The organism is Sporosarcina sp. NCCP-2222 (genome assembly GCF_023168145.1).
In the GTDB taxonomy this organism is placed as follows: Bacteria; Bacillota; Bacilli; order Bacillales_A; family Planococcaceae; genus Sporosarcina.
Genome location: NZ_BQYK01000012.1, coordinates 12,458 through 60,887 on the forward strand (window position 1 = coordinate 12,458; position 48,430 = coordinate 60,887).

Here is a 48,430-nt window from a genome sequence, read left to right on the forward strand (position 1 = left end):
GGGAACTTGGCGTAACCCGGGATCAGGTAGAAATTGAAGTTGTTGATTCCGGTAAAAAAGGATTTCTTGGAATTGGTGCACGGGATGCAGAAGTCGTTGTCACGGTGAAAGCAGAAGAAACTCCAGAACCAGCTGCAGAGTCAGTAGTATCTGAAACGGTGACTGAGGAGCAAGCAGAGACGGAGCAGGTAAAAGAAACGGCACCGGCAAGCCCGGCTGAGCAATTGAGCACATCAATTGAACCAGAGATTGCTGAAACGGATGCTCTAGCCGAGGATACGGAGCCGTTGAAGAAAGTGTCGGACGAAAAAGCCATCGAGGAGACAAAAAAGTACTTGCTCGAGATTGCGGAAGACATGGGAATCCAAGATTTGAAGATCAAACATGAGAATGACGGAAAGTACATTTCGTTCCACTTGGAAAGCTCGAAAGCAGCTTTTTTAATTGGAAAGAGGGGACAGACACTTAATTCCCTTCAGCAACTTAGCCAGCTTGTTGTGAATAAATATGCGGAACAATTTAAAGTCATCCGCCTGGATGTTGGCGATTATCGCGAAAGACGCGAACAATCGCTGGAGCAGCTGGCGGAACGGATGGCAGACCAAGCCATTCGCACAGGACGGAAAGTACAGCTTGAGCCGATGCCTTCCTACGAAAGGAAAGTCATCCATAACGCATTGTCCAATCGGCTGGATATTGAAACGTATTCGGAAGGTACAGATCCAAACCGTTACTTGGTCATTGAACCGATGAAATAATGAAAAAGCCTGCAGGAATACTCGCGATAACCGAGTGTCCTTGCAGGCTTTTCATATTAAAAGAGTAGAAGCAATCCGCTGACTTTCGGAGTGGCAATCATCGCAGCTTTCAATACCGGTTTTGGAACGATGTTCGTAAATTTTGCCCCAATATACGCCCCAATCATGGTGCCGACGAGCACTTGCAACAGCAACTTGGCATTCAGCAGACCTTCCGTAGAGTAGCCAATTCCTCCTCCGATTGCAATCGGAACAATGACCAGCATCGTTGTGCCGACGGATTGTCGTAAACTAAGTCCAAGAAATGTAAGAAGCCCGAGCTGGATAAACGGAGTCGATCCGATGCCGAACGCTCCCGAAAGCAGGCCTGTGATGATGCCCAGTGCAACTGTTTTCGCTAAAAAGACTGAATAACGGCTGTCATTGCGTCCAGCTTCCTTAGGATGAAGGAAAAATAACCGGAAGACCAGCAGAGCTGCCGAGAATAATAGCATGCCGCCTGTAAAATAATGAAGGTTCTGCTCCGGAATAAAGACTGCTAGCTTAGAGCCGATAAAAGCCCCAACCGCACCAAAACTACCGACCAATAAACCGGCTTTAATTGCAATATTGCCCTCCCGGTAATGGCTGAAAGCCCCTGAAAGACTCGTAAAAGCCATCGCTGTTAAAGATGTGGCCACCGCCGCATGGATTGGAACATGAAAGACTAGCGTCAACACGGCGATGATGAATCCGGCTCCACCCGCTCCGATAAAACCGAGTATGGCGCCAAGCGCTAACATGGTTAAAACTATCGACATAATGAGCCCCCAATCGATGAATAAATATTCAATTCCTACAGTATAACATGGAATTCTGGCGAGTTTGTCCCATTTCGTTTGGTAAGAGGAAGACTCCTCCATTTATTTTCTATTTCCATCAGACGATTTATCCACATTTTTTGGTGTGGATACTAGGAGAAAACGTGCTTTTATGATATTATATTACGTTAGATAGTCATGTCCAAAATAGTTATCCACATGTGCATAACAAAGTCGGAGAGGTGAAGAAAATGCATTATGATACTATTGCTGCGATATCCACACCAATGGGTGAAGGAGCTATCGCCATCGTCCGGCTCAGTGGGGACGAAGCTATCCAACTGACAAGTCGCATCTTTCGTTCGCCGTCAGGGAAAAACTTGGCGGATGAACCATCACATACAATCCATTACGGACATCTGATCGATCCTTCGACAGAAGAGGTGGTCGAGGAAGTAATGGTTTCCATCATGCGGGCACCCAAAACATTCACGCGGGAAGATGTAGTCGAAGTGAATTGCCATGGCGGCCTTGTTGCAGTGAAGCGGGTGCTGCAACTCATTCTAAAAGAGGGAGCGCGCCTTGCCGAACCAGGCGAGTTTACGAAACGTGCCTTCTTGAATGGGCGAATTGACCTGTCTCAAGCGGAAGCAGTCATGGATTTAATCCGGGCAAAAACAGATCGTGCCATGAATGTTGCTTTAAATCAGATGGATGGAAAGCTTTCCAGATTGATCGGAGATTTACGGCAAGCCCTGTTAGAAACATTGGCTCAGGTCGAGGTGAATATCGACTATCCGGAATATGACGATGTTGAAGAAGTGACCATTCCGTTAATGATTGAAAAATGCTCGTGGGTAAGTGAGGAGATCGACAAGCTGCTTCGCACATCCTCCCAAGGGAAGATTTTACGGGAAGGTTTATCCACGGTTATCGTCGGAAGGCCGAATGTAGGGAAGTCTTCCCTGCTGAATAGTCTCGTACAGGAAAATAAAGCGATTGTTACCGACATTGCGGGGACGACTCGTGATATTATAGAAGAATACGTCAATGTACGGGGTGTTCCTTTACGCCTCGTTGATACCGCCGGCATTCGGGAGACGGAAGATATTGTCGAACGAATCGGGGTAGAACGTTCTCGCCAAGTACTAAAGGAAGCTGATTTAATTCTCCTAGTCCTCAATAGTTCCGAGGAACTTACGGAAGAAGACAAACGGCTTTTTGAAGCGACGGAAGGCATGGACCGAATTATTGTAACCAACAAAACGGATCTTCCTCGAAAACTCGATTTTACTGAGGTCGAAAATCTCGTTGAAAATCCCAAAATTGTCGCCACTTCATTAATGAAAGAAGAAGGCGTCGATGAACTCGAAGAAGCAATCTCAAAATTATTCTTCGAAGGGTCACTGGAAGCAGGGGATTTAACATACGTTTCCAATGCTCGGCATATCGCCCTTCTCCATAAGGCACACGCTACGATTCAAGATGCCATTGCAGCGGCTGAAGCGAATGTTCCGGTCGATATGATTCAAATTGACGTTACGCGGACTTGGGAAATACTCGGGGAAATTGTAGGGGATACAGTGCAAGAAAGCTTGATCAACCAATTGTTCTCCCAATTCTGTTTAGGAAAATAAAGGCGGAAGCAAGAAATTTAATGGGGGCAGCCAGCCCCTTATTTCATCATATAAGTTTATTTTAACGCATGAGCCAAGGACTACTTTAACTATAGGAAGGATGAACGAACATGCCACAATTTGAAGCAGGCACGTTCGATTGTATTGTCATCGGAGCAGGCCATGCCGGTGTAGAAGCGGCTTTGGCTTCAGCGAAGATGGGTGCATCGACACTCGCACTAACGATGAATCTTGATATGATCGCTTTTATGCCGTGCAATCCTTCACTCGGGGGTCCTGCTAAAGGGATTGTCGTTCGTGAAATTGATGCACTTGGCGGAGCGATGGCGAAAGTGATTGATAAGACGCATATTCAAATGCGCATGCTGAACACGGGGAAAGGACCTGCCGTCCGGGCTCTTCGGGCTCAGGCAGATAAAGTCCTCTACCAGCAAGAAATGAAGCGAACGCTGGAAGAACAGGAAAACTTGACTCTTCATCAGGGCGTCGTCGAAAAACTGATTGTTGAAGATGATGAAGTGAAAGGTGTTCTCACACAAATTGGTGCGATCTATCGTGCAAAAACGGTCATTATCACGACGGGGACTTTCTTGCGCGGTGAGATTATTATCGGTGACTTGAAATATTCAAGCGGACCAAACAACCAGATGCCGTCTATCGGACTTGCAGACAGCTTGCGTGAGCTTGGACTCGAAACCGTGCGTTTCAAGACAGGAACGCCACCACGTGTCAACGGCAAAACAATCGATTACAGCAAAACGGAAATTCAGCCAGGGGATGATGTTCCGCGAGCGTTCAGTTATGAAACGACTGAATTCATCATGGATCAATTGCCTTGCTGGTTAACCTACACAACACCGGCCACACATGAAATCATTAATGAAAACCTCCACTTGTCACCTATGTATTCGGGAATGATTCAAGGGAAGGGACCACGCTACTGTCCTTCCATTGAGGATAAAATCGTCCGCTTTGCCGATAAATCTCGTCACCAAATTTTCCTGGAACCAGAAGGAAGAAATACGAAAGAATATTATGTACAAGGTCTATCGACCAGTTTGCCTGAACATGTTCAAAGGAAATTGCTTGAGAGTGTGCCAGGTCTGGAAAAAGCGGAAATGATGCGTGCCGGCTATGCAATTGAATATGATGCGATCGTTCCGACACAGCTTTGGCCGACTTTGGAGACAAAAAAGATCCGCAATCTGTATACGGCAGGGCAAATAAACGGTACCTCCGGTTATGAAGAAGCCGCAGCACAAGGGATCATGGCAGGAATCAATGCAGCAAGCCGTGTTCTCGGCAAAGAGGAAGTAGTCCTCAGCCGGTCGGATGCGTACATTGGCGTATTGATTGATGATCTTGTGACAAAAGGAACAAACGAACCGTACCGTTTGCTCACATCTCGTGCTGAATATCGCTTGCTTTTGCGTCATGACAATGCAGACTTACGGTTGACTGAAATAGGATATCGTCTTGGCATGATCAGTGAGGAACGGCACGAAGCATTCCTAGCCAAAAAACAATTGATCGAGGAAGAAATCGATCGGCTGCGCCAAATGACGATTAAACCGAGTGAAGAAGTACAGGAAATCATTCGTGAATCTGAAGGAGCCGAATTGAAAGAACCGATGAAAGCTGCCGACCTATTGAAACGGCCAGAAATGAAATACAGCCAAATTGCCCGCATCGTTCCTCCGTCAGAAGAGAAGCCGGAAGATGTAGCGGAGCAAGTTGAAATATTCATCAAATATGAAGGCTATATCCAAAAATCGATGCAACAAGTCGATCGCATGAAAAAAATGGAAAATAAAAAGATACCTGAAGACATTGATTACCATGCCATTTCAGGGCTAGCCAAAGAGGCCAAGACAAACTTAAGTGAAGTCCGGCCGCTTTCCATCGCACAAGCATCACGGATCTCAGGGGTAAATCCGGCCGATATTTCGATTCTCCTCGTTTATATTGAACAGGGGAAAATCGCGAAAATATCAGGGTGAGTCATTGAACTGATGCAGATGGGAACGTCTGCGTCAGTTTTTTTATTCGTGTTAGGAGGGTCAAATTGAATCCAGAACAGTTTGTACAAGCATTGCAAGAAAAAGGGATTGAATTGAACGATAGACAAAGAGGTCAATTCAACGATTATTTTCGGTTACTCGTCGAGTGGAATGAAAAAATGAATCTCACAGCGATCACAGATGAGCCATCAGTCTTTTTAAAACACTTTTTTGATTCCGTTAGTGCAGCATTTTACGTACCGATGGAAGGGGAATTAACTTTATGTGATGTTGGAGCGGGAGCTGGATTTCCAAGCATTCCGTTAAAAATCTGCTTCCCCAATTTATCTGTCACAATCGTGGATTCATTGAATAAACGAATTACTTTTTTGAACGAGCTGGCAAATCAGCTTGAACTTACGAACGTACGATTTGTCCATGCGAGAGCCGAAGAATTTGGTCAAAATCCAGCCTATCGTGAACAATTTGATATGGTCACGGCACGTGCTGTGGCACGTTTATCCGTGCTTGCGGAACTTTGCATTCCGTTAGCGAAGGAAAATGGCCGATTCGTCTCCATGAAAGGGGCGGCAGCGGAGGAGGAACTCTCCGATGCGGAAAAAGCCATTTCAGTCCTTGGAGCTAAGTTGGAAGATAAATACTCATTCTCCTTACCGATTGAAGATAGCGAGAGAAATATTTTTGTTTTCCGTAAATTTAAAAAGACACCTAAGAAATATCCTCGGAAGCCAGGCATTCCCAATAAAACGCCGATTCAGTAATTGTTTCACGTGGAACAAAAATAAGCGTGCATTTTGGAAGGGTCTTATTCTACTCTTTAATAACCAATAAAGAGGATATATAATAATTATGACGAACTAACTTATTATTGGTGAGCAGTCTTATAAAGGTGGTGCCGGGATGAAAAATACGTTCTCACGATTTTTCGGAAATACAGAAAAAGAACCTGTTTTCCAGGAGAATGAGGAAGTTCCACAAGAGAAGGTCCAACAAGTAAATATAGATTTAATTCGCCCAAATAAATATCAACCGCGTACGGTTTTTTCTGAAGAGAAGATTGAAGAACTTGCTCGTACGATTCATACACACGGTGTAATCCAGCCAATTGTCATTCGGAAGGCGGAAAACGATGGCTATGAAATCATAGCAGGGGAGCGCCGTTTCCGCGCAATGAAAAAGCTGGGATGGAAAGAGGTTCCCGCAATTGTCCGGAATTTAGATGACAGGGAAACAGCTTCCATTGCCTTGATTGAGAACTTGCAGAGGGAAGAATTAACGGCCATCGAAGAAGCCTATGCCTATGAAAAACTGCTGGAGCTCCATTCACTCACGCAAGAAGCTTTGGCACAGCGCCTAGGGAAAGGGCAGTCGACGATTGCTAATAAATTACGTTTGCTGAAATTGCCTGAGGAAATAAAAAGCAAGATTCTTTCAAAGGAATTATCCGAACGACATGCTCGCGCATTAATTCCTATTAAGGATAGTGAATTGCAATTACAAGTATTCCATGAGGCACTCGATCAGCAGATGAACGTTAAACAATTAGAAGAACGAATTCAGCAGCTAATGAATCCTCAGGAAGAGACGAAGGAAAAGAAACGAGCTATTCCAAAAAGAAAATCGGTTAGCAAGGATGTTCGGATTGCTGTTAATACGATACGGCAATCATTGTCTCTCGTTTCGAAAAGCGGTATTGACGTGAAAACAGAAGAAGAAGATTCCGATGATTTCTATACAATCACGGTTAAAATTCCAAAGAAAAAATAAAATCTATTATACTATGACTCTCGTTGTCATTGCGAGATACTCTTGCTATCCGTAAGCAGGAGTTTTTTTGCGCGAACCGTTACCATGATAACTCTTTTTTTGTTAAACTAGTATAGAGTGAATTGCTGACTATTTAGCCTTTTGGATTTCATCCGTAATGAATTCATAAAATACGGCTGCATTTTCCAATCCGTTAGACAAGAAACGGTTTATCATTCTAAACATGGAGTTGTACATTGAGTGAGAAAGCAGGTGCAAGCGTGGGAAAGATAATAGCGATCGCCAATCAAAAAGGTGGCGTCGGAAAGACAACCACTTCTGTTAACTTGAGTGCTTGCCTTGCACATATCGGCAAAAAGGTTTTATTGATAGATGCCGATCCACAAGGGAACGCAACAAGTGGGGTGGGTGTCAACAAGGGGGATGTCCATCATTGCATCTATGATATGTTAATAGATGATGTGAACATAAAAGAAGTCATTTATCCAACGAAAGTGGAAAACTTGGAAGTCATCCCGGCAACCATTTCATTGGCTGGTGCAGAAATTGAATTGGTTTCTACCATTTCGCGTGAAGTACGTATGAAACACGCCATTCAAGATGCAAAAGAATCCTATGATTATATCATCATTGATTGCCCACCTTCACTCGGGTTGCTTACAATCAATGCATTGACTGCTGCGGATTCCATTATTATCCCAGTACAATGTGAGTATTATGCGCTTGAAGGGTTGAGTCAACTGTTAAGTACAATCCGTCTCGTACAAAAACATTTAAACGAGAATTTACAAATTGATGGTGTATTATTGACCATGTTTGATGCAAGAACGAATTTAGGAATTCAAGTCATTGAAGAAGTGAAAAAGTATTTTCAAGATAAAGTGTACGGAACAATAATTCCTCGAAATGTACGATTAAGTGAAGCACCTAGCCATGGAGAGCCGATCATTATATATGATTCCAGGTCACGAGGTGCGGAAGTATATTTAGAGCTGGCAAAGGAAGTGGTGCACAATGGCTAAAGGTCTTGGAAAAGGGTTAAATGCTTTGTTTCCTGAAGAATCCCTGTCAAATGCGGAAAAGATTGAGCACATCCGTTTGAAAAGTGTCAAAGTGAATCCATATCAGCCACGGAAATTGTTTGATGAAAGTGCAATTGCAGAACTGAGCGACTCCATCAAAGAACATGGTATTTTGCAGCCGATCATTGTCCGGAAGGTGGGTACTTCCCATGAAATCGTAGTAGGGGAGAGACGTTTCCGAGCGGCAAAAATAGCAGGATTAGAGGAAATACCAGCCATCGTTCGGCTGCTTAGCGATGAAGAATCGATGGAAATGGCTATCCTTGAAAACTTGCAGCGCGAAGATTTAACACCAATTGAAGAGGCAGAAGCCTATCAAAAATTGATGGATAACCTGCAACTTACTCAGGAACAGTTGGCATTTCGTCTAGGCAAAAGCAGACCGCATATCGCAAACCATATTCGATTATTGTCATTGCCTGATAAAATCCGTACGTACATTTCTCAAGGTAAATTATCGATGGGGCATGGGCGAACATTATTAGGACTTCGAAAAAAAGAACAGATTCTTGCAGTAGCGGAAAGGACATTAAAAGAAGGTCTAAATGTCCGACAACTAGAAAGACTAGTGCAAAAATTAAATGAAGATGTTCCACGTGAAACAAAAAACGAAAAGAAAAAAGATATCTTTCTTGCAGAACAAGAGTCAAACTTGCGTGAATACTTCGGTACTAATGTTTCCATTAAGAAAACGAAAAACAAAGGAAAGATAGAAATCGAATTTTTCACGGAAGAAGATTTGGAGCGGATTCTTGAGTTGTTGAGTGAATAAATCAATACCTATTTTGCTTGAATGCAAAATAGGTATTCTTTTTAGAGAGACATTATGTGAAAACGTGCGATGAAAGAGAGGACATCATGATTTTATTTGGCTCCATAACGAATGCATTATTAATTGTTCTTGGCGCATTCATCGGCAGGTTTTTAAACAATATCCCTGAGCGGATGAAAGAAACCGTCATGTATGGAATAGGGCTGGCTGTAACGGCAATTGGAATTCAAATGACATTTGAAAGCACTCAAATCTTGATTGTCATCACAAGTATTGTCATTGGTGCTGTTATAGGCGAGTGGATAGATTTAGATGGAAAGATCAACCGTCTTGGCCAATGGATAGAAAAAAAGCTGCCGGCCAAGAAAGAAGGCCCAGGTATTGCACAAGGGTTTGTGACGGCAACGCTCATTTTTGTAGTAGGTTCCATGGCGATCATTGGCGCAATAGACAGTGGACTGCGGAATGATCATGATGTGTTACTTATGAAGGGAATCATTGATGGATTTACTTCCATTATATTAAGCTCGACGCTGGGGATCGGCGTAGCATTTGCGGCAATCCCTGTTTTACTTTACCAGGGGATTATCACCCTCTGTGCCACGCAAATCAGCCGTTTCGTGTCAGATGAATTGCTATCCTTTTTTATTTCGGAAATGACTGCAACAGGTGGATTGATGATTGTCGGCATCGGATTGAATTTAATAGGCATCACGAAAATGAGAGTGGCGAACTTTATTCCTGGAATCGTCGTGGTCGCCATCATCGTGACGATTGTCCACTCGCTACATTGAGTGGCGGCCGTAGGCAAGTTGGAGTGCCCGGGCAATAATACGGCTCATTTCAAAAGATAGATGAAGACGGGTGCTCTGGAGGACCGCGTGTTCCATGAAGCCTGAAATATTGACGACACCCTTGATGGACAAGTCACCGACAGCAGGCAGTTCTTTTCCGACTGCTTTTCCGGGATAAAGAGGTCCGTCTTGAAATAGTAGATGGCCGATCGACTCGCTTTTCCCGAGGCAGGCGTCGATCGCAACGATAAAGGGAGCAGCATGTTCATCCATCGTCTTGTCCAGATGTTCCTGCAAATTCAGGGCATGCAAAGGATTTTCCAATGTTCCGACGACAGGGAAGGGGAAAATCAAGGACTCAGATAAATGGGAGCCAGTCAAAGGTCCAAGTGCATCTCCGGTGGAACGATCTGTTCCAATGCAATAGAAAACGAGTGATTTCTTGTCAAACGGAATATGTTCCAAAAAGAATGTGCTCAGTTTCCAGACGATGCCTGTCTCTTTATAATGAATCCGATAATCAAATGAAGGGGATAAGGCGATGGACATTGGAAATCTCCTTTCGGTCAAATCGGAAGGAGACGTCAAATCTCCGACCTTTTACTATAATTACTAATGGTGTAGGCAGTATACGCTAAATGAACTCATTTTATACGATGAAAGGAGAGATTGAATGGCTGATGAAGTAGGAAAGACATTGACAATGCTAGAGAAACTAGAAAACTATATTTTGGACGAAGATCTATGGATTTCCATAGGAGGTCATGCAATAAAGATCATATTCATTATTGTTTTGGCAGCTGTTGTGGTAAGGATAGGGAAAATGGTGATTCGTCGGGTATTCGGTTTCAAACTGAAAGGCCCGCTGCGAAAAGACACACGACGCGAACAAACTTTGTTGAGGTTGCTAGAGAATGTCTTATCATATGTAGTCTATTTCTCAGCAATTATTGCCGTACTTTCTGAATTTACAATTGATTTAAAAGGGATACTGGCAGGAGCAGGGGTTCTTGGGTTGGCTGTCGGATTTGGAGCTCAAAGCCTTGTGAAAGATGTGATTTCCGGGTTCTTTATTATTTTTGAAGATCAGTTTTCTGTAGGGGATCACGTAAAGATCGGCACTGCAGAAGGGGAAGTAGAAGAGATCGGGCTGAGGACAACGAAAATCAAAAGCTTTACAGGCGAGCTCACCATTTTACCAAATGGGAGCATTGCGCAGGTGGTTAACTACTCCGTGAAAAACTCTTTGGCTATCGTCGATGTAACCATTCCTTTTGAGCTTGGGATAGAAAAAGTAGAAAAGCTTATTACGGCTTACTTGACTGAGATGGGTAAACACGATGAAGACTTAATTTCAGCACCGCGATTGGTTGGTGCCCATGACTTTACGGATACGGCTGTCATTGAGCGTATTTTGGCTGAAACGAAACCGATGCGTCAGTATGAAGTGACCCGAAAGATTAGTATCGAGTTGAAACAATACTTGGAGCAACAGGGTGTTGAGATTCCATACCCGACATTGGTAACGAAACTAAATGAAGCATAAACGGAAAGGGGATGGCGACAAGCATGCTGGACAAGCAGTTCGAGATGAATGATATTGTGGAGATGAAAAAACCTCATCCATGTGGGAAGAATGCCTGGAGAATCATTCGGATGGGAGCAGATATCCGTATCAAGTGTGAAGGCTGCGGACATAGTGTTATGCTTCCGCGCAACGAGTTCGCCAAAAAGATGAAGAAAGTGATTGGAAAGGCAGAAATTTGAATCGATAATAGACAAGAACCTGATTCTGTTCCTATAAATAGAGAGGTTGAATTGGACAAGAATTACTGGAATGTGCAGATATATGAAAGGTAGTGGAAAACCATGGCATTAACAGCCGGAATCGTCGGATTGCCGAACGTCGGGAAGTCGACACTTTTTAACGCGATAACAAAGGCAGGAGCAGAAGCTGCCAACTATCCATTTTGTACGATTGACCCGAACGTAGGTATCGTGGAAGTCCCAGACGAAAGATTACAAAAATTAACAGAGCTCGTTTCGCCGAAAAAAACAGTTCCGACTGCATTCGAATTTACAGATATCGCGGGAATCGTAGAAGGAGCGAGCAAAGGGGAAGGGCTGGGAAATAAGTTCCTTTCGCATATCCGGGAAGTGGATGCGATCTGCCAGGTCGTCCGTTGTTTTGCGGATGAAAACATTACCCATGTCTCTGGGAAAGTCGATCCAATTGCCGACATTGAGATTATTAATCTTGAGTTGATTCTTGCTGACATGGAAAGCGTAGAAAAGCGGTTAACTCGTGTTTCCAAAATGGCAAAGCAGAAAGATAAGGAAGCAATGGCGGAAGAGCCGGTTTTATTGAAATTAAAAGAAGCGTTCGAAAATGAAAAGCCTGCCCGTTCGGTTGAATTGACACCGGAAGAATTTCAACTCATCAAAGGCATGCATCTTCTAACGATTAAACCAATGCTATATGTCTCAAACGTTTCAGAAGATGAAATTGCGGATGCTGATAACAATGAATATGTAAAAGCAGTTCGTGAGTTTGCTAAGGGAGATAATGCGGAAGTGATTGTCGTCTGTGCAAAGATTGAGGAAGAAATGGCCGAGCTGGACGATGAAGAGAAAGCAATGTTCCTAGAAGAACTCAACATTAAGGAATCAGGTTTGGATCAATTGATCAAAGCGGCCTATAGCTTGCTCGGTCTCGCCACTTACTTTACGGCAGGCGTTCAAGAAGTGCGCGCCTGGACGTTCCGAAAAGGGATGAAGGCGCCTCAATGTGCTGGTATTATCCATACCGATTTCGAACGTGGATTCATCCGTGCTGAAACGGTTTCTTACGATGCTCTCGTTGAAGCTGGATCAATGGCGGCTGCCAAAGAGGCCGGCAAAGTGCGCCTTGAAGGTAAAGAGTACGTTGTTCAAGATGGCGATGTTATGCTGTTCCGCTTTAACGTGTAAACGCAGGACATCCCAAATGGAAAAATAATAAACCGGGCAGGAGAACGTATTCGTCTCCTGTCCGGTTTTTGTGTTTAGATGGATTCGGGAGATTCCCCGATCGTATCGCTGATGCGGCCGGGTTGATACAAATAGAGCTTGGGACGTTCGGGATCATCTTTTACCAGCCAGTCATCCGGCAATTTGCGCAGCTCCTTATACATAGCAAAGTCTCCTGCAGCGCCGCCAATCAGAAAAGCAGCCAGACCCACAAGAATGCCGCTATCTAGATATAATCCGATTAGTCCAGGGACAATGCCGGTCGTCCAAAAAGGAAGCAGCAAAGCTTTCCTGATGGCGCTATTAGTCATTGGCTTGTCAGTCGTTGCATAGGCGATACCCAGCTTCAAGTTAACACCGACGACCATACGCTTCCAAGGTACACCGCCGAAAATTCGGAAGCCAAGCAGATGAAATGCTTCGTGCAGGACAATTAAAGCCACATAGCCAATGATAAACAATAGAAGACCCCATAAAGAGAAGGTAAACGAGAATTCCCCTTTCACCACAACGAGAATGGCGATGAGCAGGATAAAACTGCCGATGGTCCAAAGAATGCCGCTCTTCGTCACTTTGGGAAGATCAATATCAATTACATGATCAGGCGCAGGCAACTCATTCATAACATCACTCCTTACGTAGAGTATATCAAATAATAGTTGATAAAAAGCTTTAGGTATGTTAAAATATGATGATGTGAGTAATAAAATTAAATTTACTTACTCCTTGCCCTTTGTAAATCATCGGGCCAAAGTCCATAAGGAGGTGACTGAAGATGAGAAAGTACGAAATCATGTACATCATCCGTCCAACAGTGGAAGACGAAGCGAAAAAAGCGTTGATCGAACGTTTCAACGATATCCTTACTTCCAACGGTGCGGAAATCATCGAGTCGAAAGAGTGGGGCAAGCGCCGTCTTGCTTACGAAATCGACGACTTGCGCGAAGGTTATTACCAACTCGTTACTGCGAATGCAAAAACTGAAGCGATCGATGAATTTAATCGTCTAGCGAACATCAACGAAAACATCATTCGTTATATGGCTGTTCGTCTTGACAACTAATCCATATAGATTGACATAACCGTGACTGGGTAAAGTTCGAAACATGATGAGGGAGGTTGCAATCTGATGATTAACCGAGTCGTTTTAGTTGGCCGATTGACAAAAGATCCTGAACTCAAGTACACACAAAGTGGTATAGCGGTCACTCGCTTTACACTTGCGGTGAACCGGGCATTCTCGAACCAATCTGGAGAACGGGAAGCTGATTTCATCAACTGTGTCACTTGGAGAAAGCAGGCTGAAAACACTGCTAACTTCTTGCGCAAAGGAAGTCTTGCCGGCGTCGAAGGCCGTATCCAGACGAGCAGTTTCGATGGACAAGACGGAAAGCGGGTCTTCATGACAGAAGTCGTGGCGGACAGCGTTCAATTCCTGGAACCGCGAAGTGCAAGTGCAGACCGGTCTGGAGCTGCCTATGGCGCACCTCAGAACGATCAGCCATATTATCAGAATCAGCAGCCGAACCAACAGTATCAACAATCCAATCAACAAAACTATACGCGTACTAATGATGATCCATTCTCGACAGGCGGCGGCCCGATTGAAGTATCGGACGACGACTTGCCGTTCTAATTGGATGAACGTACGTAAAAGTGAGGAGGGAAAGCGATATGGCACCACGCCGTGGAGGTAAAAGAAGACGTAAAGTCTGCTATTTTACATCAAATAACATTACACATATCGATTACAAAGATACAGATCTACTTAAGAAATTCGTTTCTGAACGTGGAAAGATCTTGCCTCGCCGTGTAACTGGCACAAGCGCGAAATATCAACGTAAATTAACGACTGCTATTAAACGTGCTCGTATTATGGCACTTCTTCCATTCGTAGCGGAAGAAAGATAATTACAATTTTACATGAACCGCCTTGTGAAACCGGTCTAACTGGTGCGAAGGCGGTTTTTTTTTACTCTCTAAGAGAGTGAAGGATAGAGCTGGAAAGTCATCTCCTGCCAACTGGACGGGTTGGCAATTTTTCCAGGTCCCGGGTGTATCTTTTGCTGTTCCCTCCCTTTGGAGAAACAGATGCACTCATGATACAATTAAAAGGATGGGTCATCCTGCCCCTCCTGGGGGATGGGCCAATCTTAGCGAATTGAATGGATTTCTTTCAGCAGGAAGAGTTCTATAATTGCTCCGGAGGAATGGAACATGCAAGATAGTGCACGGAAAATAACGTTTGGAGCGATGATGCTCGCCCTCTTTGCCATATTGCTTGCCGTTTCAACATATACAGTAGCAGGTGTCGTGACAACTATTTTCATCCCGCTGCCGATCATGCTCTATAGAACACGAACGGATCGGACAGCTTCGATCATGCTGGCTGTGGCGGGTGTTCTCCTATCAGTGCTTATTGCGGGGCTTGTCACATTGCCGTTCGCTTTGCTTTACCTGATTATCGGGCTTTTGATCGGTGAGATGATCAGTCTGGGCAAAACAAAGCTCTATACATTTATGGCGACATCCTTGACACTGCTCATACTCGGCATGCTAGCCTACGTGGCAGGAGTTTTTTTATTTCAAATCAATCTGGTCGATCGTGTATTGGCCATTATGGCAAGCTGGCAGAAATTGCTTCTGGAGTTTGGTCCACAGACGGGCACCATGTCCCGCGAATACAAGGAGATGGTTTACGAGTTTTTCGCTTTTTACCGGGTAACCATTCCGATGATGTTCATTGGCGGAGTTTTCATGTTCTCCTTTTTACTCATCACGTTTAACTTTATGCTGATGAGAAGGATTGGAGTGGATGTCCCGCAATTTCCACCGCTCCGTGACTTGCGCTTGCCTGTCATCACTGTATTTATCTATGGGCTGCTTCTTTTATATTCCATATTGGGCAAGATAGATGAAAGTTCGGGTATGTATATACTATTCGTCAATGCCATGCTCTTATTGCGGTTCCTCTTTCTTTTGCAAGGGTTATCGCTCATTCATTATTTCATGCATAGACTAAAGACAACTGGTATAGTGACGGCACTCATGATGTTCGTGGGTATCGTCTTGAGCCCTATTACAATTCTGCTTGGTTTATTTGACGTGGCGGCCAATGTACGATTATGGATTGACAAAGACCAGACGAGGTAAGGGGATGAAACAATGACTTCATTTTTTAGGAAAAGGGCAATCCGCTATCCATTGACAGCCTTATCTCTTCTGGGTGTCATGGCGGCCATACTGCTGTTCCTATACAATTTTTGGTTCGGGCTGTTCTTTACCGTGCTCTATGTAACTGCCATAGCGAGCGCATGGAAAATTGAAGACCAAACTTATATAGAAACTGAAAAGCATATTGAGTCCTTGTCCTACAGAATGAAAAAGGTTGGGGAAGAAGCGCTGCTTGAGCTCCCGATTGGAATTATGCTGTTGAATGACAAACATGCCATCGAATGGGCGAATCCCTATGCGATGAAAGTTTTCCACAAAGAGACACTGGTCGGGGAGGATATTTACGATCTTTCCGATGATTTTCATCCGATTATTAAAAATGAATCGCCAGATCATGTGATTATTCATCTGGATGATGCTTCGTATAACGTCATTTATAAGGCGGAAGAAAAACTCATTTATCTCTTCGATGTAACCGAGAAAGTCGAGATGGAGTCACTGTATTATGCAGACAGGACCGTACTGGGCATCTTGCTCGTCGATAACTATGATGAACTCGCCCAGACGATGGATGACCAGACGAGAAGCCAAGTGAACTCGCTTGTCACTTCGCTGGTCAACAGCTGGGCCAATGAAAATGGAATCTTCGTCAAACGAATTGCATCGGATCGTTTCTTAGCAGTTTTCAATGAAGCTTCACTCGCTAAGCTGGAAAAAGCGAAATTCTCCATTTTGGATGATATTCGGGAAAAGACAGCCAAACAAAGCACCGGGTTGACTTTAAGTATCGGAGTCGGAACAGGATCAGGTTCGTTGACTGAGCTTGGTGAGCTGGCCCAATCGAGCTTAGACCTTGTTCTTGGACGTGGCGGTGATCAAGTGGCCATCAAAAGTGCGGACGGTAAGCTGAAGTTTTATGGCGGGAAGACAAATCCAGTGGAAAAACGGACGCGTGTCCGGGCTCGGGTTATTTCCCATGCATTGCGCGACTTGATACAAGGAAGCGACAAAGTGTTTGTCATGGGTCATAAAATGCCTGACATGGACGCGATTGGCGCCTCCATAGGTGTCCGGAAGATGGCACGGATGAACAATATCGAAGGGTATGTCATCTACAATCCCGATGAGCTGGATGGCAGTGTCACTCGACTGATGATGGAAATTGAGCAGGATGAAGAGCTGCATGCTCATTTCATTGAACCGGATGCAGCATTATCAATGCTGACGGATAAATCGCTTGTGGTTGTGGTCGATACGCATAAGCCGAGCATGGTCATTGATGAGCGGCTCGTTGAACGGGCGGAAAAGCTTGTTGTCATTGATCATCACAGACGCGGCGAGGAATTCATTAACAACACAATGCTCGTCTATATGGAGCCGTATGCTTCTTCAACTGCTGAGCTTGTCACAGAGCTGGTTGAATATCAGCCGAAGAACGAGAAATTGACGATGCTGGAAGCGACGGCGCTGCTTGCAGGGATTGTCGTTGACACGAAGAGCTTCACATTGCGGACGGGATCCCGGACATTCGAAGCGGCATCTTATTTGCGGACGAATGGCGCCGATACCGTGCTCGTCCAGCGGTTATTGAAAGAGGACATTTCCACTTACATTGAGCGATCTAAACTGATTGAGACGGTTGAATTATCAAAGAGTGGAATTGCCATCGCCAAAGGACGGAATGATGTGACATACAACTCCGTATTGATTGCGCAGACCGCCGATATTTTATTGACAATGCAAGATGTGATTGCATCCTTTGTCATTGCACCACGGCCAGATGGGAAGATCGGCATCAGTGCCCGCTCGCTTGGTGAACTGAATGTTCAACTCATCATGGAAGAGCTAGGAGGAGGCGGCCATTTAACGAATGCTGCCTGCCAAATGACTGTAGATACGGTAGAGGAAGCGGAAGAATTATTAAAGACCGCTATTTCCAATAAAGTAGAAAGGGGAAATTCAGAATGAAAGTAATCTTTTTGCAAGACGTCAAAGGAAAAGGGAAAAAAGGCGAAGTAAAAGAGGTATCTGTTGGATATGCGCAGAACTTCCTTCTCAAAAACAAGCTGGCCGTCGAGGCGACGGCAGCGAATATGAGCCAATTGGATGGCCAGAAAAAACGTGCTGAGAAAGATGCTGCGGCCGAACTTCAAGCGGCAAAAGATTTAAAAGCGAAAATCGATGAAATTACAGTCGAAATGAAAGCAAAATCGGGTGAAGGCGGCCGCTTGTTCGGTTCCATCACGACGAAGCAAATTGCGGATGCACTTGAAAAGACTAAGAAGCTGAAGGTGGACCGGCGCAAAATGGAATTGCCGGATGCCATCCGTTCCCTTGGTTATACGAATGTGCCGATCAAATTACATCCTGAAGTTACAGCTACGCTCAAAGTGCATGTAACGGAAGAATGATGGAAGGGACCTAATTAGAATGGACCGGATGATCGAACGGGTACCTCCCCATAACAATGAAGCGGAACAGTCAGTCATTGGTGCGATCTTCCTTGATCCGCAGGCGCTGATTACAGCGTCTGAAATCTTGCTGCCGGATGATTTCTATCGGACAGCACACCAAAAGATTTTTAATACAATGGTCACGCTAAGTGATCGGGGACAAGCGATCGACGTAGTTACAGTGACCGAGGAACTGTCTGCTAAAAAGGAATTGGAAGATGTCGGTGGTATTTCTTACTTAACTGAGATTGCCAATGCAGTTCCGACAGCAGCGAACATTGAATACTACGCCAAGATCGTGGAGGAGAAAGCACTTCTCCGCCGCTTGATCCAGGTGGCCACTACGATTGTGGAAGATGGTTTCACAAGGGAAGATGAAGTGGAAACCGTATTGGCGGAAGCCGAAAAGAAAATGATGGAGGTCTCCAACCGGAAAAACTCGGGAGACTTCAAACATATTAAAGACGTTCTCGTCGATACGTACGACAATATAGAATTGCTTCATACAAGACGTGGTGAAGTAACCGGGATACCAACGGGCTTCCGGGATTTGGACAAGATTACTGCCGGATTCCAGCGTAATGATCTGATCATCGTAGCGGCCCGTCCATCTGTTGGGAAGACGGCCTTCTCCCTGAATGTAGCGCAGAATGTAGCGACGAAGACAGATGAAAACGTAGCAATCTTCAGTTTGGAGATGGGCGCGGATCAGCTAGTCATGCGTATGCTGTGTGCGGAAGGGAATATCGATGCTCAGGTATTGAGGACCGGGAACCTCGAAGCAGAAGATTGGCGGAAGCTGACGATGGCGATGGGAAGCCTCTCAAATGCAGGAATTTTCATCGACGATTCGCCTGGTATCCGAATCAATGAAATACGTTCTAAATGCCGGCGGCTGCAACAGGAGCATGGACTCGGTATGATCTTGATCGATTATTTGCAATTGATCATGGGAAGTGGACGGTCCGGGGAAAACCGGCAACAGGAAGTTTCCGAGATTTCTCGTTCTCTTAAAGCGCTCGCGCGTGAATTGAAAGTACCGGTTATTGCACTTTCTCAGTTATCCCGTGGCGTCGAACAGCGGCAGGATAAACGCCCGATGATGTCCGACTTACGGGAATCAGGAAGTATTGAGCAAGATGCCGATATCGTAGCTTTCCTCTACCGTGAGGATTACTATGATAAGGAAACCGAGAATCAGAATATCATTGAAATTATCATTGCCAAGCAGCGTAACGGTCCGACAGGCACGGTGAGTCTGGCATTCGCAAAGGAATATAATAAGTTCTTGAATATTGACTGGAGCCAACATCAGGCCCCCGCATTTTCAGGATAACTACTAAACCGCAGGAAACATCGAGACAGCTTCTCGAGATTCCTGCGGTTTTTCTCTTGAAATTTTACCTGTTAATGGTAATATCTAAGAGTAATTGGTTGGAATAATACAAATACATTACAAAAAAGGACAAACGAACAAGAGATAGATTGCTTATGTTAAATTAGAGAAGTGTGAAAAAAGTAGGAGTCGTCTTGTAAGAATCGACTACTTGTTGAGAAATGGAAGGAGTCTTGTAGGATGAAACGCAATGCGGAGACGGGAAGTAGTAAAAGCCCATTCCAAATGAAACATCGATTACTAGAACCAATACATAAACTTACTATACTGGCCATCCTGTTAGGCGGATGGAGCTTGACGGCAGGCTATGCTTCAGCAAATGACGAAGGCAGCCTTCATACGGTCTACCATGTCTATACGAATGGAACCTATGTCGGAATAATTGAGGATAAGGAGAAGCTCGATCAGCTGAAAGAGGCAAAGATTAAGGAAGTGGCGGCTGACTTTGGGAATCTCCCATTGACGATCGGCACAGAATTATCGATCGTTCCCGAGAAAGTATTTACGGCAGGTACAGAAGAACAGGCCGTGTTTGATAAATTGGAAGATGTGCTAACCGTCCAATCAGAAGCTGTCGGTGTCCAAATCGGTGGGAAGACAGCTTTCTATGTAAAAGATAAACAAGCTTATGATGAAGTGCTTCGCCAATTGAAGCTCCAATCTGTAACAGAGGCGGAACTGGCTGCGTATGAAGCACGCACTTCCTCTGAACAACCGATACCCGCTTTGAAGGAAGATGAAACAAGAATTTCTGAAATCGTTTTCAGTTCAGACGTACAGCCAATGGATGGCTTGGCCGATCCAGAGGACGTATTAAGCGTGAATAAAGCATTGAAGCTATTAAATAAAGGGACGCTCGAAGAGAAGAAGTATACGGTGCAATCCGGGGATGTGCTAGGCTCCATTGCGGTTGCCCATAATCTATCCACGGCCGACTTGCTAACATTAAACCCATCCCTGAATGAAGACACACTGCTTCATGTGGGAGATGAATTGAATGTTACCGTTCTGGAGCCGTTTGTCACTGTCGAAGTCCATTATGAAGCAAAGCAAATGGAACCGATTGCGTTCAAAAAAGTGACCGAAGAGGACGACACGGCGTTCAAGGGCGAGGATCACGTGAAACAACAAGGGACTGACGGTAAAAAGATGGTGACGCGGATAATCCGCAAGCAGAACGGGGCCGTTGTCGGTTCTTCCATCACCGAGGAGCATGTCCTTCAAGAACCGGTCGATGAAGTGACGGTCGTTGGAACGAAAGTGATTCCTTCCAGAGGAACAGGAGAATTCGTTTGGCCGACTGTCGGAGGATATGTCTCCAGCCAACGTGGTTACCGGTGGGGCCGGGTACATGAAGGAATTGATATTGCCCGCCCATCCTCCCGAGATATCCTTGCTGCGGACAATGGAGTCGTAACAGATGTAGGGTATCACAGCACCTATGGAAACCGAATCGTCATTACACATAATAATGGCTATGAAACCTTGTATGCACATCTCTCATCTATCGACGTGAAAGTGGGACAAACAGTGCCTCAAGGATCTAAAATCGGTGTCATGGGCTCTACAGGACGCTCAACAGGCATGCATCTGCATTTTGAAGTGTTCAAGGGCGGAAGCAACATCAATCCTTTATCTGTGCTAGAATAATATGAGGACAACAGGGACGGACACCGCTTGCGTGTCCTCTTTTTTAATTTGTTCCGACATCTAATGTCGTTTAGTGGCGAAGTTTGATGAAATATTCCCCGGGAAATACTAGGGAAGGGAACTAGACAGCAAGCCTATGAATGGCAATGATTAGAGCGTGCGAATTCATTGCAACAATGATAGAGTAAACTATAAGAGAGCATCGCCAACTGGCGGGAAAGGGTAGGGGCCATGCAGGATAAGACAATTTTAGTTGTAGATGATGAAAAACCAATTGCAGATATAATAGAGTTCAATTTGAAGAAGGAAGGGTTTACCGTCCACTGTGCTTACGATGGTGAGCAAGCATTGGAAAAGGTGGAGGAAATCCAGCCGGATATCATGCTTCTCGACATTATGCTTCCAAAGCGGGACGGCATGGAGGTATGCCGGGAAGTGCGGAAGAAATACGATTTCCCGATTATTATGCTGACTGCCAAGGATTCGGAGATCGACAAGGTGCTCGGTCTGGAACTTGGTGCAGATGACTATGTAACAAAACCATTTGGAACCCGTGAATTGATCGCAAGAGTAAAAGCGAACTTGCGCAGACATTCCAAATCTGCTTCGGAAGAGCAGGAAGAGGTGTCCAACGATATCGCAGTCGGCAGTCTAGTCATTCAGCCGGACGCTTATTTAGTGCAAAAAAGAGGCGAAACGATTGAACTGACACACCGGGAATTCGAATTGCTCCATTACTTGGCGAAGCATATCGGCCAGGTGATGACACGGGAGCATTTGCTGCAAACGGTATGGGGCTATGATTATTACGGCGATGTGCGGACAGTGGATGTAACGATCCGCCGGCTGCGCGAGAAGATTGAAGATACGCCGAGCCATCCGACATGGATTGTGACAAGGCGTGGGGTCGGATATTATTTGCGTGACCCAGAGCAGGAGTAACCAATGCAAAAGGTCGGTTTTTTCCGTTCCATCCATACAAAGTTCGTCTTGATTTACATTCTGCTCATCATCATTGCGATGGAAGTGATCGGGTTATATTTCGCCCGTGAGCTGGAGCATGCACTGAAGACAAACTTTACGACTTCCTTGGAGGATCGATTGAATCTAGTTGCATTCAGTGTGCGTGAAGAATTATTAAAAGAACGGTCCGCGGACGATCCGGCTTCTGAAAAGAACAGTCTTCGGACCGTCCTTTCGGGTTTTACTTCAGAAGATATTAATGAAATACGGGTCATCAATTCAAAATATAAGATTTTGGCGACATCGGTGCTCGAAAATCGTGGGTTGGAAAACCAAACGATGAAAGAGGACATTGTCCGAAAAGCGATGACGACCGAAGCAGATGTGGATTCGACGAATTTGGATCCAAAGAATAGAAAACGGGTTTTCGTCAAAGTAAAGCCGATTATGGACGGCAACGAAATCTTAGGGACACTTTATGTCGAGGCAAATATCGAAAAAGTATACAAGCAAATCGATGAAATCAACCAGATTCTCGCAGGAGGCGTTGCGGTATCCCTGACGATTACCCTTATCATCGGAATATTTATCGCCCAGACCTTTACAAGGCCGATTTCCGATATGAGACGCCAGGCGCAGGCGATGGCCAAGGGGAACTTCTCGAGGAAAGTCCATGTCTATGGCAATGATGAAATGGGGCAGCTCGCGATTGCCTTCAATCATCTGACAAATCAGCTTCAGGAATCGCAGTCGACGACCGAGAGTGAGCAGCGTAAGCTCGCTTCTGTACTAGAAAATATGACCGACGGCGTCATATCGACAGATCGAAAAGGGCGCATCAGCCTGATCAATGACTCTGCGTTAATGATGCTGCGTGTAACCCGTGATCTCGTATTAAATCGGCCAATTACGAGCGTACTCGGCTTGGAGCAGGACTATGCCTTCGAGGATTTGATTCAGATGAAAGAATCGATCGCCCTTGATTTCAGTACGGAAGAACAGCCGTATATTCTGCGTGCAACCTTCTCAGTCACCCAAAGGGAAACAGGATTTGTGAATGGATTAATTGTTGTGCTCCATGACAATACCGAGCAGGAGAAGATTGATATGGAGCGAAGAGAATTCGTATCCAACGTCTCTCATGAATTGCGGACGCCACTCACAACGATGCGTAGCTATTTGGATGCTTTGGCGGATGGCGCATGGAAGAGCGAAGATATTGCACCGAATTTCCTGCGCGTAACCCAAACAGAAACTGAGCGGATGATCCGGCTCGTCAATGACTTATTGAAGTTGTCCCGGATGGACAGCAAAGAATATGAATTGGATACAGAGTGGGTGGAGTTCAATCATTTCTTCAATTCCATCATTGAACGTTTTGAATTCTCCAAGTCGCAAAACGTCCATTTCAAACGATTGCTGCCGAGGGAAGATTTATTTGTCGAGATTGACCCAGATAAACTGACGCAAGTCATCGACAATATCATTTCCAATGCACTGAAGTATTCGCCGGATGGAGGCGACGTCCGTTTTGGCGTGACGACGTCTGGGGATTTCATTAAAGTGATGATTTCCGATGACGGGATGGGCATCCCGAAAGCGAATGTCACACGGATTTTTGAACGTTTCTACCGTGCGGATCGAGCCAGGTCCAGAGCGATGGGCGGTACGGGTCTTGGACTGGCCATAGCAAAGGAAATGATCAATGCACATGGCGGAGATATTTGGGCGGAAAGCGAAGAAGGGAAAGGGACGACGATCTTTTTCACACTACCTTACGAACAACAACAAGAGGACGGTGAGTGGGGTTGAAATATCTAGAGCCGATTAAATCGATCGTCTTGTTGCTGCTCGTACTTTTAAGTGTCGCGTTCACATTCTCCATCTGGACGTATACGCCCAATTATGACCCGATTGAACCAACGTCAACCGTCGATACATCGATCGCCAAACAGCTGTCGATCCGAGAACTGGTCAAGCCGTATAAACTGATTGTCCATTCTGAGGCAGGGCTCAAAGGGACAATGGAAGAAAAAGAAATCGACGTGTTTCTGTATGAAATGTCGCATTGGCGAGTGACGGAGTTTTCAAAGTCTACTCAAGAGATGAGCCAGAAAAAGTTCAACGAGTTGTTAAGCGAACCGAACCGCATGACACTATTCTTTCAAGGGAATGTCCCCTTGCCAATCTATGATGTCCTATTGAACATAGAGGAACCGAATCTTCCAGAGGCTACCTTCGATCGGATTGTCGTAGAGTGGAATGCCTCGGAGAATAATTTCAAAGTGCACTTCATCAATCATGCGACAGGAGATCATTATCAGGGAAAAGTCATGGCGGATGAATTCTTGAATTCTTATAAAGTCATTGCCTTGGACAGCAAGGATTTGCCTGATTATGAGAAAGTCAGCACGAATGATCAGCAGTATATCGCAGTTCCGAGCCACCCGGTGATTTTAAAGGAGAAGACGTTCTTTCAGCAGGAAGTGAGCCCGACACGGTTCCGGAATGCATTATTTAACGATCCAAATGCGGTACGGAGGAGCCCGGTCGATTCCAATCACGAGGAGTATGGCGACAATGTGGCCAAAATGATCGTGGATACGGAAAAGAAGACGTTGAATTTCGTTCATCCGGATGCTCAAAACACGAACCCTGCTGCTCCTTCCGAGCTTTTCAAGGATGTACTGGATTCCATCAATGAGCATGGGGGCTGGACGGATTCTTACCGATTCGTTTATATGGGGCAACGTTCGCATTATGTGAAATTCCAATTATCCATGGATGGATTGCCTGTGCATAGCGATTCCTCCGGTACAACTGAAATCACAGTGAACTACGGAGTCAACCGAATTCAACAATACAGCCGGCCGTATTATACGCTGGACGAATTGTTGACAGAGGATGAAGTAGAACTGGCTTCCGGCACAGATGTAGCGGAGTCGATGAGACATGCCAATAAATCGGAATTCAAAAATGTAGCAGATCTCACTTTAGGTTACACGATACGGCATGACACGGAGCGGCAGCTATACATTATGGAACCGGGATGGTTTTATTTATCCAAACAAAAATGGATCCGTTATTCACCTGAACAGTTTGGAGGTGAGCCGATTGGATTGGAATAAAACCAAAACGATTTTTATCGTCGTCTTTTCAATACTGAACATTTTTCTATATACCCTTTACTTTAAACAGCGTTCGGATGCCCAAAATGTGGCGCTGATCGGCAGAACATCAATTGAAGAAGTGTTGAAGCAGGATAATATAACGTACGACATTCCACAAAACGTGAAAACCAAATCGTCCTATATATCCGCTAAAATTGCCACCTTTACGAAAGACGAATTGGAAGGCTTGAAAGATCAATCCATCATGCTCTTAGAGAATGATACAACGATACAAGCTAAGCTAACAGCTGATCTGGCAGTGAAAGATGCAAATAAGAAATATCAATTCGAACACTTTCTAGCCAATTATGTATATGCCGGAAATGAATATACCTTATGGGAAGTCAATGAAACGGAGCAGAAGGCAGTCTTCTTCCAAGTGGCAGGAGAGGAGCCCATTTATTTCAGCCCAAATGCCATGCTCACCGTCTATTGGAACGATGAGGGGAATATTACGGGCTATACACAAAAGATGCTGAAGAGCTTCTCGAATTATAACCATAAGGATTTATTGACGCCCGTGGAAGCAGTCGGTTCTCTCGTGACAAGAGGCTATGTCAAGCCGGATTCCAAAGTCCGGGAAGTGAAGCTGGGCTACTCGACGCTTGTCCAATTACAGGAAACTCAAGTATTTGCCCCGACATGGAATGTTCATGTAGAATTGAAGGATGGAGAGATGGAAGATCACTTTATTAATGCGATTGAAGGTAAAGTAATAGAGTTCCATCTTGATCCGTCTCAGGAAACAGAGGACCCGGAAGTCGAAGAAGAGTAAGGAGTTTTTGCGATGCGTTTTAGTGTGCTCGCCAGCGGAAGTACAGGCAATTCCATATATATTGAAACAGAGGGTTATGCATTCCTCGTGGACGCCGGATTGAGCGCGAAGCGGATGGAGCAGCAATTGGAGAGCATAGGCCGTTCAATGAAAGAAGTGAATGGCATCTTTGTAACCCATGAGCATAGCGACCATATTAAAGGGATCGGCGTGCTGGCACGCCGGTATGGCATGCCAATTTACGCAAACCGCAAAACGTGGGCGGCTATGGATGGATTGGTCGGTGACATTCCGACCGAGCAGCGATTCCATTTTGACATGGAGAGTGTGCAATCATTCGGTTCGATCGATGTCCAATCATTCGCGGTCTCGCATGACGCGGCAGATCCAATGTTTTACGTCTTTCATGAAAATGACCGGAAGCTTGCCCTGATTACGGACACGGGATATGTGAGCGACCGGATGAAGGGGCATATTCACGGAGCAGACGCTTTTGTATTTGAAAGCAACCACGATGTCAGCATGCTCCAGATGGGACGGTATCCATGGTCGGTTAAGCGCCGGATATTAAGCGATGTCGGCCACGTCTCTAACGAAGATGCGGCGGTTGCCATGAGTGAGGTGGCCGCATTAAAAGAGACTAGGATTTATTTGTCCCATTTAAGCAAAGACAACAATATGAAAGACCTGGCACGAATGAGCGTTTCGCAAACACTGCAAACATGCGGCATCGTGACAGGCGAATATGTTCATCTGTTCGATACGGACGCTGAGAAGCCGACGGAGCTCGTGACAGTATAGAGCAAGAGCACTTTGACAGAGGCGGAAGCGCGGCTGTTGGAGTGCTTTTTTCTATGGACGGGGAGAAAATGAGAAGCAACGTTTTTGATTTTAAAGAATAAGGGTAAAGTGAGTGTATCTGTCTAAGAAAGGGAGAGGCCAATGGACGAATTCAATCAAGGACCCCGGGAAGAGGAAAAACCGATAATCGAAGAAAGAAAAGAGGAGCCATACCGCCAGTATCAGCGCCCTCCGAAACGGCGGAGCGGCTTTTTGCCTGCCCTGTTCGGCGCCATTGTAGGCGGACTGATTGTATGGCTTGTCGTCTATTCGATGAATGGCAAACAGGATCAGGCGGCGCTTGTGAAGCATGAAGAAACTGGACAGAACAATTTGCAAAGTGAGCGCGTCTCCGTCGACATTAATACGGATATAACAGGTATTGTGAATGATGTGGCGGACGCGGTCGTCGGCATTACGAATTTGCAGACCGTACGGGATTTCTGGTCCTCTTCCGAAACGACGAGAGAAATAGGGACAGGATCAGGCGTCCTTTATAAAAAGGAAGGCGGCAAGGCATATATCGTAACAAATCATCATGTCGTAGAGGGCTCACAAGGACTTGAGGTCACATTCGATGACGGAACAAAAGTAGACGGGAAGCTGATCGGCAGTGATGTATGGACCGATTTGGCAGTCGTTGAAATCGATGCGAGTCATGTAGATACAGTAATCGAATTTGGCGATTCAGATGCATTGAAACGCGGAGAGACCGTGATGGCGATCGGCAATCCGCTCGGTTTAGGCTTTGCCGGATCGGTAACAGTCGGTGTCGTATCCGGAAAGGACCGTTCCATTCCGATCGACCTGGACAAAAACGGAACAATCGATTGGCAGGCGGACGTTCTCCAAACCGATGCAGCCATCAATCCAGGAAACTCCGGCGGCGCGCTTATCAATCTGGCAGGCCAGCTAGTCGGCATTAACTCCATGAAAATTACCCAAGAGACTGTAGAAGGGATCGGATTGGCGATTCCGATCAATGTAGCGGTGCCAGTCATTGAGAATTTGGAGAAGACGGGAACGGTCAATCGTCCGACGATGGGCGTCAGCTTGCTGAACCTTCGTGATATCCCTTCGACACAACAACGAGATGTCTTGCGGATGCCAAAAGACATTACGGACGGCGTGGTCGTGACGGAAGTATTCCGGAATACGCCAGCCGAAGCGGCAGGCGTTCAAAAATACGATGTCATTGTCGAGATGGACGGGGAGAGAATCGAAGACATGGTCGGCTTGCGCAAGCATTTATATAACGAGAAACAAGTCGGCGATGCGATGAAGATGAAAGTATACCGAGAGGGCAAGTTAGTGGAAATTGAAATGGTACTTCGGGACGGAAACACGTTCTAATGTTACACTCATATCAAGAGACGTAACGAAAGCTTATCCACAACAGGCAGGGAAGCTGAAACAGCGGCTAATCCTGCCTGTTTTTTTATCCGTTTTTCAACAATGTGGATAGTTTACTGATTTTGTGCATAACTATGTGTAAAATAAAAAAGAGCGGAAGGATGAGATAAATGAAAATGTATAGCTGTGAAACACATATAAATCAAGTACTTGACGAATTTGTTGCCCAGGAAGAAACATTTCCGATCATGGAAAAGGTCCAAGAGAACGAAAAGTTATCCACAAAGTGCAAGTACTGCGACACGCCCGCTTCCTATCTTGTGGCGAACGAATAATCGGGCACAAGATGTAGATAAGTTCTGTGGATATGTGCATAAGTCTTGTGAATAACTTTTTGAAAAGGGTGGACAACCTGTGAATATTACAATTGTGTCAGTAGGAAAACTAAAAGAAAAATATTTAAAAATGGGAATTGACGAATACGCCAAACGGCTCGGAGCCTACGCCAAAATCGACCTCGTCGAAGTCACCGACGAAAAAGCACCCGAATCCCTAAGCGACGCCGACATGGAAATCGTCAAGAAAAAGGAAGCCGATCGGATTTTGGCTAAAATCGGGGCGGATGCCTATGTCATTGCGCTCGCAATTGAAGGGAAGATGAAAACGAGCGAAGAGCTGGCTGCAGGACTCGAGTCGTTAATGACATACGGCCGGAGCAAAGTCGTGTTTGTCATTGGCGGATCTTTAGGATTACATAGCGATGTATTGAAACGGGCGGATGAATTGCTGTCGTTTTCGAAGATGACCTTTCCCCATCAGTTGATGAAGCTGGTGTTGTTGGAGCAGGTGTATCGTGGGTTTCGGATTATGCGGGGGGAGCCGTATCATAAGTAAGTGAGGTTTATAAATGAGCCACCTGTAACGTTGAGAAGAAGTAAGTGAGACGTATACGAACCAATTGGAAAGGCAAAAATAATAAGCAAAAAAGAACCCAATCTGGTTCTTTTTTTGCTTAATATAAGGTTTTAAGTCACCTTCTTGTACAATCCTAAGGATAGGCTGGTAATAGATAAGTTAGTTTAAAATTGTGACCTTTAATTGTTTTACTCCAAAATTGATTGCATCCTGTTGAGAAGGAATAAAGACATCGATTCGATTCCCTTTAATGGCTCCGCCAGTATCCCCTGCGATCGCTTCACCATAGCCTTCTACATAAACTTTACTACCAAGTGGAATGATAGTTGGGTCAACTGAGATGACCTTTGCATTTGGGTTTGTTTTAAGGTTAATTCCAGTAGCTGTAATACCAGAACATCCCTCACACGAAGCTGTATAGGCTGAAGCTTCTACTATAATTTCCTTTGAAGCTGTATTATTTGTTGATGGAGCGGTTACTTCAGGTTTACTATCCATGGAATTTGTATTATTTGTTGCTGAAGTTGTAGTTTCCTTTGATTCATGTGCTGCGGATGCTATTGGCTTTTCTGTTACAGCCGTACTAGTTTCCATACCGTTAAAGATGGAGAGATTTAAACCAGGATGAATGAGGTCACTATGTAATTGGTTCCATTCCTTAATTTGTGAAACTGTTACTTGATGATCTAGGGCTATTTCCCATAATGTATCCCCTTGCTTAACGGTATATTGTTTTTGCTCTGCAGTGGTTAGGACATCCCCAGGGTGAATAATGTTGGTAGTAAGATGATTCAACTTTTGAATATTTTCTACAGAAGTATTATTTGCACGGGATAGATCCCAAAGTGTATCTCCTTTTTGTACAGTAATAGTTGCAGCTTGAACATTAGCACTTAAAGTTACCGAGAGCATTGCAACGGGTACAATTGATATAATTTTTTTAAGCATTCATTTATCCTCCATATTCATGGTTGCTAATTTTAAATAATCGTAACATAGGTTTTTCTGAGAAAAAGAACAAGTAGGTGTTAATTCGTTTACGTTCATGGCATTTATATTGCAATAATATTTCTAATGCCACTTTCAAAGCAAAAAGCCAGTTTATGATGTTTTATGCACATCTACTATTTATTTTAATAAAATTTTATAATAAGAAACTGTTGTTTGTAATAGTGGTAAATCCATAAGATATTTCGGCTTTAACGCATTTTGAGGAAACGAAAGCGTAGTGCTTAAAAATTCTATTCAAAGATCATGCTTCATTGATAGGAGTGGGTTCTTTACTTACGTTATAAAGCAACGTTAGCTAAACACTTATTTATAACATTAGACTATTTAAGGAGTAGAGATAATACTCTTAATATATATTTCTTATTAATTTCATTTATATGTGAATATATATGATGTCGGATGAATTAGAGAAACTATAAAAACGGTTGTTTGATGAATGAACAGATGTTTTTTTATTTCCTTAAAACCTCATTTAGATATCATACGGAGAACCATATCATAAGTAAGTGCGTTTTATTAAAAAAACCACCTAAAACGTTGGGGTGTCAGCGTTTTAGGTGGTTTTTAGAAGATAGTAACTTTCAAAATAATAATTTATATACCGTTTGAATATTAAATTCTAATGTTCTGATAGGCGCAAAAGTAATGCCATGCAATACGTTTACTGTAAAAGAGGAATCATTCCATTTGGCATCAAGCGAACATTTAATTTTTTTACCGAAACGAGGAACATCACTGTTCGCATCGACGATAATGAAAGGTTCATGTGATATATCAAACGTATTTCCTTCAATTGTCCATTCAACAAATTGAAGAGCAATTGGATGATGGAGCTTATTCAAAACATCAAAATTAAAAGTCATTGCGGTGGTTATTTCATTCTGGCTGATTCCCATAATTTTAACAAAGAGTTCTTCGTCATCAAGTAGTAAAAGCTGAACGCCAACATCGTCATACATATGCTCATCACCACGTCATATCGCCCATTGTTCGTCTGTCCACGTGTCTGATTTGCTCATATCAAATGTTTTCATTTCCACCTGTACATCGATTGTTTCTGTTGATGAAAAGCTTTCTTCAAGTAATCCGCTATCACACAAACGTAGTGCATAATTTAAATCTACGTCCTCTACTAAATGCTGTGGAGTCCAAGGAATGTACAGATGTGGCGGCGTCCCAGTGTCATTGGTATGATATTTTTCATACATTTTTGAAACGCTGTAGCCGAACTTATAATCCCCATAATCTTTCGTGGTGACATTAAAGTAATCAAGAATGCCCCTTGTATGACGGCCAATTACTTTTACTTTCGGTGAATGCTTTAGGTTTTTAATAAATGTTTCACCAGAGCTTCCGCATGTTACATCTGAAAGAATAAACACCTTTTTCACGTTTCCTTTAGGCTCGAAAGTAAAATCCTCATTGTCTTCGACTTTTTTCATGCCAACGCCGTAATTTGTTTTAAACTTTTCGATATCCTTCTCAAGTGCAATTCTCGTTGCGGCATCAAGGGGCTGCTTTAAGTAATCAGATAATGTTTCAATCCAAAGATCACAGTTATTAGCTGTATAGTTTGTATACATTGCTTCATCGGGCTGTACAATTTGTGAAGCACGAACCGTTTCATCAATTGTGTAGCCAACAAGCGGGAAATAAAACATATCGTTTCCACCGTAATTTACACGTACATCAAATATGATGTTTTGCATAGAGTTTAATATTGCCTCATGCTCTTCCACCATTCTTTGAATGGGTTCGCTATGGCTAAAGTCCGTTAGCTTTATATAAACAGTGTGTTCATTAAGCTGATTTAAAATATATTCTGGTGTATAGGCAGGTGCATCGTATTGTGTTAAATCGAGCTCATGTGATTCCCCATCGCGCTCGTATTCAATGTGGTCAGCAAATTGAAGCACGCTATTCCACATTTGGCGCTCATGCACGTCGTCTTGTAATAATTTCATGTAACGGTACGAAGCAAATTTAATCGAGTCGCCGTTCATCGCTGTTATTTTATCACCAACTTGTAAGCGTTGCTCGCCTAAAACTTCAGTTACGTATAGCGCGTCTTCATAGCGACGTACGCGAAAGCCCCGGAAAGGTGTTTTCCTTTTTTTATTTCTAAAAGATAGGTGGCCATCTTTGAAATCAGATAAATATTCTTGAATCGTTTGTGTAAACGTCGCATCATCCATATTGTCAGTCACTGTATAATTTTGAGGATAGTTATATTTCCTTTTCTCTTCAAAGCCTGCATAGTCATTCTTTAAAATTGAAACAATATCATTAAAAATTTCAGTTTTTGTGTACAAGCTATCACTCCGTTGTTATTAATTTCTACGTATATTGCTATTTCTATCATGAAAGTTAAAAATGGTTTCTTACCTTGACTTAGTTCTATAGATGAAAGTCAAAACCCTTCTTATTTAGAAATCTGGTATCCTATTGACCAATGGAGCGGGTTCCTTGGAATTATCCAAACTGAATATGCACATTTTGATTACTACAATATGCTAAGCTTCCTTTTAAGCTATTATGTATGGAGGAAGTATCCGTATATGAAAACTCTGATGTAAGATATTAGATATTAGAGGAGAAAATGAAACAGTGGAGAGGATTTTTGAAATTTTTATTATATATAAGGCAAATTTTTTTGTGAGAGAAATAAATTGGATTGCTATATAGAGCAACACGAGTTGGTAGGACTCGTGTTGCTTCTATTCTAAAAGGCAGACGGGAACGTCGGAAGAAAGTATTCCGAGGTTTGTGACCATATAGTATGAATGCTTCAACCCTTGAGCTGAAACTTGTACAAGCGTTGGGCCTGGTTGCGATAAATCCTTTTAGGGGCATACTTCATTAGTCGATTTCTGACACTAGTGAACAGGAAGTTTTCCAATTGTGCCATTTGTCCGGTCCTCCAAGATTGTTTTGATATGAGTTTGATCCTTCTTCTGCGTCTGGCATCGTAATCCGCAAATGCTCCCTGATAATCGCTCTGTACGCGCAAGCATTCGGCTAAGATATGCGCATCCTCAATCGCTTGGCAGGCGCCCTGTCCCATATTGGGAGTAATGGCGTGAGCGGCATCGCCGATAAAAACAACCCGATCCGAGTAGAAGCGTTCCATCGGTGTGATATCCACGATATCTCGATGGATCATGTCATGGGAAGCCATTTTCAATAACAGGCTTGGTATGGGATCATGATAGTTTTGGAACAAGCGCTGCAGGTCCTCCACAGAATAATTCGCAACATGGGAATCACCTTGGCGGGCATTGATCAGTGCATACCAATACACTTTATCTTTTGGCAGCGGGACGATGCCAAATCGGCCCTTTGTTCCCCAAGTCTCGATAAAACGATGAGATAAGCCTGGAAGACCGTCCACAGAAATAACACCACGCCAGCAAGTATAGCCGGCATAGCGATATATATCTTCTTTAAGAGTTTGTTTGCGAATGTTGGAGTGTATGCCATCCGCGGCAACTACTAAATCGCCTACCGCTTGACTGCCGTCACTGAACGTAACCTGGACATGGTTATCCTTTTGCTCAAGATGTAAAAATTGTTTCCCCCATTCTATAGTGCCGGGAGGGAGCGCAGATAAAAGAATATGATGTAAATCCTTGCGGTGTATAGAGTATAAATTGCCATAGCCGGGAGGAATAGCGAGTTGAGTGATCAGCCGGCCTCGGTCCGTTAATATGTTGAAGCCGTCGCTTGGATGACCTTTTCGAATGATTTCATCGGAGATGCGGTAGGGATTTAGCGCTTCTAGAGCATTTGGAGCGATAATGATGCCTGCACCAGCAACAGCAGGCTCGGTACTTTTTTCAAATACTTTTACGTTCATCCCTATTTGCTGCAAGGTGATCGCGGTGCATAGACCTGCAATGCCGCCACCTATAATCAGAACTGTCTTTGACATAACGCATTTCCCCTTCTAGCTATGATCAATGCCTTCCCAAACGACATCAAATTGTCTTCTGAATGATTCGTTTATGGTTGAATATTGGGCTTCCAGCAGTGTCCATGACAGGATTGTATGGAAATAGACGCCAACAATTGCTGTGGCGATGATATCCGTTTCCCAACGACTATGCAATTTACCGTCTTGTTTGGCACTGTTGATCATAGATGCCAGCTGCCGATGCAATTGTTGAACGCTTTTTGATTCTTTTCCAGCAAGAGAAGCCGACTTAATAATTTCCATTGACGCCAGTTTCATGAGTTCGCTATGAGATGAAAAATGATGAAGAAGATCGTCTAACACGTGCAGAATTTGTTTTTTAGGTTGGTCGATATTCCGGTGCTTCTCCATGCTCTGCTGCAGCAGCTCAATTTGGGATTCTCCAAGGTAAAGCAAGATGTCCTCTTTCTTAGCGAAATAATTAAAAAAGGTTCCCTTCCCAATGCCACACGTGGCTGTAATCTCCTGAACCGTGACCTGCTCAAACCCCTTGTCGCGAAAAAGTTGGAGAGCTTGTAAAAAGATTTTTTCCTTTAATTCCTTTTTCCGCGCTTCCCTTAGCATTGTCTTACCTCCTTATTTTATGACTCGGGTCATTTAATGACTACGGTCATAATAGGTTTGTTTCTTTTTCTTGTCAAGCGAAAATGAGAGAGCAGGCATGGATATTCAAATGGAAGGATAAATGATGAGGAGGCGCCTATTTGGCGCTTAGCCTCGTAAAGGTGAAGAGTATTAAAAGTAAGTTGGGCAGATGTTGGATTTATTAACCAAACCGAGATTCCAATTGTTTTGTTTGATAAGATAGAGATAGTTCTTATAAGCTTAAGGGGGAATGAAAATGAACGAAATCATTCAAACGAAATTGTTAGAAATAGAAGAGAGATACCACGTAAAGATCTTATATGCTGTTGAATCTGGAAGTAGAGCATGGGGGTTTCCTTCAAAAGACAGCGATTATGATGTTCGCTTTATTTATATTCATTCACCGGAATGGTATCTGTCAATCGATCCACAAGGAATTGGAGCAAAGAGAGATGTAATTGAAGAGCCAATCAATGATTTATTAGATATAAGCGGTTGGGAAATCACAAAAGCGCTGCGTCTTTTTAGAAAGAATAATCCCCCACTTTTAGAATGGTTAAGAAGCAATATCGTTTATTATCAAAAATACTCGTTTATAGGTAATATGCGGTCTTTAGAATCTGAAGTTTATTATCCAAATTCAATGCTGCATCATTATTTAAATATGGCGATGAATAATTATCGTGAGTACCTACAAGGTCCAGAAGTAAAAATAAAAAAGTATTTTTATGTACTACGACCGATATTAGCATGTATGTGGATTGAAAAATATAATAGGACACCTCCAATTAGCTTTCATGAATTATTGGAAGACATCATTCCAGAAAGTGAATTGAAAAATGCAGTGGAACATCTATTAAAAAGAAAGCTAATAGGGGATGAGTTAGATATTGAACCACGTATTTATGTAATTAATGATTTTATAGAAAGAGAACTAAATCGAATCGAAGAATATAGTAAAACGCTTCAAGTGGAAGCGAAGGATCCGACAGAAAAATTAGATGAATTGTTTAGGCAAACATTGCAAGAAGTTTGGATGGAATGAGTTTTGTGAAAGATTATCAAAAGAGTTATGGGTCAATATAAAGGTTTACCCTTCCACCATGTCCATCCGAAAAACCGATTGCAAAAATCCAAAATAATGCTATACTTAAAAAACTTAAAAACTGCATATGGTGTTTTCATATAATAGCGGGGATATGGCCTGCGAGTTTCTACCTGTTCACCGTAAATGAACGGACTATGAAAAGCTAAAGACTGAAAACCTTTACTGATTTTAAAGGTTTCGGTCTTTTGTATTTCGATATTAAAAGCCCGAAGTGCATTGCTTTTCCTAGTGGGGAGCGTGTGCTTGGGCTTTTTTTTATACTAATCAGATGGGCGGGGAAAAGAGTGCAAAAAGAAGAATTAAAACAGCTAATTGACGTAGCGGCAGGGCGTAAACTTGCAGACCTTGTTTTGAAAAACGGTAAAATCGTGGATGTCTATCAAGGAAGTATCCTTGTTGGCGATGTGGCTATTGTCGATGGGAAAATTGCTGGTATTGGCGAATCTTACGAAGGTAAAGAGGTTGTTGATGTAAAAGGAAAATATATTGCACCGGGTTTTATTGATCCACATATTCACGTGGAATCTTCCTATGTGACGCCAGAGGAATTTGGGCGTTTACTTGTACCCCATGGCACGACGACTGTGATGGCAGACCCCCATGAAATTGTTAACGTAGCGGGACTTAAAGGGCTAGATTATATGATTGAGGCAGCAGAACACACGGCGTTAGATATCCAGTACATGTTGCCATCTTGTGTTCCAGCAACCGATATGGAAAATGCCGGTGCGGTGTTAACAGCTTCTGATATGGTAACTCCATTAGAAACTGGAAAAGCGAAGGGACTCGCTGAATTTATGGATTTCCCAGGGGTCATCGAGGCCAAGGATGAGGTGCTGGATAAACTGTTAGTAGCGAAGAAGCTACAGAAGCGAATTGATGGGCATAGTCCGATGGTAAATGGAAAGGAACTTAACGCATATATTGCGGCTGGTGTAGAAAATGACCATGAATGCTCCACTATAGAAGAGATGCAGGCCCGTATTTCCCGAGGGATGTATGTCTTTTTACGGGAAGGATCTGTGACGCAGAATCTGCGTACTTTGCTAAAGGGCGTTACGACTCAAAATTTCCGCCGCTGTGTTTTATGTGGTGATGATGTACAAGCCAAAACTATTATTGAAAAAGGTCATTTGGATAACGCAATCCGTATTTGTGTAGAGGAAAATGTGGATTCGATACAAGCCATTCAAATGGCTACCATCAACGCGGCAGAATGCTGTCAGTTGAATGACCGTGGCGCTGTGGCACCAGGATTAAGAGCCGATTTGGTCATTTTCAATGATCTTGACAACTTGGTAGTGGAACAAACATATATCGAAGGGAAACTTGTGGCGAATCAAGCGAAATACGTACTGCCATTTACGAGAGCCGAAATTTCTTCCGTACAATCTAGTGTACATGTCAGTAATTTTTCCAAAGAGAAGCTTTCCTTGAAGTTAGATTCAAAGAAAGCGAGAGCGATTGAAGTGATTCAAACCGAAGCGTTAACCAATGAAGCCATTGTCGAAGTCGATCTGGACGAGGCAGGAGAATTCGTATACAACCCTAATAATCCGGTTGCCAAAATTGCTGTGATTGAAAGACACCATAACACGGGGAACGTATTCGTCGGTTTATTGAAAGACTACGGCATCCAAAAAGGTGCAATTGGCATCTCCATCGCCCATGATTCACATAACCTGATTGTGACGGGAACCAATGACGAGGATATGGCATTGGCCGTTGAGAAATTGAAAGAACAGGACGGCGGGGTTGTCCTCGTCGCAGACGGCAAGGTCCTCCATACAATGGCGCTTCCGGTAGCTGGACTGATGAGTCATCTTTCAGGAGAAGAGGTCATCGAAGAGCAACGCAAAGTTGATGATGTGGCACGTGAAGTACTCGGAATTGCAGAAGATGTCGATCCCATCATGACATTAGGCTTTATGTCGTTAGCCGTGATTCCGAAATTGAAAATCACGGATGTAGGACTTGTGGATGTAACAAAATTTGAATTTGTGCCTGTAGCTGTTGCGGTTGAAGAAAAGGTTTACTGATTATATGCATGAAATAGCGCCCACTGGAATAACAGGTGGGCGTTATTTAACGTTTATGAAAAAACATTCCTATATACACAATGATAAATAATTACGATCGTACTTATTAGAGTTAATTACAAATAAAAACCAAACCTACATTCATCGGCACTCGTCTAATAGTATGAAGGGGGGGAATGAATTGGATAGCTATTCAATTGAACAAATGAAATTACCTTCGTATGACACAATTATCGATGAACTAATGACCGATTATGGGCAAGACATCTTACAGTTAGTTATGCAGTACGTACATAACCTCTCGATTGCGGAAGATTTAACACAAGAAATTTTTGTGAAGTGCTATAAGGCATTGCCAACCTTCCAGTTTAATTCCTCAATGAAAACTTGGTTATGGCGCATTGCGATTAATCACACAAAAGATTATTTGAAAAGCTGGTATGCAAAGAATGTGGTAGCGACAAGAGAAGACCTTTTTGCACAAGTGAAAAGCGGGGATTGTATCGAGCAGCAGGTTATGCAGCGACAACAAGACGACGAACTAGTACGTGCTGTGTTTGCACTCCCAATTAAGTACCGTGAAGTCATCTATTTATACTATTACGAGGAGCAGTCGATGAAAGAAATGGCAGACGTCCTGCAGCTAAACGAAAGTACCGTGAAAACAAGACTGCGAAAAGCCAAACAATTATTAAAAAAACGACTGGAGCGTGAGTAGTATGGAAGAACGCTTAAAAAGTTTAAAAAAAGCAGTCGATCGGACTGTCTTTCATAAAATAGAATTTAAGGCAAAGCATCAACAGCAAATACATCAACAGTTACAAGTAGTACCCCTCAAACAAAAAATACTATACATGCTCATAGAATTAAGATCAGGCATGGAGGTAACACAAATGCTCCATGCATGTGGTGTCGAGCAAATTATAGAGAATGAAGGAATGGTATACTCCATTTTACATGAAGCCGAGCAGCATGGGTGGCTTTCTGCAAGGTGGGAAAGTGGTGTAAAGTACTATCAATTAACGAAGCTCGGGAAAAAGCAATTACAGGCAGACAATGTTTATGCAAAGCTATCTGTTAAGGAACTGCTTTGGGGGGGACGTATGCATGTTGAGTAAACAATTTGTGCAGCAAGTTACAAGCCATATCCGTTCTAAAGAGGCACGAAGCTATGTAGAAGAAGAATTGAAACACCATCTGACGCAATCTACACAAGGCTGGGTGAATAAAGGCTACTCACCAATTGAAGCCGAAGAAAAAGCGGTTGCGGAAATGGGTTCTGCTTCGCAGCTCGGGAAATCGATGGACAAGTTACATCGGCCCAAATGGGATTTTTGGCTGATTGGCGCAGTCTTGCTATTAATCGCCGCAAGCTTTGCACCGATTTTAACGACTGATTTTAGTGAACCCTATGGCCTAAATATGAAGGGTTACTTTGTCAAAAATAAAATCATACATATACTGGTAGCCATTGCAGGAATAGCTGCCATCATGTATTTCGATTACCGTAAATTGCAACGTTATAGTTTGCTGATTTATGGGGGCGCACTGTTGTTATTATTCGTTTTATGGATTATGCCGAATGGATTTATTCATGGAAAGGCCGTGTATCAAATAGGTCTGGTTCGTATTCATGCATGGATGACACTGCCATTATTATTAGTAGCTTTTGCAGTTTTTTTTACCGAACGGAAATGGAAAGGCTGGCAACTAACTGTGTTCATATTAGTTCCACTATGCCTTTTAATGAAGCTATCAAATCTGACTGTAACGCTGCTCTATGTTGGAGTGATAGCGGTATTGTTTAGCTCTAGCTACTTCAGTCGAAAAGTGAAGCTATATGTATGTTTAACTGTAGGAAGTTTGGGGATGGCAATAGCGGCTTATAGTGTATATGCCTATCATTATGTAGGTATGTCGTATCAAACAGTGCGTATCGCAGCATTTTTACATCCTGAATTATATGCGGATACGGCAGGTTACGTGATACTTCAATTAAAGAAAGCACTTGCAGGAGCTGGCTGGTTCGGTGCAGGGACGAATTACTATGTCCCTGAAGCACACACCGATTATGCATTGGTACAGTTGATTCAATCGTATGGCTATGTTGCGGGAATTGCGATCATCATATTAATGCTCACAGTGGCACTGCGCATTTTATGGCTGGTCCGTACAATGCCGCAATCATTTGGTAAACTACTTGTTTTGGGAGCAGTAACATTATACAGCTGTCAAAGTATATACTCGATTTTCATGGTGTTTGGCATATTGCCTATAATATCTATGCCGTTGCCGTTTATTAGCTATGGGATTATATCATTACTGCTAAATGCCATTTTAATCGGCTTAGTCTTAAGTGTTTATCGGAGAAAAGCGTATATTGGAAAACGTGCGATCTTAATGTAAAGAAAACCAGCCATTCGAACTTCAGCTAATTATGCGAAAAAGATAAATGTTAAAATAAAGGTTGATAAAGAAGTGCTCTATAAAATTGTCGCTATAGGGGTGTTTTGGGATGATTGTTTTGAAAGATATCGGGAAGTTTGAGGAACTCCCGGTAATTGCAATGCATATATACCAAGGAAATATTCCGGCTTTGCATGCTGCAATGACAGCAGGTTGGGATATTGAGGAGGGCATTATACTTAGCAAGCATATTATATTGAGCCCATTGGATCTGGCGCTTGTATCGCAGAGAAGGGAGGTAGTAAAGCTTTTGGTTGAGCACGGGGTCAACCTCAATGTCCAACATAATCCGGCATTTCTGCGAGCTGTCCGCTATTGCAAGGAAGACATAGTTCGGTACATTGTGGCACAAGGGGCCAAGTTGGACATGCTCAATCAAACAGGATCAGGTGCATATTCGCAGGCCTATTATGGCAACAAAAAGAACATCCCGCTTATTCATGAGCTGGGTTTAGATATGAAGAAGCATGGCGGCGACGTATTACGTCAAGCCGCATCGGACCACGATCTCAAGACACTCACGTATTTGCTCGATCATGGGGTGGACATCAATTACAACAAACCGGATAAGGTCTACCCATATCAAGCGACCCCGTTAACCGTTGCGGCGCGCATGGGGAATTTGGCCATGGTCAAATTTTTGATTGAACATGGGGCGGACGTTACATTAGCAGAAAAGGATGGCGAGAGGCCTTACACGATTGCCGTCAGTAATAAGCATACAGACATGGCCGACTATTTAAAATCGCTAGAGCCTGCTGAAATACATAATCTAGAGAACAAGAAACATGAGCTGAAAAAATATAAATTACCCAATGAGCTGGTCAGCTTTCTTACTGGAGATAAGCTCCGTCTTGAGCTTGCACAGAATGAATTTGAAATCGGATATATCGACTTTTTAACATTGACCGATACGTTTGAGATGAAACTCGGCAGGCAAAAGCTGCTGCGTTTATCAGCGGATATCGATAATTACTCTGATCTACAGCTCGTTTGGAATCCGAAGAAAAAGGGTCTGATCGGTTGTTATGACGTGGAGCACCAGGTTTATGCAGATTTATGCAGCTTTACAGAGTTTCTCATGCAGCCTGAGGTGTACCTCATTCAATTTCTTGAAGGTGAACTGTAAGTGAAGGGACGCAAGACTATTTCGAAGGGGCAGTCGAGATGCTATCAGTAAAAGTGATTAATTATTGTAAAACTAAAAATTGGTGGTTTGAAGACGTTTTAGAGGAGTATGAACATGCACTAGTAAAGTTAGGCATCGATTTGGGATCAGATTTTGCCACGTTTTATTTGCATGCAGAAGATGGGCCGACTTTCTTTAATAGGCGACGTGAAATCTATCAAATCTGTTGGTTTATGATCAATTCTTCTGATTATATGTTCGGCATGGAGAGAACGCATGGTGTTTTAAAGTTGCCTGCAGAATATATTCCATTGGATAACTTTCAAGGGGAGTTCGGCTTTTTTTATAATAAGAACACAGACGAAGTGTTAGGCCTAGGATTGGGCCAGGAGATGGAGAGTTTTTTTGCTGGTCAATTGGATCCGCAATGGAAAAGCTTTAACTCCTTCCTCGAATGGTATTTTGAACTGACCGATTCGTGTGTGATTATATAGAATAAGGTCCGAACAAATATTGCCAGACTTATCAGAAGGCCTCTGGAGTAAGGAATGGCTGCTTCAACACGAGAGAACTTCTTTGAAGGAACATTAGTAGTATTGCTTATTGCATAGCTACCTTATAAGGAAATGCATTTCACTTGTTATAGCAAAGCAGAAGTTGAAAATTCAACGTTCAATCTAATTAAGGTATACAAGGGTATGGAGGTTATCAAAGTGGAAACTATTCAATACGCAATTGAAGATTCTATTAAATTTCTTGAGTCTTATCCCAAATTGCCCATTGAAGGCATCGAAAATAGCCGTAGAAAATGGGATGGTTTCTGGTGGCACCTGGCAGCTTTATATGAAATGGGGGAAGTAAGACAGGTTCCTGAATCGGCTATTTTAAAAGCTAAATATATACTTGAAGCTCAAACCTGGCCTATTTTCGTTAAATCAGCGGAAGACCTTCCAACAACTGAAATGGATAAGATGAAGATGGATTGCTGCCATTGTGAGCTTGCAGTATTCTATATGATTTTGATGGAATATGGATGCGATTTAGACAAGGAACTACCATGGATTCGCGAGTGGTTTTTAAAGCATCAGCTACCGGATGGTGGGTTGAACTGTGAACCTGATGCTTATACTTGTTCAAATAAGAGTTCAATCATTTCAACGCTACCTCCTCTTGAGGCAATTTTGTGGTATACAAACCGCGATTTCACTGAGGAGGAAGCTTTTTTCTTGGATCAAGGCGCACGTTATTTGATTGAACATTGTTTAGTGTATTCAAAACAAACAGGAGAAATCATAGATAAAGAATGGCTTAAACCTTGCTTTCCAAGATTTTTTGAATACGATATACTTCGAGGCATGGCCTTTTTGGTGGAATGGTCACGTCGCAGGAAAAAACCGCTGCCAACAGACCTGCTTTATAAAGGCATCCATCTACTGGACAGCCATGTTGATGCAACAGGCATACGAATCGGGAGGCAAGTATTTGATCCACAGGGCCCATGGGGTGGGCATACCTTTGCGCTACTGGAAACTGTGTCTGAAATCGGTCAAGTTTCCCCTTTCCTTACCAAACAGTTTAATAGCGTTTTAATCCAATTGAATCAAACAATTAGTTAAAAAAGCATACGGAGGAACAGTGTATGCTTTACCTTTTTAGGATCATTCTACGGTGTAACAGTTGAATAGGAGGAGTTATAGACAGAAAGTTTACGATGATTAAAGCATTATCAAGATACTGAAACGATTAGGGATGACTTACGAAGGCACGCTTCGTCAAAATCAAATGATAAAAGGAGTCCTGGCAGACAGCGCGCATTACTCTATTTTAAAAGTGGAATTTATTCTAACTGAAACAAATAGATAGGCTTTAAGGGCATTGTAATTGTCCAAATAAACGAGAGGCATTAGATGAGCAAATCTAATGCCTTATTTTTATGTGGAGAGAAAAAATTCTATTAAATCCTGCCTTCCTTGTTAACATCCAGTTTTCGATAGATCAGCGCGAGTATTATCGCGGGGATGGTAGAAACAATCATGCCGATAAAGGCAAATCTAGGCTCGATTTCGTATAAGTAGCCGCCGAAAATTGTAAATACAGCAGTGCTCCAGCTAAGAGCCAGGGCTGAATAAACGCCTTGTGCTTTCGGAATCTGGGCAGGTGAAATGTGTTTGATTAAGTATTTCATAAACGCATAATGCGCCATAGCAAACGAGAAGGCGTGCAACGTTTGAGCGAAAGAGAAAACAATGACGTTTGGAAACGCGAATAGTAAGATCCATCGTAAGGTAGATCCCAATGCTGCTATGGCTAGCAATGAACCTACTGAAAATTTATTAAATCTCCGATCTGCGTTGGCGAAAAAGATGATTTCCGCCAACACGGAAATGTTGATAATAACGCCGATTAAATATTTTGGTGCATGGATTTCTTGCAAAAAGAGATAGCCATAATTGTAATAAGAAGCATGGGCTGCTTGCAGTAGGATGACGATACTAAGTACCAAACCGAAGTGTTTAATACGGAATAATCTTAATATGCCTCCTTTTTGTTCCTGATCTACTGGTGGTTTTGTAGCTAGAATGTCAGGAGCATGTAGAAAACCAAGACAAACGAATACGACGATGCCAAGTAAAAACGCCCATAAAATCACTTGATCTCCGAGCATTGCTGTGAAGATAGAAAGAATTATGCCTGCTAATATGAAACCAATGGAGCCCCATTGACGGCTTTTACCATAATCTCGTAGTTGGTTACTTTGTACGAGAAGGCCAGCCGCACTATCCAAAGCAGGCATCATGGCTGGATAAAGGAATTGGAATGCTAACGTGACAATAAGCAAACTGCTAAAGGAACTGGATGGAATGTAAAACAGAATAACAAGCAGTGTACCAATTCCCGCTCCATGTAATAAAGCTTTACTACTGAATTTCCCTGATAAATAAGGGAAAGCAACTAAAGTGGAAAGGCCTCGTGCAATGAGCCCAAAGCTCATGATTAAGCTAGCCTGAGGAACTGTAAGCCCTTTGGCATGAGTCAGCCACCCCGTCCAATAAGGAAGAAAAACGCCCCATGTTATAAAAAAACAAAAAAACTGCATGCTCATCCAACGATGTGTGTTCATGTTATTCCCTCCGATGATTGCATGGTATCATGGAATGACGAAGGAATAATATGAGATATCTCATATTTTGAGGTGGAAGATGGAAATTTATCAAGGCGAGAAAAAACGATTATACATGAGAAATCACTCTATTTTACATTTATTTTCTATTCCTGTTGAAGAGATGATGGAGGTACACGAATATCGACGGGATGAGTGGATTATTCAAGAGGGATCGAGATCCGATTTTTTATTTTATGTGATTGAGGGGAAGGGCAAAATTTACGTCACTCACCACAATGGGAAAGTGTCGTTATTAAATTTTATCAATGCCCATGATTACATTGGGGAAATGGAATTATTAAATGAGGTGTACTATACAAAAGGAATTCAAGCGTTAACAAAGACCATTTGTTTTGCTCTTCCCATTCGTCATTGTCGGACAGAATTGATGGGAGATGCAAAATTCCTCCGTGAATTAGCCAAGTTTCTAAGTGTAAAAGCAACACTTATGGCAACGAGGTATTCTCAAAGTCTGGCCTTTCCACTTGAAAACCGGCTTGCCGACTTTATTTTACAAACAGCTGACGAAGGGATTTATAAGGAGAAACATGTAACCGTTTGTGATTATTTAGGGGTATCCTACCGTCACTTATTGCATGTGTTATCCCAGTTCTGTGATAAGGGATACCTACAAAAGGATGGAAGGTATTATCAAATAAAAAAATCTCATTTCTTATATGAACTTGCAGACGTGTTGAGGAATAAATAACTTTGGATGTTAAGCATTTGAATTTCAATTTTTTTAGAGTGAGGGGGAATTATTATGCTATCGATTCAACAAATCTACAAAGAAAACTATCCGGCAGGAAAAAAAATAATGTTTCAGTATACCTCAGAGAAATACTATGATGTGGTTTTCGAAGAAATAGACAAGGGGTGGACATTCACCTTGCGGGAAGAAACCTTGGAGCAGCCGTTTGTAAAACATATGGAAGAGGATTTATTTGAGGATTATAAAGAAGGCTCTGAAGTCTTTTTGGCAGAAGTCGATGGGGCAGAGGCCGGGGTGATGGTCATTCAGAAAATGGACTGGAATGAAACATTGCTCATTCACGATTTATATGTCGATGCAGCGTTCCAACAGCAGGGGGTTGGAAGGAGATTAATGGATACAGCTAAAAAACGGGCAGTTGAATTAGGGGTCCGCTCCGTTGTATTGGAAACGCAGACTTCCAATTACCCTGCGATCCAATTTTATTTGAAGAACGGTTTTCGCGTTGTCGGCTTCAATACGATTTCTTACTCGAATGAGGATATTGCCAAAAAAGAGGTACGCTTAGAAATGGCGTATCAATTGAATTTCTAAGAGGAGACCCACTACTATGTTTACTTTCTTTGGGAGAAATAAATTAGTAAAAGATGATTTGAAACAAATGGCGAAGTTAATGTTCCAGGATGTTTCAGAAGATGCTTGGGATCAAGAGAATTTGACGAAAAGAAACCTGGACTATTCGGTGGAGAGCGTTCGAATCATTGATTTGTACGTAGAAAGACTAAAGAGAACGGATCTTTTAGACAAGCACTTTGATAATTTTGTCGGTCGGATCGGAGCGTATGTGGGTGAAGTGATTCGAACGAATAGTCATCAGGATTTTGACTGGTATGAATTTCAGTCAGTATTCAAATATTCTTCTGTCCTTCATGCAATGGAACAATCTAAAGAGCCGTACACTCTGCTGTATTCCAAAAAGGAGGATGCAGTCATATTGCCATTGTGGGAAGCGGCACAACGGCTGAAAGGGGCCTCGACGTATCGGAATTTACTTACATATGTAGAAGATATGGTGAGCACCTGCTAAAGATATTTCAGTGAGCCCTACAAAACAGGTCCCTTTATTTAGGGGTGTCGATTTCGAATAATTGCTCGCCCTGTCCCATATAACCATAGAAACAAATCAATGAAGGATGGTGGCTTGGGACATATATGGGTGGTCGGGTTCATGTCGACTTGTTTGGGAATCGGTTTAGGCGGCGGGCTTGCGTCGTTCATTCACCGCTTCAAGCGTAGCATTGGTACAGTGTATGCAGTTTGTACGGGCCTGCTTCTTGGATTGGTCAGCATCGAGATTGTGCCTGAAGCGATAGAGCTAGGGAATTGGATTATCTTTTCAGTTGGTTTTGGCGTAGGGGTTCTTCTATTTACGGGGATGCATCATTGCCTTCCGGGCCATTCTCATAAGGATCATGGCAGGAGCACAGGGATCTTCCTCGCTTTGGTCATTTCCCTGCATAATTTCCCGATGGGGGTCGTTCTGGGGACGAGCGAACATACGGACGTTGGAGTTGCTCTATGGCAAGCAATGCTGCTGCATAATATTCCAGAAGGCATGGTTTTATTTACCCCGCTCTGTATCGCCGGTCTCCGCTTCTTTTCCCTATGCATACTCTCCGTATTAATTGCCTTGCCAGTCGCAGCAGGGGCATACATCGGCCAGCTGATCGGTGCGCAGCATCAAGTGGTTTGGGCATTTCTCATCAGCTTGACTGTAGGAACGATTCATATGATTACGATGAAGGAGATTCTACCGGAAGCCATTCGGCGATCCTCTCCTACTTATACGGTCGCAGTTGCCTGCATTGCATTTGGGCTTATGGCTTTCTATCTATCTTTATTGACATGAAATGAAAGACTTCAACTCTGTCTGTTGTGTTCATCATCAAACATTTTGTACTATTAGAGTAGAAGGTGAATACATAGAGGAGCGAGATGGAATATGAGAACACGTACAAAAGCAGGTAATTTGTTTTTAAGTTTGTTAGCAATCATTTTTGTGTTGACGGGCTGTGGCACATCCAAGGAAAAGGAAGATACGACCAAGGATGCAAGCGAGGCAAAAGATTATCCGGCAGATGTGAAGGAAAATCCGATTGTGACCATTACGATGAGCAACGACGAAACGATTGTGATTGAACTGGAGCCTGCAGTTGCTCCAAATACAGTGGCCAATTTTATTTCTCTAATTAAAGACGGCTTTTATGATGGTCTTATCTTTCATCGTGTCATTCCTGGCTTTATGATTCAAGGGGGAGACCCTGCTGGAAATGGTTCAGGCGGTCCTGACTATTCAATCGCTGGCGAGTTCACGAACAATGGATTTGAGAATGATTTGAAACATGAACGGGGTGTCATCTCGATGGCACGGGCGACGGATCCGGATACGGCTGGTTCCCAATTCTTTATCATGGTGGAAGACACACCACAATTGGATGGAGATTATGCTGCGTTCGGAAAAGTGTTGGAGGGCATGGAAACAGCAGATGCAATCGTTGCTGCGGAACGTGATGCTGCTAATAAGCCGTTGGAAGACCAACAAATAAAGACAATTGAAGTGGATACGAAGGGCTATGATTATCCAGCACCTGACGTGCTAAAATAAAATCTATAGAGTGAGATTACTATTCATAATATGGCCAATCATCTAGTTGACTCGAATAAAAAGGCAAGCGGAAAAATAACTCCGTTTGCCTTTTTTGTTGAAAATCTGTAGGGGTTCTCATCGGAAAAACTTTTTCAAAAAATGTTTCTCGTGGAACAAAAACTTTTTTACGGTTGTAGGGTCTAATGTTTAAGTGGAGCAGTCGGGGGTGGGAATTTGACGGAGATAGAACTTGCGAAACAAGCGATTG

The 48,430-nt window shown here is 43.2% G+C and carries 50 protein-coding genes and 1 riboswitch; of the genes, 40 read left to right on the plus strand and 10 right to left on the minus strand.

Translation table 11 applies throughout. The annotated features are described in order from the left end of the window. The coding region (gene jag, locus NCCP2222_RS18770; RefSeq protein WP_248513918.1) for an RNA-binding cell elongation regulator Jag/EloR at nt 1–758 on the plus strand (758 nt) is incomplete at its 5' end. A gap of 56 nt (nt 759–814) precedes the next feature. On the opposite strand, the gene NCCP2222_RS18775 is transcribed toward jag, so the two are convergent. Further along, complete coding sequence (locus NCCP2222_RS18775) at nt 815–1,558, minus strand: sulfite exporter TauE/SafE family protein (protein ID WP_248513919.1); 744 nt, start codon at nt 1,556–1,558, stop codon at nt 815–817. 251 nt (nt 1,559–1,809) lie between these two features. Here NCCP2222_RS18775 and mnmE point away from each other — a divergent pair, with 251 nt between their 5' ends. From mnmE to NCCP2222_RS18810, 7 genes are all read left to right on the plus strand, one after another. Next, nucleotides 1,810–3,195 (plus strand): tRNA uridine-5-carboxymethylaminomethyl(34) synthesis GTPase MnmE, encoded by a 1,386-nt coding sequence (gene mnmE / locus NCCP2222_RS18780; RefSeq protein WP_248513920.1) that lies wholly within the window; start codon nt 1,810–1,812, stop codon nt 3,193–3,195. A 110-nt stretch (nt 3,196–3,305) separates the two neighbouring features. Continuing rightward, a complete protein-coding gene (gene mnmG / locus NCCP2222_RS18785; protein ID WP_248513921.1) occupies nt 3,306–5,195 on the plus strand; it encodes a tRNA uridine-5-carboxymethylaminomethyl(34) synthesis enzyme MnmG in 1,890 nt (629 codons plus the stop codon). Nucleotides 5,196–5,260: 65 nt separating this feature from the next. Further along, nucleotides 5,261–5,977, plus strand: a complete 717-nt coding sequence (gene rsmG / locus NCCP2222_RS18790) for a 16S rRNA (guanine(527)-N(7))-methyltransferase RsmG (protein WP_248513922.1) — start codon at nt 5,261–5,263, stop codon at nt 5,975–5,977. Between the two features lie 139 nt (nt 5,978–6,116). Continuing rightward, nucleotides 6,117–6,983: a nucleoid occlusion protein gene (gene noc, locus NCCP2222_RS18795; RefSeq protein WP_248513923.1), complete on the plus strand. Its 867-nt coding sequence runs from the start codon at nt 6,117–6,119 to the stop codon at nt 6,981–6,983. 260 nt (nt 6,984–7,243) lie between these two features. Further along, complete coding sequence (locus NCCP2222_RS18800) at nt 7,244–8,005, plus strand: ParA family protein (RefSeq protein WP_248513924.1); 762 nt, start codon at nt 7,244–7,246, stop codon at nt 8,003–8,005. Beyond that, nucleotides 7,998–8,837, plus strand: a complete 840-nt coding sequence (locus NCCP2222_RS18805) for a ParB/RepB/Spo0J family partition protein (RefSeq protein WP_248513925.1) — start codon at nt 7,998–8,000, stop codon at nt 8,835–8,837. Before NCCP2222_RS18800 ends, NCCP2222_RS18805 begins: the two co-directional genes overlap by 8 nt. A gap of 86 nt (nt 8,838–8,923) precedes the next feature. After that, nucleotides 8,924–9,631 carry a DUF554 domain-containing protein gene (locus tag NCCP2222_RS18810; RefSeq protein ID WP_248514001.1) on the plus strand — a complete coding sequence of 236 codons (708 nt, stop codon included), beginning with the start codon at nt 8,924–8,926 and terminating at the stop codon, nt 9,629–9,631. Here NCCP2222_RS18810 and yyaC read toward each other — a convergent pair. Continuing rightward, nucleotides 9,623–10,180 carry a spore protease YyaC gene (yyaC, locus tag NCCP2222_RS18815; protein WP_248513926.1) on the minus strand — a complete coding sequence of 186 codons (558 nt, stop codon included), beginning with the start codon at nt 10,178–10,180 and terminating at the stop codon, nt 9,623–9,625. The genes NCCP2222_RS18810 and yyaC overlap by 9 nt on opposite strands. 124 nt (nt 10,181–10,304) lie before the next feature. On the opposite strand from yyaC, the gene NCCP2222_RS18820 reads away from it, so the two are divergent. From NCCP2222_RS18820 to ychF, 3 genes are all read left to right on the plus strand, one after another. Beyond that, nucleotides 10,305–11,177: a mechanosensitive ion channel family protein gene (locus NCCP2222_RS18820; protein WP_248513927.1), complete on the plus strand. Its 873-nt coding sequence runs from the start codon at nt 10,305–10,307 to the stop codon at nt 11,175–11,177. Between the two features lie 23 nt (nt 11,178–11,200). Continuing rightward, entirely contained in the window at nt 11,201–11,398 is a 198-nt protein-coding gene (locus NCCP2222_RS18825) for a DUF951 domain-containing protein (RefSeq protein WP_248514002.1), read from the plus strand. 102 nt (nt 11,399–11,500) lie between these two features. Beyond that, nucleotides 11,501–12,601 carry a redox-regulated ATPase YchF gene (ychF, locus tag NCCP2222_RS18830; protein WP_248513928.1) on the plus strand — a complete coding sequence of 367 codons (1,101 nt, stop codon included), beginning with the start codon at nt 11,501–11,503 and terminating at the stop codon, nt 12,599–12,601. A 74-nt stretch (nt 12,602–12,675) separates the two neighbouring features. On the opposite strand, the gene NCCP2222_RS18835 is transcribed toward ychF, so the two are convergent. Then, nucleotides 12,676–13,263 carry a DUF3267 domain-containing protein gene (locus NCCP2222_RS18835; protein WP_248513929.1) on the minus strand — a complete coding sequence of 196 codons (588 nt, stop codon included), beginning with the start codon at nt 13,261–13,263 and terminating at the stop codon, nt 12,676–12,678. 152 nt (nt 13,264–13,415) lie between these two features. Here NCCP2222_RS18835 and rpsF point away from each other — a divergent pair, with 152 nt between their 5' ends. The 16 genes from rpsF to rlmH all read left to right on the plus strand — a co-directional run bounded on the left by rpsF (nt 13,416) and on the right by rlmH (nt 29,308). Beyond that, the gene (rpsF, locus tag NCCP2222_RS18840; RefSeq protein ID WP_248513930.1) at nt 13,416–13,703 is read left to right on the plus strand and encodes a 30S ribosomal protein S6; all 288 of its coding nucleotides are present in this window, start codon (nt 13,416–13,418) and stop codon (nt 13,701–13,703) included. A 66-nt stretch (nt 13,704–13,769) separates the two neighbouring features. Then, the gene (gene ssb / locus NCCP2222_RS18845; protein WP_238079806.1) at nt 13,770–14,276 is read left to right on the plus strand and encodes a single-stranded DNA-binding protein; all 507 of its coding nucleotides are present in this window, start codon (nt 13,770–13,772) and stop codon (nt 14,274–14,276) included. Between the two features lie 38 nt (nt 14,277–14,314). Then, nucleotides 14,315–14,551, plus strand: coding sequence for a 30S ribosomal protein S18 (rpsR, locus tag NCCP2222_RS18850; RefSeq protein WP_147059474.1), 237 nt, complete (start codon nt 14,315–14,317; stop codon nt 14,549–14,551). Nucleotides 14,552–14,857: 306 nt separating this feature from the next. Continuing rightward, nucleotides 14,858–15,793, plus strand: coding sequence for a DUF2232 domain-containing protein (locus tag NCCP2222_RS18855; RefSeq protein WP_248513931.1), 936 nt, complete (start codon nt 14,858–14,860; stop codon nt 15,791–15,793). A 12-nt stretch (nt 15,794–15,805) separates the two neighbouring features. Next, nucleotides 15,806–17,782 (plus strand): DHH family phosphoesterase, encoded by a 1,977-nt coding sequence (locus NCCP2222_RS18860; protein ID WP_248513932.1) that lies wholly within the window; start codon nt 15,806–15,808, stop codon nt 17,780–17,782. Next, nucleotides 17,779–18,225, plus strand: coding sequence for a 50S ribosomal protein L9 (rplI, locus tag NCCP2222_RS18865; protein WP_248513933.1), 447 nt, complete (start codon nt 17,779–17,781; stop codon nt 18,223–18,225). The genes NCCP2222_RS18860 and rplI overlap by 4 nt, the downstream gene beginning before the upstream one ends. Nucleotides 18,226–18,244: 19 nt before the next feature. Then, the gene (gene dnaB / locus NCCP2222_RS18870) at nt 18,245–19,603 is read left to right on the plus strand and encodes a replicative DNA helicase (RefSeq protein ID WP_248513934.1); all 1,359 of its coding nucleotides are present in this window, start codon (nt 18,245–18,247) and stop codon (nt 19,601–19,603) included. 240 nt (nt 19,604–19,843) lie between these two features. Continuing rightward, nucleotides 19,844–21,313 (plus strand): peptidoglycan DD-metalloendopeptidase family protein, encoded by a 1,470-nt coding sequence (locus NCCP2222_RS18875; RefSeq protein WP_248513935.1) that lies wholly within the window; start codon nt 19,844–19,846, stop codon nt 21,311–21,313. 231 nt (nt 21,314–21,544) lie between these two features. Continuing rightward, the gene (gene yycF / locus NCCP2222_RS18880; RefSeq protein WP_248513936.1) at nt 21,545–22,255 is read left to right on the plus strand and encodes a response regulator YycF; all 711 of its coding nucleotides are present in this window, start codon (nt 21,545–21,547) and stop codon (nt 22,253–22,255) included. A 3-nt stretch (nt 22,256–22,258) separates the two neighbouring features. Then, nucleotides 22,259–24,088: a cell wall metabolism sensor histidine kinase WalK gene (walK, locus tag NCCP2222_RS18885; protein WP_248513937.1), complete on the plus strand. Its 1,830-nt coding sequence runs from the start codon at nt 22,259–22,261 to the stop codon at nt 24,086–24,088. Beyond that, on the plus strand, nt 24,079–25,404 hold the full coding sequence (locus NCCP2222_RS18890) for a YycH family regulatory protein (protein ID WP_248513938.1): 1,326 nt from the start codon (nt 24,079–24,081) through the stop codon (nt 25,402–25,404). The genes walK and NCCP2222_RS18890 overlap by 10 nt, the downstream gene beginning before the upstream one ends. Continuing rightward, nucleotides 25,391–26,221, plus strand: coding sequence for a two-component system regulatory protein YycI (locus NCCP2222_RS18895; RefSeq protein ID WP_248513939.1), 831 nt, complete (start codon nt 25,391–25,393; stop codon nt 26,219–26,221). The genes NCCP2222_RS18890 and NCCP2222_RS18895 overlap by 14 nt, the downstream gene beginning before the upstream one ends. Nucleotides 26,222–26,233: 12 nt before the next feature. Then, the gene (locus NCCP2222_RS18900) at nt 26,234–27,022 is read left to right on the plus strand and encodes an MBL fold metallo-hydrolase (protein ID WP_248513940.1); all 789 of its coding nucleotides are present in this window, start codon (nt 26,234–26,236) and stop codon (nt 27,020–27,022) included. 141 nt (nt 27,023–27,163) lie between these two features. Beyond that, nucleotides 27,164–28,414 (plus strand): S1C family serine protease, encoded by a 1,251-nt coding sequence (locus NCCP2222_RS18905; protein ID WP_248513941.1) that lies wholly within the window; start codon nt 27,164–27,166, stop codon nt 28,412–28,414. Nucleotides 28,415–28,584: 170 nt separating this feature from the next. After that, nucleotides 28,585–28,749 (plus strand): CxxH/CxxC protein, encoded by a 165-nt coding sequence (locus tag NCCP2222_RS18910; protein WP_248513942.1) that lies wholly within the window; start codon nt 28,585–28,587, stop codon nt 28,747–28,749. A gap of 79 nt (nt 28,750–28,828) precedes the next feature. Then, complete coding sequence (rlmH, locus tag NCCP2222_RS18915) at nt 28,829–29,308, plus strand: 23S rRNA (pseudouridine(1915)-N(3))-methyltransferase RlmH (protein ID WP_248513943.1); 480 nt, start codon at nt 28,829–28,831, stop codon at nt 29,306–29,308. 180 nt (nt 29,309–29,488) lie between these two features. Here rlmH and NCCP2222_RS18920 read toward each other — a convergent pair whose 3' ends face one another. The 5 genes from NCCP2222_RS18920 to NCCP2222_RS18940 all read right to left on the minus strand — a co-directional run bounded on the left by NCCP2222_RS18920 (nt 29,489) and on the right by NCCP2222_RS18940 (nt 34,877). Next, nucleotides 29,489–30,277 carry a LysM peptidoglycan-binding and 3D domain-containing protein gene (locus NCCP2222_RS18920; RefSeq protein WP_248513944.1) on the minus strand — a complete coding sequence of 263 codons (789 nt, stop codon included), beginning with the start codon at nt 30,275–30,277 and terminating at the stop codon, nt 29,489–29,491. 644 nt (nt 30,278–30,921) lie between these two features. Then, the gene (locus NCCP2222_RS18925) at nt 30,922–31,299 is read right to left on the minus strand and encodes a hypothetical protein (protein WP_248513945.1); all 378 of its coding nucleotides are present in this window, start codon (nt 31,297–31,299) and stop codon (nt 30,922–30,924) included. A gap of 15 nt (nt 31,300–31,314) precedes the next feature. After that, complete coding sequence (locus NCCP2222_RS18930) at nt 31,315–32,652, minus strand: S41 family peptidase (RefSeq protein ID WP_248513946.1); 1,338 nt, start codon at nt 32,650–32,652, stop codon at nt 31,315–31,317. 476 nt (nt 32,653–33,128) lie between these two features. Then, nucleotides 33,129–34,271: an FAD-dependent oxidoreductase gene (locus NCCP2222_RS18935; RefSeq protein WP_248513947.1), complete on the minus strand. Its 1,143-nt coding sequence runs from the start codon at nt 34,269–34,271 to the stop codon at nt 33,129–33,131. Nucleotides 34,272–34,286: 15 nt separating this feature from the next. After that, complete coding sequence (locus NCCP2222_RS18940) at nt 34,287–34,877, minus strand: TetR/AcrR family transcriptional regulator (protein ID WP_248513948.1); 591 nt, start codon at nt 34,875–34,877, stop codon at nt 34,287–34,289. Nucleotides 34,878–35,154: 277 nt separating this feature from the next. On the opposite strand from NCCP2222_RS18940, the gene NCCP2222_RS18945 reads away from it, so the two are divergent. From NCCP2222_RS18945 to NCCP2222_RS18980, 8 genes are all read left to right on the plus strand, one after another. Next, nucleotides 35,155–35,943, plus strand: a complete 789-nt coding sequence (locus tag NCCP2222_RS18945; RefSeq protein WP_248513949.1) for a nucleotidyltransferase domain-containing protein — start codon at nt 35,155–35,157, stop codon at nt 35,941–35,943. Between the two features lie 116 nt (nt 35,944–36,059). Beyond that, nucleotides 36,060–36,161: riboswitch (purine riboswitch) on the plus strand. A gap of 129 nt (nt 36,162–36,290) precedes the next feature. Then, entirely contained in the window at nt 36,291–38,045 is a 1,755-nt protein-coding gene (gene ade, locus NCCP2222_RS18950) for an adenine deaminase (protein ID WP_248513950.1), read from the plus strand. A gap of 181 nt (nt 38,046–38,226) precedes the next feature. Then, entirely contained in the window at nt 38,227–38,763 is a 537-nt protein-coding gene (locus NCCP2222_RS18955) for a sigma-70 family RNA polymerase sigma factor (protein WP_375709221.1), read from the plus strand. A gap of 1 nt (nt 38,764) precedes the next feature. Continuing rightward, on the plus strand, nt 38,765–39,163 hold the full coding sequence (locus NCCP2222_RS18960; protein WP_248513951.1) for a helix-turn-helix transcriptional regulator: 399 nt from the start codon (nt 38,765–38,767) through the stop codon (nt 39,161–39,163). Further along, the gene (locus tag NCCP2222_RS18965; protein WP_248513952.1) at nt 39,153–40,451 is read left to right on the plus strand and encodes an FtsW/RodA/SpoVE family cell cycle protein; all 1,299 of its coding nucleotides are present in this window, start codon (nt 39,153–39,155) and stop codon (nt 40,449–40,451) included. The genes NCCP2222_RS18960 and NCCP2222_RS18965 overlap by 11 nt, the downstream gene beginning before the upstream one ends. A gap of 109 nt (nt 40,452–40,560) precedes the next feature. Then, on the plus strand, nt 40,561–41,640 hold the full coding sequence (locus NCCP2222_RS18970; protein WP_248513953.1) for an ankyrin repeat domain-containing protein: 1,080 nt from the start codon (nt 40,561–40,563) through the stop codon (nt 41,638–41,640). Nucleotides 41,641–41,678: 38 nt separating this feature from the next. After that, entirely contained in the window at nt 41,679–42,134 is a 456-nt protein-coding gene (locus tag NCCP2222_RS18975) for a hypothetical protein (RefSeq protein ID WP_248513954.1), read from the plus strand. A gap of 219 nt (nt 42,135–42,353) precedes the next feature. After that, complete coding sequence (locus tag NCCP2222_RS18980; RefSeq protein WP_248513955.1) at nt 42,354–43,256, plus strand: hypothetical protein; 903 nt, start codon at nt 42,354–42,356, stop codon at nt 43,254–43,256. Between the two features lie 338 nt (nt 43,257–43,594). Here NCCP2222_RS18980 and NCCP2222_RS18985 read toward each other — a convergent pair whose 3' ends face one another. Then, nucleotides 43,595–44,761, minus strand: a complete 1,167-nt coding sequence (locus tag NCCP2222_RS18985) for an MFS transporter (RefSeq protein WP_248513956.1) — start codon at nt 44,759–44,761, stop codon at nt 43,595–43,597. A 79-nt stretch (nt 44,762–44,840) separates the two neighbouring features. On the opposite strand from NCCP2222_RS18985, the gene yeiL reads away from it, so the two are divergent. From yeiL to NCCP2222_RS19010, 5 genes are all read left to right on the plus strand, one after another. Further along, entirely contained in the window at nt 44,841–45,512 is a 672-nt protein-coding gene (yeiL, locus tag NCCP2222_RS18990; RefSeq protein ID WP_248513957.1) for a transcriptional regulator YeiL, read from the plus strand. Nucleotides 45,513–45,566: 54 nt separating this feature from the next. Then, nucleotides 45,567–46,109, plus strand: coding sequence for a GNAT family N-acetyltransferase (locus NCCP2222_RS18995; RefSeq protein WP_248513958.1), 543 nt, complete (start codon nt 45,567–45,569; stop codon nt 46,107–46,109). A gap of 16 nt (nt 46,110–46,125) precedes the next feature. Continuing rightward, nucleotides 46,126–46,602, plus strand: coding sequence for a hypothetical protein (locus tag NCCP2222_RS19000; RefSeq protein ID WP_248513959.1), 477 nt, complete (start codon nt 46,126–46,128; stop codon nt 46,600–46,602). Nucleotides 46,603–46,743: 141 nt separating this feature from the next. Beyond that, nucleotides 46,744–47,424 (plus strand): ZIP family metal transporter, encoded by a 681-nt coding sequence (locus NCCP2222_RS19005; RefSeq protein ID WP_248513960.1) that lies wholly within the window; start codon nt 46,744–46,746, stop codon nt 47,422–47,424. A 93-nt stretch (nt 47,425–47,517) separates the two neighbouring features. Beyond that, the gene (locus NCCP2222_RS19010; RefSeq protein WP_248513961.1) at nt 47,518–48,180 is read left to right on the plus strand and encodes a peptidylprolyl isomerase; all 663 of its coding nucleotides are present in this window, start codon (nt 47,518–47,520) and stop codon (nt 48,178–48,180) included. Between the two features lie 19 nt (nt 48,181–48,199). Here the strand turns inward: NCCP2222_RS19010 and NCCP2222_RS19015 are convergent. Then, nucleotides 48,200–48,430, minus strand: a 231-nt coding sequence (locus NCCP2222_RS19015; RefSeq protein WP_248513962.1) for a hypothetical protein, incomplete at its 5' end; no start/stop codon positions are given.

Coding starts and splice junctions, on each gene's coding strand:
- noc (WP_248513923.1), top strand. CDS start 6,117: ATGAAAAATACGTTCTCACGATTTTTCGGAAATACAGAAAAAGAACCT.
- NCCP2222_RS18805 (WP_248513925.1), top strand. CDS start 7,998: ATGGCTAAAGGTCTTGGAAAAGGGTTAAATGCTTTGTTTCCTGAAGAA.
- NCCP2222_RS19000 (WP_248513959.1), top strand. CDS start 46,126: ATGTTTACTTTCTTTGGGAGAAATAAATTAGTAAAAGATGATTTGAAA.
- NCCP2222_RS18985 (WP_248513956.1), bottom strand. CDS start 44,761: ATGAACACACATCGTTGGATGAGCATGCAGTTTTTTTGTTTTTTTATA.
- NCCP2222_RS18995 (WP_248513958.1), top strand. CDS start 45,567: ATGCTATCGATTCAACAAATCTACAAAGAAAACTATCCGGCAGGAAAA.
- NCCP2222_RS18960 (WP_248513951.1), top strand. CDS start 38,765: ATGGAAGAACGCTTAAAAAGTTTAAAAAAAGCAGTCGATCGGACTGTC.
- NCCP2222_RS18925 (WP_248513945.1), bottom strand. CDS start 31,299: ATGTATGACGATGTTGGCGTTCAGCTTTTACTACTTGATGACGAAGAA.
- yyaC (WP_248513926.1), bottom strand. CDS start 10,180: ATGTCCATCGCCTTATCCCCTTCATTTGATTATCGGATTCATTATAAA.
- mnmG (WP_248513921.1), top strand. CDS start 3,306: ATGCCACAATTTGAAGCAGGCACGTTCGATTGTATTGTCATCGGAGCA.
- yycF (WP_248513936.1), top strand. CDS start 21,545: ATGCAGGATAAGACAATTTTAGTTGTAGATGATGAAAAACCAATTGCA.
- NCCP2222_RS18860 (WP_248513932.1), top strand. CDS start 15,806: ATGACTTCATTTTTTAGGAAAAGGGCAATCCGCTATCCATTGACAGCC.
- NCCP2222_RS18825 (WP_248514002.1), top strand. CDS start 11,201: ATGCTGGACAAGCAGTTCGAGATGAATGATATTGTGGAGATGAAAAAA.
- ssb (WP_238079806.1), top strand. CDS start 13,770: ATGATTAACCGAGTCGTTTTAGTTGGCCGATTGACAAAAGATCCTGAA.
- NCCP2222_RS18775 (WP_248513919.1), bottom strand. CDS start 1,558: ATGTCGATAGTTTTAACCATGTTAGCGCTTGGCGCCATACTCGGTTTT.
- NCCP2222_RS18810 (WP_248514001.1), top strand. CDS start 8,924: ATGATTTTATTTGGCTCCATAACGAATGCATTATTAATTGTTCTTGGC.
- NCCP2222_RS18835 (WP_248513929.1), bottom strand. CDS start 13,263: ATGAATGAGTTGCCTGCGCCTGATCATGTAATTGATATTGATCTTCCC.
- NCCP2222_RS19005 (WP_248513960.1), top strand. CDS start 46,744: ATGTCGACTTGTTTGGGAATCGGTTTAGGCGGCGGGCTTGCGTCGTTC.
- NCCP2222_RS18975 (WP_248513954.1), top strand. CDS start 41,679: ATGCTATCAGTAAAAGTGATTAATTATTGTAAAACTAAAAATTGGTGG.
- ychF (WP_248513928.1), top strand. CDS start 11,501: ATGGCATTAACAGCCGGAATCGTCGGATTGCCGAACGTCGGGAAGTCG.
- NCCP2222_RS18855 (WP_248513931.1), top strand. CDS start 14,858: ATGCAAGATAGTGCACGGAAAATAACGTTTGGAGCGATGATGCTCGCC.
- NCCP2222_RS19010 (WP_248513961.1), top strand. CDS start 47,518: ATGAGAACACGTACAAAAGCAGGTAATTTGTTTTTAAGTTTGTTAGCA.
- walK (WP_248513937.1), top strand. CDS start 22,259: ATGCAAAAGGTCGGTTTTTTCCGTTCCATCCATACAAAGTTCGTCTTG.
- NCCP2222_RS18820 (WP_248513927.1), top strand. CDS start 10,305: ATGGCTGATGAAGTAGGAAAGACATTGACAATGCTAGAGAAACTAGAA.
- dnaB (WP_248513934.1), top strand. CDS start 18,245: ATGGACCGGATGATCGAACGGGTACCTCCCCATAACAATGAAGCGGAA.
- NCCP2222_RS18905 (WP_248513941.1), top strand. CDS start 27,164: ATGGACGAATTCAATCAAGGACCCCGGGAAGAGGAAAAACCGATAATC.
- NCCP2222_RS18970 (WP_248513953.1), top strand. CDS start 40,561: ATGATTGTTTTGAAAGATATCGGGAAGTTTGAGGAACTCCCGGTAATT.
- rplI (WP_248513933.1), top strand. CDS start 17,779: ATGAAAGTAATCTTTTTGCAAGACGTCAAAGGAAAAGGGAAAAAAGGC.
- yeiL (WP_248513957.1), top strand. CDS start 44,841: ATGGAAATTTATCAAGGCGAGAAAAAACGATTATACATGAGAAATCAC.
- NCCP2222_RS18900 (WP_248513940.1), top strand. CDS start 26,234: ATGCGTTTTAGTGTGCTCGCCAGCGGAAGTACAGGCAATTCCATATAT.
- rpsR (WP_147059474.1), top strand. CDS start 14,315: ATGGCACCACGCCGTGGAGGTAAAAGAAGACGTAAAGTCTGCTATTTT.
- NCCP2222_RS18910 (WP_248513942.1), top strand. CDS start 28,585: ATGAAAATGTATAGCTGTGAAACACATATAAATCAAGTACTTGACGAA.
- NCCP2222_RS18940 (WP_248513948.1), bottom strand. CDS start 34,877: ATGCTAAGGGAAGCGCGGAAAAAGGAATTAAAGGAAAAAATCTTTTTA.
- NCCP2222_RS18875 (WP_248513935.1), top strand. CDS start 19,844: ATGAAACGCAATGCGGAGACGGGAAGTAGTAAAAGCCCATTCCAAATG.
- NCCP2222_RS18945 (WP_248513949.1), top strand. CDS start 35,155: ATGAACGAAATCATTCAAACGAAATTGTTAGAAATAGAAGAGAGATAC.
- NCCP2222_RS18920 (WP_248513944.1), bottom strand. CDS start 30,277: ATGCTTAAAAAAATTATATCAATTGTACCCGTTGCAATGCTCTCGGTA.
- rpsF (WP_248513930.1), top strand. CDS start 13,416: ATGAGAAAGTACGAAATCATGTACATCATCCGTCCAACAGTGGAAGAC.
- NCCP2222_RS18935 (WP_248513947.1), bottom strand. CDS start 34,271: ATGTCAAAGACAGTTCTGATTATAGGTGGCGGCATTGCAGGTCTATGC.
- mnmE (WP_248513920.1), top strand. CDS start 1,810: ATGCATTATGATACTATTGCTGCGATATCCACACCAATGGGTGAAGGA.
- NCCP2222_RS18965 (WP_248513952.1), top strand. CDS start 39,153: ATGTTGAGTAAACAATTTGTGCAGCAAGTTACAAGCCATATCCGTTCT.